The sequence below is a fragment of the Aequorivita sp. Q41 genome (assembly GCF_039831855.1).
Taxonomy (GTDB): Bacteria; Bacteroidota; Bacteroidia; order Flavobacteriales; family Flavobacteriaceae; genus Aequorivita.
On the sequence record NZ_JBDPMS010000003.1, the window covers coordinates 115344 to 173014 of the forward strand.

At 34.9% G+C, this 57671-nt stretch carries 56 protein-coding genes and 1 tRNA gene (1 of these 57 only partly in view); 41 read left to right on the top strand and 16 right to left on the bottom strand.

The genetic code is table 11. The features are described from left to right. Window positions 1–1261: the 3' portion of a TonB-dependent receptor gene (locus ABJ955_RS12195; protein ID WP_347374909.1), read on the top strand. The gene continues 1181 nt to the left of window position 1, outside the view; 1261 of the gene's 2442 nt are visible here — the last part of the coding sequence; the start codon falls outside the window, past its left edge; it ends in the stop codon at window positions 1259–1261. A gap of 4 nt (window positions 1262–1265) precedes the next feature. Here ABJ955_RS12195 and ABJ955_RS12200 read toward each other — a convergent pair whose 3' ends face one another. Beyond that, window positions 1266–1514, bottom strand: a complete 249-nt coding sequence (locus ABJ955_RS12200; RefSeq protein WP_347374910.1) for a hypothetical protein — start codon at window positions 1512–1514, stop codon at window positions 1266–1268. Window positions 1515–1726: 212 nt separating this feature from the next. Here ABJ955_RS12200 and guaB point away from each other — a divergent pair, with 212 nt between their 5' ends. After that, window positions 1727–3199, top strand: a complete 1473-nt coding sequence (gene guaB / locus ABJ955_RS12205; RefSeq protein WP_347374911.1) for an IMP dehydrogenase — start codon at window positions 1727–1729, stop codon at window positions 3197–3199. A gap of 57 nt (window positions 3200–3256) precedes the next feature. Here guaB and ABJ955_RS12210 read toward each other — a convergent pair whose 3' ends face one another. The 3 genes from ABJ955_RS12210 to ABJ955_RS12220 all read right to left on the bottom strand — a co-directional run bounded on the left by ABJ955_RS12210 (window position 3257) and on the right by ABJ955_RS12220 (window position 4730). Continuing rightward, window positions 3257–3679 carry a hypothetical protein gene (locus ABJ955_RS12210; protein ID WP_347374912.1) on the bottom strand — a complete coding sequence of 141 codons (423 nt, stop codon included), beginning with the start codon at window positions 3677–3679 and terminating at the stop codon, window positions 3257–3259. A gap of 109 nt (window positions 3680–3788) precedes the next feature. Then, window positions 3789–4304: an OmpH family outer membrane protein gene (locus ABJ955_RS12215; protein WP_347374913.1), complete on the bottom strand. Its 516-nt coding sequence runs from the start codon at window positions 4302–4304 to the stop codon at window positions 3789–3791. 183 nt (window positions 4305–4487) lie between these two features. Beyond that, on the bottom strand, window positions 4488–4730 hold the full coding sequence (locus ABJ955_RS12220; RefSeq protein ID WP_347374914.1) for a hypothetical protein: 243 nt from the start codon (window positions 4728–4730) through the stop codon (window positions 4488–4490). 210 nt (window positions 4731–4940) lie between these two features. On the opposite strand from ABJ955_RS12220, the gene ABJ955_RS12225 reads away from it, so the two are divergent. The 5 genes from ABJ955_RS12225 (at window position 4941) to ABJ955_RS12245 (ending at window position 12619) form a co-directional block, all read left to right on the top strand. Further along, window positions 4941–6893: a peptidylprolyl isomerase gene (locus tag ABJ955_RS12225; protein ID WP_347374915.1), complete on the top strand. Its 1953-nt coding sequence runs from the start codon at window positions 4941–4943 to the stop codon at window positions 6891–6893. After that, window positions 6890–7747: a peptidyl-prolyl cis-trans isomerase gene (locus tag ABJ955_RS12230; RefSeq protein ID WP_347374916.1), complete on the top strand. Its 858-nt coding sequence runs from the start codon at window positions 6890–6892 to the stop codon at window positions 7745–7747. Before ABJ955_RS12225 ends, ABJ955_RS12230 begins: the two co-directional genes overlap by 4 nt. After that, window positions 7740–9176, top strand: a complete 1437-nt coding sequence (locus ABJ955_RS12235) for a peptidylprolyl isomerase (RefSeq protein ID WP_347374917.1) — start codon at window positions 7740–7742, stop codon at window positions 9174–9176. The genes ABJ955_RS12230 and ABJ955_RS12235 overlap by 8 nt, the downstream gene beginning before the upstream one ends. Before the next feature lie 13 nt (window positions 9177–9189). Further along, window positions 9190–10143 carry a MoxR family ATPase gene (locus ABJ955_RS12240; protein WP_347374918.1) on the top strand — a complete coding sequence of 318 codons (954 nt, stop codon included), beginning with the start codon at window positions 9190–9192 and terminating at the stop codon, window positions 10141–10143. 211 nt (window positions 10144–10354) lie between these two features. Next, a complete protein-coding gene (locus ABJ955_RS12245; RefSeq protein WP_347374919.1) occupies window positions 10355–12619 on the top strand; it encodes an aconitate hydratase in 2265 nt (754 codons plus the stop codon). A gap of 123 nt (window positions 12620–12742) precedes the next feature. Here ABJ955_RS12245 and ABJ955_RS12250 read toward each other — a convergent pair whose 3' ends face one another. Together ABJ955_RS12250 and ABJ955_RS12255 are read right to left on the bottom strand one after the other, a co-directional pair. Next, window positions 12743–13426, bottom strand: a complete 684-nt coding sequence (locus ABJ955_RS12250) for a hypothetical protein (protein WP_347374920.1) — start codon at window positions 13424–13426, stop codon at window positions 12743–12745. Window positions 13427–13475: 49 nt separating this feature from the next. Continuing rightward, on the bottom strand, window positions 13476–14168 hold the full coding sequence (locus tag ABJ955_RS12255; RefSeq protein ID WP_347374921.1) for a hypothetical protein: 693 nt from the start codon (window positions 14166–14168) through the stop codon (window positions 13476–13478). Between the two features lie 74 nt (window positions 14169–14242). Between ABJ955_RS12255 and ABJ955_RS12260 the strand changes: the two genes are divergently transcribed. Beyond that, window positions 14243–14806 carry a TlpA disulfide reductase family protein gene (locus ABJ955_RS12260; RefSeq protein WP_347374922.1) on the top strand — a complete coding sequence of 188 codons (564 nt, stop codon included), beginning with the start codon at window positions 14243–14245 and terminating at the stop codon, window positions 14804–14806. A gap of 23 nt (window positions 14807–14829) precedes the next feature. Here the strand turns inward: ABJ955_RS12260 and ABJ955_RS12265 are convergent, their stop codons facing one another. From ABJ955_RS12265 to ABJ955_RS12295, 7 genes are all read right to left on the bottom strand, one after another. Beyond that, window positions 14830–15414: an SET domain-containing protein gene (locus ABJ955_RS12265; protein WP_347374923.1), complete on the bottom strand. Its 585-nt coding sequence runs from the start codon at window positions 15412–15414 to the stop codon at window positions 14830–14832. A 126-nt stretch (window positions 15415–15540) separates the two neighbouring features. Further along, window positions 15541–16239 carry a lycopene cyclase domain-containing protein gene (locus ABJ955_RS12270; protein WP_347374924.1) on the bottom strand — a complete coding sequence of 233 codons (699 nt, stop codon included), beginning with the start codon at window positions 16237–16239 and terminating at the stop codon, window positions 15541–15543. Between the two features lie 3 nt (window positions 16240–16242). Next, window positions 16243–16692, bottom strand: coding sequence for a sterol desaturase family protein (locus ABJ955_RS12275; protein WP_347374925.1), 450 nt, complete (start codon window positions 16690–16692; stop codon window positions 16243–16245). Window positions 16693–16718: 26 nt separating this feature from the next. Next, the gene (locus ABJ955_RS12280; protein ID WP_347374926.1) at window positions 16719–17561 is read right to left on the bottom strand and encodes a phytoene/squalene synthase family protein; all 843 of its coding nucleotides are present in this window, start codon (window positions 17559–17561) and stop codon (window positions 16719–16721) included. Further along, on the bottom strand, window positions 17558–19024 hold the full coding sequence (crtI, locus tag ABJ955_RS12285) for a phytoene desaturase family protein (protein WP_347374927.1): 1467 nt from the start codon (window positions 19022–19024) through the stop codon (window positions 17558–17560). Before crtI ends, ABJ955_RS12280 begins: the two co-directional genes overlap by 4 nt. A gap of 135 nt (window positions 19025–19159) precedes the next feature. Next, on the bottom strand, window positions 19160–20062 hold the full coding sequence (locus ABJ955_RS12290; protein WP_347374928.1) for a MerR family transcriptional regulator: 903 nt from the start codon (window positions 20060–20062) through the stop codon (window positions 19160–19162). Window positions 20063–20160: 98 nt separating this feature from the next. Next, window positions 20161–20243, bottom strand: a tRNA-Leu gene (locus ABJ955_RS12295). Window positions 20244–20489: 246 nt separating this feature from the next. Here ABJ955_RS12295 and ABJ955_RS12300 point away from each other — a divergent pair. The 9 genes from ABJ955_RS12300 to ABJ955_RS12340 all read left to right on the top strand — a co-directional run bounded on the left by ABJ955_RS12300 (window position 20490) and on the right by ABJ955_RS12340 (window position 32261). Beyond that, window positions 20490–22184, top strand: a complete 1695-nt coding sequence (locus tag ABJ955_RS12300) for a T9SS type A sorting domain-containing protein (RefSeq protein ID WP_347374929.1) — start codon at window positions 20490–20492, stop codon at window positions 22182–22184. Window positions 22185–22404: 220 nt separating this feature from the next. Next, window positions 22405–23439: a helix-turn-helix domain-containing protein gene (locus ABJ955_RS12305; RefSeq protein ID WP_347374930.1), complete on the top strand. Its 1035-nt coding sequence runs from the start codon at window positions 22405–22407 to the stop codon at window positions 23437–23439. Window positions 23440–23799: 360 nt separating this feature from the next. Beyond that, window positions 23800–24432: a Crp/Fnr family transcriptional regulator gene (locus tag ABJ955_RS12310; RefSeq protein WP_347374931.1), complete on the top strand. Its 633-nt coding sequence runs from the start codon at window positions 23800–23802 to the stop codon at window positions 24430–24432. 232 nt (window positions 24433–24664) lie between these two features. Then, window positions 24665–25969, top strand: coding sequence for a TolC family protein (locus ABJ955_RS12315; protein ID WP_347374932.1), 1305 nt, complete (start codon window positions 24665–24667; stop codon window positions 25967–25969). 114 nt (window positions 25970–26083) lie between these two features. After that, window positions 26084–27163 (top strand): efflux RND transporter periplasmic adaptor subunit, encoded by a 1080-nt coding sequence (locus ABJ955_RS12320; protein WP_347374933.1) that lies wholly within the window; start codon window positions 26084–26086, stop codon window positions 27161–27163. Window positions 27164–27165: 2 nt separating this feature from the next. Further along, window positions 27166–30363 carry an efflux RND transporter permease subunit gene (locus ABJ955_RS12325; protein ID WP_347374934.1) on the top strand — a complete coding sequence of 1066 codons (3198 nt, stop codon included), beginning with the start codon at window positions 27166–27168 and terminating at the stop codon, window positions 30361–30363. A 4-nt stretch (window positions 30364–30367) separates the two neighbouring features. Beyond that, on the top strand, window positions 30368–30673 hold the full coding sequence (locus tag ABJ955_RS12330; protein ID WP_347374935.1) for a hypothetical protein: 306 nt from the start codon (window positions 30368–30370) through the stop codon (window positions 30671–30673). 18 nt (window positions 30674–30691) lie between these two features. Next, window positions 30692–30898 carry a DUF2892 domain-containing protein gene (locus ABJ955_RS12335; RefSeq protein WP_347374936.1) on the top strand — a complete coding sequence of 69 codons (207 nt, stop codon included), beginning with the start codon at window positions 30692–30694 and terminating at the stop codon, window positions 30896–30898. A gap of 526 nt (window positions 30899–31424) precedes the next feature. After that, window positions 31425–32261, top strand: a complete 837-nt coding sequence (locus tag ABJ955_RS12340) for a universal stress protein (protein ID WP_347374937.1) — start codon at window positions 31425–31427, stop codon at window positions 32259–32261. A 122-nt stretch (window positions 32262–32383) separates the two neighbouring features. Here the strand turns inward: ABJ955_RS12340 and trxA are convergent, their stop codons facing one another. Next, window positions 32384–32686, bottom strand: a complete 303-nt coding sequence (trxA, locus tag ABJ955_RS12345; RefSeq protein WP_347374938.1) for a thioredoxin — start codon at window positions 32684–32686, stop codon at window positions 32384–32386. Window positions 32687–32697: 11 nt separating this feature from the next. Continuing rightward, the gene (locus ABJ955_RS12350) at window positions 32698–33564 is read right to left on the bottom strand and encodes an RsiV family protein (RefSeq protein ID WP_347374939.1); all 867 of its coding nucleotides are present in this window, start codon (window positions 33562–33564) and stop codon (window positions 32698–32700) included. A gap of 220 nt (window positions 33565–33784) precedes the next feature. Here ABJ955_RS12350 and ABJ955_RS12355 point away from each other — a divergent pair, with 220 nt between their 5' ends. From ABJ955_RS12355 to ABJ955_RS12470, 24 genes are all read left to right on the top strand, one after another. Then, complete coding sequence (locus tag ABJ955_RS12355) at window positions 33785–35020, top strand: ATP-binding protein (RefSeq protein ID WP_347374940.1); 1236 nt, start codon at window positions 33785–33787, stop codon at window positions 35018–35020. 1 nt (window position 35021) lies between these two features. After that, window positions 35022–36071, top strand: coding sequence for a response regulator (locus ABJ955_RS12360; protein WP_347374941.1), 1050 nt, complete (start codon window positions 35022–35024; stop codon window positions 36069–36071). A gap of 117 nt (window positions 36072–36188) precedes the next feature. Continuing rightward, window positions 36189–37028 carry a universal stress protein gene (locus ABJ955_RS12365; RefSeq protein WP_347374942.1) on the top strand — a complete coding sequence of 280 codons (840 nt, stop codon included), beginning with the start codon at window positions 36189–36191 and terminating at the stop codon, window positions 37026–37028. Between the two features lie 110 nt (window positions 37029–37138). Beyond that, complete coding sequence (locus ABJ955_RS12370) at window positions 37139–37987, top strand: universal stress protein (protein ID WP_347374943.1); 849 nt, start codon at window positions 37139–37141, stop codon at window positions 37985–37987. A gap of 164 nt (window positions 37988–38151) precedes the next feature. Beyond that, window positions 38152–38784: a lipoprotein gene (locus ABJ955_RS12375; RefSeq protein ID WP_347374944.1), complete on the top strand. Its 633-nt coding sequence runs from the start codon at window positions 38152–38154 to the stop codon at window positions 38782–38784. Window positions 38785–38996: 212 nt separating this feature from the next. Then, window positions 38997–39497, top strand: a complete 501-nt coding sequence (locus tag ABJ955_RS12380; protein ID WP_347374945.1) for a c-type cytochrome — start codon at window positions 38997–38999, stop codon at window positions 39495–39497. Window positions 39498–39677: 180 nt separating this feature from the next. Next, window positions 39678–41645, top strand: coding sequence for a Sec-dependent nitrous-oxide reductase (nosZ, locus tag ABJ955_RS12385; protein WP_347374946.1), 1968 nt, complete (start codon window positions 39678–39680; stop codon window positions 41643–41645). Between the two features lie 168 nt (window positions 41646–41813). Next, window positions 41814–42425: a hypothetical protein gene (locus ABJ955_RS12390; RefSeq protein ID WP_347374947.1), complete on the top strand. Its 612-nt coding sequence runs from the start codon at window positions 41814–41816 to the stop codon at window positions 42423–42425. A 30-nt stretch (window positions 42426–42455) separates the two neighbouring features. Continuing rightward, the gene (locus ABJ955_RS12395; RefSeq protein ID WP_347374948.1) at window positions 42456–42887 is read left to right on the top strand and encodes a nitrous oxide reductase accessory protein NosL; all 432 of its coding nucleotides are present in this window, start codon (window positions 42456–42458) and stop codon (window positions 42885–42887) included. A gap of 7 nt (window positions 42888–42894) precedes the next feature. Next, window positions 42895–43185, top strand: coding sequence for a cupin domain-containing protein (locus tag ABJ955_RS12400; RefSeq protein ID WP_347374949.1), 291 nt, complete (start codon window positions 42895–42897; stop codon window positions 43183–43185). 100 nt (window positions 43186–43285) lie between these two features. Next, window positions 43286–44482, top strand: coding sequence for a nitrous oxide reductase family maturation protein NosD (locus ABJ955_RS12405; protein WP_347374980.1), 1197 nt, complete (start codon window positions 43286–43288; stop codon window positions 44480–44482). Continuing rightward, entirely contained in the window at window positions 44469–45179 is a 711-nt protein-coding gene (locus tag ABJ955_RS12410) for an ABC transporter ATP-binding protein (RefSeq protein WP_347374950.1), read from the top strand. Before ABJ955_RS12405 ends, ABJ955_RS12410 begins: the two co-directional genes overlap by 14 nt. Next, window positions 45172–45954 carry an ABC transporter permease gene (locus ABJ955_RS12415; RefSeq protein ID WP_347374951.1) on the top strand — a complete coding sequence of 261 codons (783 nt, stop codon included), beginning with the start codon at window positions 45172–45174 and terminating at the stop codon, window positions 45952–45954. Before ABJ955_RS12410 ends, ABJ955_RS12415 begins: the two co-directional genes overlap by 8 nt. A 104-nt stretch (window positions 45955–46058) precedes the next feature. Beyond that, the gene (locus tag ABJ955_RS12420) at window positions 46059–46655 is read left to right on the top strand and encodes a thioredoxin family protein (protein ID WP_347374952.1); all 597 of its coding nucleotides are present in this window, start codon (window positions 46059–46061) and stop codon (window positions 46653–46655) included. A 54-nt stretch (window positions 46656–46709) separates the two neighbouring features. Further along, entirely contained in the window at window positions 46710–47138 is a 429-nt protein-coding gene (locus tag ABJ955_RS12425) for an Rrf2 family transcriptional regulator (protein WP_347374953.1), read from the top strand. A 170-nt stretch (window positions 47139–47308) separates the two neighbouring features. Next, window positions 47309–49720: a heavy metal translocating P-type ATPase metal-binding domain-containing protein gene (locus ABJ955_RS12430; RefSeq protein ID WP_347374954.1), complete on the top strand. Its 2412-nt coding sequence runs from the start codon at window positions 47309–47311 to the stop codon at window positions 49718–49720. 57 nt (window positions 49721–49777) lie between these two features. Next, window positions 49778–49984, top strand: coding sequence for a cbb3-type cytochrome oxidase assembly protein CcoS (ccoS, locus tag ABJ955_RS12435; protein ID WP_347374955.1), 207 nt, complete (start codon window positions 49778–49780; stop codon window positions 49982–49984). A 13-nt stretch (window positions 49985–49997) separates the two neighbouring features. Further along, window positions 49998–52199 carry a cytochrome-c oxidase, cbb3-type subunit I gene (ccoN, locus tag ABJ955_RS12440; protein ID WP_347374956.1) on the top strand — a complete coding sequence of 734 codons (2202 nt, stop codon included), beginning with the start codon at window positions 49998–50000 and terminating at the stop codon, window positions 52197–52199. Between the two features lie 2 nt (window positions 52200–52201). Further along, complete coding sequence (locus ABJ955_RS12445) at window positions 52202–52399, top strand: CcoQ/FixQ family Cbb3-type cytochrome c oxidase assembly chaperone (protein WP_347374957.1); 198 nt, start codon at window positions 52202–52204, stop codon at window positions 52397–52399. Continuing rightward, a complete protein-coding gene (locus ABJ955_RS12450) occupies window positions 52396–53289 on the top strand; it encodes a cbb3-type cytochrome c oxidase N-terminal domain-containing protein (RefSeq protein WP_347374958.1) in 894 nt (297 codons plus the stop codon). The genes ABJ955_RS12445 and ABJ955_RS12450 overlap by 4 nt, the downstream gene beginning before the upstream one ends. A 29-nt stretch (window positions 53290–53318) precedes the next feature. Continuing rightward, window positions 53319–54740, top strand: coding sequence for a cytochrome c oxidase accessory protein CcoG (gene ccoG / locus ABJ955_RS12455; RefSeq protein ID WP_347374959.1), 1422 nt, complete (start codon window positions 53319–53321; stop codon window positions 54738–54740). Window positions 54741–54755: 15 nt separating this feature from the next. Continuing rightward, window positions 54756–55202: a FixH family protein gene (locus ABJ955_RS12460; RefSeq protein WP_347374960.1), complete on the top strand. Its 447-nt coding sequence runs from the start codon at window positions 54756–54758 to the stop codon at window positions 55200–55202. Between the two features lie 14 nt (window positions 55203–55216). Next, on the top strand, window positions 55217–55948 hold the full coding sequence (locus ABJ955_RS12465; protein ID WP_347374961.1) for a sulfite exporter TauE/SafE family protein: 732 nt from the start codon (window positions 55217–55219) through the stop codon (window positions 55946–55948). A 12-nt stretch (window positions 55949–55960) separates the two neighbouring features. After that, window positions 55961–56101: a hypothetical protein gene (locus tag ABJ955_RS12470; protein WP_347374962.1), complete on the top strand. Its 141-nt coding sequence runs from the start codon at window positions 55961–55963 to the stop codon at window positions 56099–56101. Window positions 56102–56128: 27 nt separating this feature from the next. Here ABJ955_RS12470 and hemN read toward each other — a convergent pair whose 3' ends face one another. Continuing rightward, window positions 56129–57493: an oxygen-independent coproporphyrinogen III oxidase gene (gene hemN, locus ABJ955_RS12475; RefSeq protein WP_347374963.1), complete on the bottom strand. Its 1365-nt coding sequence runs from the start codon at window positions 57491–57493 to the stop codon at window positions 56129–56131. Between the last annotated feature and the right edge of the window lie 178 nt (window positions 57494–57671).

The window sequence follows — 57671 nt, forward strand, 5'->3', positions numbered from 1 at the left end:
TCGTGAAAACCGTGTTTCCCAAGAGGATAATGTGGAGGAACCAAGAGAATTAATTTCAGGAAAATTTAAAAATTGGGGGGCGGAAGCTAGATTGTTAACCCGCTATACTTTATTTAACAAAGAGAATACAATTCTTTTCGGGGGAAAATATTATCAATCCAATAATAGTGAGCGCCAAGGGCCGGGAACCGTAGGAAGTGGTGCCGATTTTAGTTTTGCTGCGGAAGAATTTCCTAATTACACACGCCAAAGCGATTTTACGTTTCCAAACCTAAATGTTGCTTTTTTTGGTGAAAATATTTTCAATATAAATTCAAAACTTTCAGTTACGCCAGGATTTCGTTTCGAATACATAAAAACAAAAAGCGAGGGAGAATACAAAAATATAATACTCGATTTGGCGGGGAATCCTATTTTAAATGAAACCCTTACAGATAATCGTGATTTTTCGCGTGCCTTTATGTTGTTTGGTGTTGGGTTGGCTTATAAAGCAACAAAAGCTGTAGAGGTTTATGGCAATGTGAGTTTAAATTACCGCTCCGTAACCTTTAACGATATACGTGTGGTTAGCCCAACATTTGTGGTGGACCCAAATATTACCGACGAAAACGGATTTACTTTTGATCTTGGGGCACGTGGAAGGTTTGGCAAGTATGTCTCGTATGATGTTGGGGGTTTTTTTCTGAGTTATAACAACCGGTTGGGGGTTATTGGCCGTGCGGGAAGTATAAATCCATATGAGCGTTTTCGCACCAATATTGGCGATGCCATAACTTATGGATTGGAAAGTTTTATAGATTGGAATTTATTAGAAACATTTAATGGAGGAACTAACTTTAGACTAAATGCATTTGTAAATCTTGCGTATACAGAAAGTGAATATATTTCTTCAAAAGAAGAAAATGTAGCAGGGAAACAAGTTGAATTTATTCCGAAGATAAATCTAAAAACAGGATTGCATTTTGGGTATAAAAATTTCTTAGGAAGTCTTCAGTATACCTATTTAAGTGAACAATTTACAGATGCCACCAATGCTGAACGAGACTTTAGCGATCAAAGTGGAATTAAAGGAGAAATACCTGCCTATGATATTTTAGACCTTTCCCTGTCATATAGTTTTAGCCGTTTTAAAATTGAAAGTGGAATTAATAATGTTTTAGACAATAGTTACTTTACTCGCAGAGCAACAGGATATCCTGGCCCCGGAATACTCCCAAGCCAACCACGAACTTGGTATGCTACGTTTCAAGTAAAAATTTAAAGCATTAGGCTGAAGCATTTTGCGGAGCCCAGTGCGAACACAACATTCCTGGAGCTGCTTTTTGTGGGTTTGCGCATGTTGGACCTTGGTATCGTGCACAGCTAACACAGTTGGGGTCATCTTTTAATGCGGCTTTCATACTAAAACTATCACAAGTATAGCTTGTGTCTACTTGCACACCATGTACTTTGCAAAGTTTATTTTCGAGTAAATTTTCACAGTTTATACAACTATTTCCCAATCTAATAGACATAATTTTTTTGTTAAGTTTTAACTAAAATAGCAATTGTTACTTTTGGAAACAATATAAATAGCCTTATTTACAGTAATCTATGCTTAGATTGAATTAAAATAATTGCTGTTTATTTAATTTTCATGTGCGCGACATTCTTATTAATTTGTAGTATATTTGCACGCAATTAATCCATAATCACTTTCGGAACTCCGTTAGCTAAATTAATTGCAATGACTGCACACAATAACAAAATTCTAGGGGAAGGCCTTACTTATGACGACGTACTTTTAGTGCCCGCCTATTCAGAAGTTTTACCGCGCGAAGTTTCTATCGCCACTAAGTTTTCACGAAATATAACACTTAATGTTCCTATTGTTTCTGCAGCAATGGATACAGTTACTGAAAGTGCGATGGCAATTGCTATTGCTCGTGAAGGAGGTATTGGTGTGCTTCATAAAAACATGTCTATTGAAGAGCAAGCGGCTGAAGTTCGAAAAGTAAAACGTGCTGAAAGTGGGATGATTATTGATCCGGTTACACTAAAAAAGGAGAATACTGTTGGTGATGCTCAAAAAACAATGCGGGAATATAGCATTGGTGGAATTCCGATAATTAATGAAGATGGAAAATTAATAGGAATTGTTACCAACCGTGATTTGCGTTTTGAAAAAAACCTACAGCGACCATTGATTGAAGTTATGACTTCAGAAAACCTGGTTACGGTAGCACAAGGAACTTCATTAAAAGAAGCTGAGATAATACTTCAACAGAATAAAATTGAAAAGTTACCTGTAGTAAATGACGCGGGGAAATTATTGGGATTAATTACTTTTCGTGATATTACAAAGCTTACTCAAAAACCAATTGCTAATAAAGATAAATACGGAAGGCTCCGTGTTGCTGCGGCACTTGGCGTAACCGCAGATGCTGTTGAAAGAGCTGAAGCACTCGTTAATGCACAAATAGATGCAGTAATAATTGATACTGCGCATGGGCATACAAAAAGTGTGGTAGAGGTATTAAAACAAGTTAAAAATAGATTCCCAGAGTTAGACGTTGTTGTTGGTAATATTGCAACTGCAGCTGCTGCCAAGTATCTTGTTGATGCAGGTGCAGATGCTGTGAAAGTGGGGATAGGACCTGGTTCTATTTGTACAACGCGGGTTGTTGCAGGGGTAGGTTTTCCTCAGTTTTCTGCGGTACTTGAAGTGGCTGCGGCTATAAAAGGGAGTGGTGTTCCTGTTATTGCTGATGGTGGGATTCGTTATACTGGCGATATTCCGAAGGCCATTGCAGCTGGAGCAGATTGTGTGATGCTTGGTTCATTATTGGCTGGTACAAAAGAATCTCCCGGAGAAACTATTATTTACGAAGGAAGAAAGTTTAAATCCTACCGCGGAATGGGTTCTGTGGAAGCGATGCGACAAGGTAGTAAAGATCGTTACTTTCAAGATGTGGAAGACGATATTAAAAAACTGGTTCCGGAAGGTATCGTAGGTCGTGTTCCATATAAAGGAGAATTACTGGAAAGTATGACTCAATTTATTGGTGGTCTGCGTGCCGGAATGGGGTATTGTGGCTCAAAAGATATTGAGACTTTAAAAGAAACTGGAAGGTTTATTAAAATAACTGCTTCTGGAATCAATGAAAGTCATCCGCATGATGTTACAATTACAAAGGAATCCCCAAATTATAGTAGGTAAAAATTAGAACTAAGGAGATCTTTTATTTTTAATTTCTTTATAATAGATTTTGGGCGCTTATTCAATTGTAACTATAAGGGCTTCAAAATATTTAATAATTTTTTCGAGCTGTTTTTTGTTTTTTACTTTGATAATGGCACTGTAGCTAATCTGATTATTTTCTATTCCTAATCGGGAAAAAGGAAAGTGAAGAAGGGCGGGGGTATATTTGTTTGAAAGTAATTTTTCTGTTAATGCTGTTCTTTTTCCACTGATACTATATTGTGGGTAACGGCTAACTGTACTTATTAATTTCGATTTTTTTATTTCAGACTTTCCTGTAATTAGTACTATTGGTAACCCTCGTTTTATTTTGATTTTAAGTTTTCTTTTCCAAATAAGCGCTATATTATAATTTTCACCATCAATTATAATAGTATCGTTAATGCTACCAAAGGGTTTGTTTGATATAAGCTCAAAATAACTTTCAAAAGCTTTCATTTGGCAATATTACTTAATTATCAAATATAGTTAATGGCATTCATAGAAATAAAAAACGTGAAGCCTCTTAAAAGCTTCACGTTTTTTGTGTTTTAGAAAAGGGCTGAAATTATTTCCCTTCTTCTTCTGGAGTAATTGTAATGCCTAACTCAGTAAGAATTGGAATAGTAAGATCGTAATTTGGGTCTAAATAAACCATGTCTGGCGTGGTTTGCAGTACTTGAGTATAGTTTCCTGCTTTGGCAAGTTTATCTAATGCTTCTCCAATTTTCTTGTAAAGTGGTTGTAAGTATTCTTGTTGTTTAATCTCCATTAGCTTGGCGCCATTCTGTTGGAATTTTTGAATATCTGTTTCAAGGTTTATTAAAGCATCTTGTTTTTCTTTTTTCTGCTTAACTGTAAAAGTTGCTTCACCAGTTTTATATTCTTCTGCCAGAGCTTTATATTCGGCAACTTTTTTTGAAAGGTCAACATCCAATTGTTTTCCATATGTTTCCAATTGGGTTTGGACGGTTGTCATTTCTGGCATTTTTGAAAGTATAAAATCTACATCTACAGCACCAACTTTACCTTGGGCAAAAGTAGAGATACCTATAAAGAATACAGCAATTTTTAAATAGTTCATTTTATTTGTTTTAAAATAATTAGCAGCGCAATATTACTATAATTATTAGAAATAAGTATACACTTGCTTTACCGTTTCTATAAAATTCACACTCTATTTATTAGTGTTGTTGCTTTGTACTTTAGAAGCACAATCAATTTAATAATCTAGGGTTGGTTTTTTAAATAATTTTTGAAGCATACTTTATGCCTCATCATATAATTGTCCGCGTGTGGGTTTTAATGTCTCTCTTAAAGTATCCATGTGCTTTTTTTCGACAATTAGGTACGCAATATGATGCATTTCAGTTACTTCTTCTTGGCCCGAAATTGTATTGTTTAATTTTTCGGCTTCAGCAAATTCCGTAAGGTGCTTTGCATGATGGGTAGCGATGGGTTTTGCATTAGGACCTCGAAAATCCCAAATAAGTTTAACTCTTTCAGTCATTTAAATTTTATTTTGAAATAAATTATTAGGTGTTTTAAAGAAAGTAAGGTTGCCAATAATTTACACCTTCGGCAAGGTACGTATTTTTAGAAATATTTTAAAAACAGTAAAACACTATATTTATAATAAAATCGTTTCACTTTCTGATGTAAGTTCCCGTAGCTTTTTGTTATTTTTGCGTCGCTTCATTAAAATAAATATTCAATAAATATGAAAAATTTTCTTTCCGTATGCATTTTGGCCTTCATATGTGCCACAGTTTATTCACAAGATAAAAAAGATGTATTAATGACCATAAACGAGAAACCCGTTTATGCAAAAGAATTTGAACGTGTTTACAAGAAAAACCTAGACCTTGTTCAAGATGAATCTCAAAAAGATATTGATGGGTATCTTGATCTTTTTATTGACTATAAATTAAAAATAGCAGAAGCTAAAGCGCAAGGTTTAGATAAAGAAAGTAACTACCTAAGCGAACTTTCAAAATATCGTGATCAGCTTTCTCGTAATTATATTTACGAAAACAAAATAACCGAGGAACTTGCGAAAGAAGCTTATGAGCGAGGGATGCTCGATATTGATGCAACACACATTTTAATTAAAGTTGATTATGAAGCTGTGCCACAAGATACTTTGGCAGCGTATAATAAAATAAAATCTATTCGTGAGAAAGCTTTAAAAGGTGAAGATTTTAAAAAGTTAGCTAGAACATATTCTGAAGAGCCAGGATCTAAAGAAAGAGGTGGGGAGTTAGGTTATTTTTCAGTATTTACTATGGTTTATCCTTTTGAAAATGCTGCTTATAACACGAAGGTGGGTGAAATTTCAGAAATTACACGTACCAGTTTCGGATACCATATTATAAAGGTAAATGACAAAAGAAAAAGACTGCCAAAAATTGAGGTGTCGCACATAATGATTTCTGATAAAAAAGGAGCGCGGACATTCAATCCTGAAGAACGTATCAACGAAATTTATGCCATGCTAAATCAAGGCGAGGCATTTGAAAGCCTCGCAAAACAATTTTCAGATGATAAAAACTCTGCAGTGAATGGTGGTAAATTAAAACCTTTTACAAAAGGTGAACTTCGTGCATCAGAGTTTGAAGATGCTGCCTATGCACTTAAAAACCCAGGGGATCTAAGTAAGCCAATAAAAACCGATTTTGGGTGGCATGTCATCCGTTTGGAAGAAAAACTACCAATGGAATCTTTTGAGAGTAAAAGAGAAGAACTTGAGAAAAAAGTAACTGATGGGGATCGTTCTAAAATTGTAACAAGTACAGTAAACAAAAGAATTAAAGAGAAATATGGTTTCAAAAAAGGGGTTAGCTATTTACCTTATTTTGATACATATCTTGGTGATGCAATTTTAAAAAGAAGTTGGACGATGACGCCAATTCCTGCTGAAGAGGATAAAGTACTTTTTACGATTGGTGATAAAAATGCAACCTTTACTGGTTTTGCAAAATATATTGAAGATCGTCAACGATCTACAAGACCATATAAGTTAAAAGAGAAATTACTTGTAGAGTTCTATGATGAGTTTGAAACAAAAGAGTTAAAGGATTATTTTAAAGAAAAGCTTGAAGAAGAAAATGAAGACTATGCTGCTATTCTTAACGAATATCGGGATGGGCTTTTAATCTTCGATGTAATGGATAAAAACATATGGCAAAAAGGTAAGAATGATTCTATAGGGCTTCAACAGTATTATGAAAAGACGAAAGAAAACTACCAATGGAAACAACGTGTAGATGCAGATATTTATTCAGCAACTACAGAAGCCTTTGCGCAGCAAATACAAAAAATGCTAAACGAAGGAAAAACTTCTGAAGAAATTAAAACAGCATTAAACACTGACGATACAGTAAATGTTTTGATTACGCCTGGTGTTTTTGAAATCGACCAACGTGAGCTTCCACAAAACCTTGAAATTAAGAAAGGTGTTTCTAAAATTTCACAAAATAACGACTCCTTTGTTATTGTAAATATTAAAGATATTATTGCTCCTGGTATAAAATCTTTTGAAGATATTAAAGGCAAAGTATTGAGCAATTACCAAAATGAAATTGAAGCTACATGGATGCAAAGTTTACATTCAAAATATAATGTTGAAGTAAACAAAAAAGGATTAAAACGCGTTAAGAAATCATTGAAGTGATAAAACATTTTCTTTATATATTAGGCGGATGTGTTTTTTTAATTTCCTGTGATTACTTTAAACAAGAAACGAAAAAGGATCCCATTGCCCGTGTAAATACTAGCTATTTGTATAAAGAAGATATTGCTAAGTTAGTTTCCGAAAATACTTCTGCTGAGGATAGTACACTCATTATTAACAATTATATAAACCGTTGGGCTACGCAGCAATTATTAATAGATCAAGCGCAAATTAACCTAACTGCAGATAAGTTACAGCAATTCGAGAGGCTTGTTCAAGAGTATAAAAATGATTTGCTAACCGAAGCTTATAAAAATGTAATTGTCGATAAACAGATAGATAGTGTTATAACGGAGGCGGAGTACAAGGAATATTATGAAGTAAACAAAGAAAACTTCAAACAGAAAGATTTTTTGGTTAAAATGCGCTATATACAATTACCTTCAAATTATGAAGGGGTGGCTTCCGTAAAAGAAAAGTTGAATCGATATAACGATAAAGACAAAACATCTTTGAATAATCTTAATTATCAGTTTATCGCTTCAAATTTTAATGATTCTGTTTGGATAAAAAGAGACGTGCTCTACAATGTGCTGCCGGTAATAAAAGAACGTAGTGCGGAAGTGTTAAAAAAATCTAATTTTTCACAATTGCAAGACTCATTAGGAGTATATTTGGTGAAAATTGAAAATGTGCTCAATCCCAATGATATAGCGCCTATTTCCTATGTTAAGCCGATTTTGAAACAAATAATTTTGAACAAAAGAAAGCTTGAGCTTATAAAAAAATTAGAAACAGATATTACAAAAGATGCTATTGAAACAAATAATTTTGAAATCTATAAAAATGACTAAATTTTTATTGATCCTACTATTTTCTACTACCATGCTACAAGCCCAAACAGTGTTAGAGCCAGATAGCACTGGAGTAGTAAAAAGCAATGACTCTCTGTTAGTGCAACAAGTTGTCCAGCGTGATTCATTAAAACCCTTTAAAAGATATAAAGCAGAAGGCGTAAGTGCTGTAGTTGGTGAATACGTTATTTTGGATAGCGATATCGATAAATCGTATGTTGAGATGAAATCGCAAGGAATGTCAATCGAAGACGTAAGTCGTTGCCAATTAATGGGGAAATTGATGGAAGATAAACTCTATGCACATCAGGCTAAACAAGATAGTATATTGGTGCCGGATGCAGAGATAAATGGAATGATAGACCAGCAATTACAATATATGATTAGTGAATTGGGAAGCGAGGAAAAAGTAGCTCAATATTATAGAAAAGATAATATAGCACAACTTAGGACTGAACTTTTTGAAGCTAATAAAAGTATAAAACTTGCTCAATTGATGCAGCAAAAAGTAATTGAAAAAGTAGAGATTACCCCTGAAGAAGTAAGAACGTTTTTCTTTTCAATCCCGGAAGATGAACGCCCTGTTTTTGGTGCAGAAATAGAAGTAGCACAAATCGTTGTAGATCCTGAAATTACGGAAACAGCAATTGCTGAGGTTGTTGCAAGACTTAACTCCATTAGAGCAGATATTATCGATAATGGCACTAGCTTTTCTACCAAAGCCGTTTTGTATTCAAAAGATCCTGGTTCTGCCTCAAAAGGGGGGCTTTACACTGGAGTAAAAAGAGATTCTCCTTGGGCAAAAGAATTTAAAGACCAAGCTTTTTCATTATTAGAAGGGGAAATAAGTGAACCTTTTGAAACTGAATTTGGGTATCATATTTTGTATGTTGAAAAAATTAGAGGTCAAGAAGTTGATGTTAGACACATATTAATGTTTCCTGAAGTTTCACAGAGCTCGATTGATGCAGCTCAAAAAAAAATAGAAGACATAAAAGCAAGGATTGAAGCTGGCGAAATAACTTTTGCAGAAGCAGCTATTGAAAGCTCTGATGATAAAGAAACACGAAATAATGGCGGGCAACTAATCAACCCGGTTAATTTTGACACTAAATTTGACCTTACTAAGATGGATCCAACTTTAAGTGCGCAGGTTTACAACCTTAAAGAAGGTGAGGTTTCAAAAATATTTACAGACCGCGATCGTACCGGGAAAAGTAGTTTAAAAATTTTAACTGTTACAAAAAAATACGAAGAGCATAAAGCCGATTATGCTAAAGATTATGAGCGTATTAAGCAGTTAGCACTCCGTGAAAAGCAAATTAAGTCTATTAACAAATGGCAGCACGAAAAAATAAAAGATACGTATATTAGCATCAACCAAGATTATCAAGACTGTGAATTTACAGGAAACTGGTTGAAAAAATAATAACGGAAAATATATGTCAGACGTAGCAGCGGTAAAACAACTGGTTTCAAAATATAATGCCCTTCGCCAGGAAATAAAAAAAGTTATTGTAGGTCAAGATGAAGTGGTTGAGCAGGTTTTACTCGCCGTTTTTTCTGGAGGTCATGCATTACTTATCGGTGTGCCGGGTTTAGCAAAAACCTTGTTGGTAAATACTGTTGCTGAGGCTTTAGGACTTAAGTTTAAACGAATTCAGTTTACGCCAGACTTGATGCCGAGCGATATTCTGGGTTCCGAAATTTTAGACCAAAACCGTGAGTTTAAATTTATTAAAGGTCCAATCTTTGCAAACATTATTCTTGCGGATGAGATTAACAGAACTCCCCCAAAAACGCAGGCGGCACTTTTAGAAGCGATGCAAGAACGTGCTGTTACTGTTGCTGGCCATCATTATAAATTAGATTTACCATATTTTGTTTTAGCTACTCAAAACCCAATAGAGCAGGAGGGGACCTATCCTTTGCCTGAAGCACAATTGGACCGTTTTATGTTTGCTATTAATCTTGAATATCCTTCATTTGTAGAAGAAGTAGAGGTTGTAAAACAAACCACAATTGGGGAAACAAAAACAGTAAATGCACTTTTTTCCGCTCAGGAAATTATAGATTTTCAACAATTAATAAGAAGAATCCCTGTGGCTGATAATGTAATTGAATATGCCGTTACTCTAGTTGGGAAAACACGCCCAAACAGTACAACAGCTTCTGATATTGTGAAAAATTATATTGATTGGGGTGCGGGGCCAAGAGCTTCTCAGAATTTAATACTCGCAGCAAAAACGAATGCCGCACTGCACGGCAAGTTTTCTCCAGATATTGAAGATGTGCAAAAATCTGCCATTGGAATATTGCGCCATAGAATGATAAAAAACTATAAAGCCGAGGCTGAAGGTTTAAGTATTGAAGAAATTATTAGAAGTTTGTATTAAAACAATCCTAATTTTTCTTTGTGAACTATTTCATTTTAAAACCAAAACATTTTCAAATTCTTAATTTTTCACATTAAAAATTATCAATTTAATAATTTTATGTAAAAAATACTGCTATTTATTGAATATAATTCATTAAATAGGCAATTTCATTAAATATTTTTTAAATATTTTAAAATTTTGTACTTTTGCAACACCAAAAAATATAACTATGGCTTTTGATATTGACATGATAAAAAAGGTTTATTCCCAAATGGCTGAACGTGTAGATAAAGCACGTGAAATCACAGGAAAACCACTAACCCTTTCAGAAAAAATATTATACTCCCACCTATGGGACGGAAATCCAAACAAAATTTTTCTAAGAGGAAAAGATTATGTGGATTTTGCACCAGATAGAATTGCTTGTCAGGATGCAACCGCACAAATGGCCCTTTTGCAGTTTATGCAAGCAGGTAAAAAAACAGTAGCAGTTCCAACCACAGTACATTGCGATCACTTAATTCAAGCAAAACAAGGTGCTGTACAAGATTTAAAACGTGCTAATGAAACAAGTAATGAGGTTTTTGACTTTTTAGAATCTGTTTCTAATAAATACGGAATTGGATTTTGGAAACCAGGCGCTGGAATTATTCACCAAGTTGTACTAGAAAATTATGCTTTTCCAGGCGGAATGATGATTGGTACCGATAGTCATACTGTTAATGCAGGAGGCTTAGGAATGGTTGCCATTGGTGTTGGTGGCGCAGATGCAGTAGATGTTATGGCTGGAATGCCATGGGAGTTAAAATTTCCAAAGCTAATTGGTGTAAAATTAACTGGCGAATTAAATGGCTGGACTGCTTCAAAAGACGTTATCTTGAAAGTAGCTGGAATTCTTACCGTAAAAGGTGGAACGGGAGCTATTGTTGAATATTTTGGCCCGGGCGCAAAAAACCTTTCTTGTACTGGAAAAGGAACTATTTGTAATATGGGTGCCGAAATTGGAGCAACAACCTCAACTTTTGGCTATGACGATGCCATGGAGCGTTTCCTTCGAGCAACAGATCGTTCTGATATTGCAGATGAAGCAAATAAAGTAAGAGAATATTTAACGGGTGATGATGAAGTTTATGCAAATCCTGAGCAATATTTTGATCAAGTTATAGAAATAGATTTAACTACCTTGCGCCCACATTTAAACGGTCCTTTTACGCCAGATTTAGCCACTCCTGTTGGGGAATTAGGTGAAAAAGCAGCTAAAAATGATTGGCCTTTAAAAGTAGATTGGGGGTTAATTGGATCTTGCACCAATTCTTCTTACGAAGATTTAACGAGAGCGGCGTCTATTGCACAACAAGCAATCGATAAAAAGTTAAAGCCTAAAAGTGATTTTGGAATAAACCCTGGTTCAGAACAAATTCGTTTTACAGCTGAACGTGATGGCCTTTTGGAAGTTTTCGAAAATTTGGGTGCTACAGTATTTACAAATGCTTGTGGGCCTTGTATTGGGCAGTGGGATAGAAGCGATAGAAAAGGTGAGGAAAAAAACACAATCGTGCACTCTTTCAACAGAAATTTTTCTAAACGCGCAGATGGAAACCCGAATACACATGCCTTTGTTGGTTCACCAGAAATGGTAGCGGCAATTGCAATTTCAGGGCGTTTGGATTTTGACCCTATGAACGATACACTGCTAAATGAAGATGGTCAAGAAGTAAAGCTTGATGAGCCAGTTGGTTTGGAATTACCACCAAAAGGTTTTGAAGTCGATGACAATGGTTATTTAGCGCCAAAGGAAGATGGAAGTTCTGTAGATGTAAAAGTTGCAAACAACAGTGAACGTCTTCAATTGTTGGAGCCTTTTGTACCAATTCAAGATTCTGAATTACAAGGGGTAAAATTATTGATTAAAGCTTTCGGAAAATGTACTACAGACCATATTTCTATGGCAGGTCCATGGTTACGTTACCGTGGGCACTTAGACAATATTGCTAATAATACATTGATTGGTGCTGTAAATGCATTTAACAAAAAGACAAACTTTGTAAAAGATCAGTTTACAGGTGAATATGGCGGAGTGCCAGATGTACAGCGTGAATACAAAGCGAAAGGAGTAAAAACGATAGTTGTGGGAGATCATAATTATGGCGAAGGTTCTTCTCGTGAGCATGCTGCCATGCAACCAAGATTTCTTGGTGTTGCTGCCGTTTTAGTAAAGTCTTTTGCACGAATCCACGAAACAAACTTGAAAAAACAGGGAATGTTAGGGCTTACGTTTGCTAATGAAGCAGATTATGATTTAATTCAAGAAGATGATACTTTCAACTTTGTAGACATTGCTGATTTTGCTCCTAATAAACAACTTACGCTAGAGATTGTTCACGCAGATGGAAGTAAGGATACTATTAAAGTAAACCATACCTATAATGATGCTCAAATAAAATGGTATCGTGAAGGTTCAGCGCTAAACTTAATTAAAAAGCAAAACGCTTAATACGTTAAAACACTAAAAAATAAAAACCTCAAAGATGTCTTTGAGGTTTTTTTATGGATTTAGATGTTATAGTTTTTATTTTTAAAAAGAACTTAAATGAACTATAACATATATTTTATATGCTTATCTAATTTGATGTATCGTGAAAAAACTGTCTGATTTATCCCCAAGAAGACTAACACTTACTAAATCTGTATACAGCTGAAAGCTTATACTTTCTCCTTCATTTAATTGTACAGAAGTTTGAGTATTTCGTACAGGAGGCGTAACCTTAATACCTAAGGCGCTTATATTTGCAAAATTCTGCTCAGCTACAATCTGACTTACTCCACTAACAGTTTTAATAATACGTAAACCATAGTTTGTTGATACACCTAGCAATCCTCCTGAATTTATTTGTACATATACTTGATAATAGCCATCTTGTTTTGCTGTAAACGTATTGGTAGTAGTATCAAACTCATCATTAGTGTCAAAATCCTCTGTGTTAAATGGAATTTTTGCAACATTAGACCCTAAGGTAATACTTATATTTCCTGATCCAGGAAAGGTGCCTCTCACAGCTGTTTTAATATGGCTTTCATATACACTTTTCGAGCTAACTCTGTTTACCGTACCATCACGAGAAATAACCAAGACAGAGTCTTTAACTACTTCAAGGTCGCTTTCTTCAACTGTAGTTCTAATTCTTAAATCTCCATTAATATCTAAAGTGGCTGTAGGTTCAGTAGTTCCTATTCCCACTTTCCCAGTTTGCGCAAGTGTAGGAACCGTAACGAGTAATAAGGTGTAAATAATAAATCTCATAATTTTATGGTATAATTGGAATTTTGGTTTTTAAAAATTCCTGACTTAGTTATCGTATTTGATTAATAGTAAAAAAACTATCCTTTTCTGCTCCAGATAATGTTACATTAAGAGTAAATAAACCTATTGATGTTTTATAGGTGTATAATCCAAAATCTATGGTGTCTCCCGCTTCTAATTGCATTAAAGTTTGAACGCTTCGGATGGGAGGAGTAACATTAATTGTTAATACTATAGAGAGGTCAACACCCACATTAGCGAAATTTTGTTGCGAATAGAGCACCCCATTTTTAAAAATTCTAACCCCATAATTTGGAGATATATGTAATGTGCCGGTAGGTGCTATCTGAATATAAACGTGATATATACCATCTTCTTTTGCGGTAAATACCCCGTTGGTGAATTCGTTGTTTACATCATAAATTTCTGAATCAAAAACAATGGACTTATTTTTATTACCTGAACTTCCAGTAAATGTAAATGTAGTATTTTCAGAAAATTTTCCTTTTACTGCCGATTTAATATTAGTTTCGTAAATATCTTTAGAAGTAATTGTATTCACAGTATTAGAAAGAGCCAAAATCGAATCTTTAACTACATCCAGATCCAACTCTTCATCGATTGTTCCAATACGAACTTTTCCATTAACATCCAAAGTAGCGGTAGGATCGGTTGTTCCAATACCAACTTGTGAATATACTTGCATTGAGAATAATAAAAGGATGCAAAATAAAAGTTTCATATTTTGGGACTTTAATAAAGTGCAAAAGTAAGGAAAAACTCTCAAAATGAGACATTTTAAATGTATTTAGTTTTATGAAAATTGATTTTTTAAAAAAGAACTGGAGTAATATTCTTTTCTTTGGGGTTATAATTCTCTTAATTATTCCACAAACAAGGATGCCTATTCAGGTATTTGTGCAAAGACTTATTTCATTTTCACCCTTTGAAAAACCTGAAAACCAACAAGAGTTACTTGTAGATTTTAATTGGGAATTACAATCATTAAATGATGGTGTCGTAAATTTATCAAAGTCAAAAGGCAGCGTAGTTATTATAAATTTTTGGGCAACATGGTGCCCACCTTGTGTGGCTGAAATGCCTTCATTTCAAAAATTATATGATGCGTATGAAAGCGAGATTGATTTCTATTTCGTTACAACTGAAACTCCAGAGGTGGTCAATAAATTTATGAAGAAGCATAATTATACGCTGCCTATATATTTTCAAACATATAAAGCGCCCAATAAACTTGAATCTGAGGTATTGCCAACCACGTATTTAATTTCAAAATCTGGAGCAATAGTTATTGATGAAGAAGGAACTGCAGACTGGAATAGTAAAAAATTGAGGGCTATTATTAATAAGCTTTTAGAATAATTAATGCTTAGAATTCAGGTTTGTTATTGCTTGTAATAATTTTCTAAAATAGATAAGGCTTTTTTCTTCCCTTGAGAAATCATAGTCAAATCCTCCCAAAGCTTTGGTGATAAAAGATCTTTTAGGGGTTGGTTTACCGCAAATATTTTTGAAAAATTATCATGTAATTGCTGATCCCAAAGAGGGTGAAAATGTAACAAATCGTCCGGATAAACAGTTTTGCGTTCGGTGCCTTCATCAATGCCAACAAATGGTTCTGAAACATTTAAATACCCATAATCATCCGTCAATTCTTCTCCAGCTTGAATATCGCGAATGGCGATTTCAAAATCATACGCTGTGGAAATACAATTGCTCTTAAAACTGTGGTTTACAAATCGACCATAATCCCAACAAAGCACATAATTACCTTTGTGGTTTCTATAGCAATACGTTTCAAGAATATTTTGGTAAAGCGGATTCATTTTACTTAATTTGGCAGGTGTGAATTCGCGATCTAAATCATCCAAAGCCCAAGTAATAGTACCCGCTGGGATAAATTCTGTAGCAACAACGCCATAGCCAATCTCTTTGTTGATAAACTTTAATTCTGTTTTAGGATGTATCATAAATCACCTTAATTATAGAAATAAATGTACTGCAAAATCCGTTTCAATTTACAAGCTTTACGGTATTGGATATTATTTTTTAACGCCGTTTATTTGCCTATTTTTCTGTAGAATTTTTTGCGGGATTTATTTCGTTGTAGCAGGGTATTTTTCTTTAAACTTTTCCATTAAAACAAAGACAGTAAGCAACATTCCTAGGGCATAAATACTATCTTCTATTGGGATGGTGCCTACTCGAATTCCAAGATTTTCCAAATCATTGTACCAAACGACTTCTTCATGAATCCAACTTCCGGTTAAAAAACCATTTATAATGAAAAAAGGGATTAAAAGAATTAAGAAAACAGGAAAAAAAGTATTTAACACATCAGGTTTAAAGTTGTAGACCAAAGCCATTAGAACAATTGCATACCCAAAATTTATTGCTGTGTACCAACGATCAAAAAAGTATAGAAGCATTGCTATCAATATCGTTTGAAGCGAAACATATAGTAGAGTAGTAGTTGCATTTGTAAATTTAAATCTCGGCAACAAATTTTTAAAGGAATAAATAGTAAATAGGCAAGCATAGGGGATGCAGATGAAGAAGAGCCACTCTTCAATGGGCAAATTGGCTATTTTATAACCTGAAAGATAGGTTTCATTAAATCCCCAAAATCCATTTTTAGTAAAAATTATGTCCCATGGAATAAAAAAAGCCATCATAATACCTGTGGCTGGAAAAAAATATTTCCAAAGTTTATAAAACTTTAATTTTGGGTGAAAACTAAAAAGGAAGGGAATACTAAATGAAGCAATGTTCAACACTAAATAAAGATGCCACATAGTTTATTTTTTGAAGTATTTAAGCGGAGGGAAAAGCATTCCGAAGCATTCTCCTTTTTCTTTACCCAAATGTTTATGGTGCATTTTGTGAGCTCTCCGGATGCCTCGAGCATACCAATTATTGGTGTTTCGTAAGATCTTGAAGCGTTGGTGTATAAAAATATCATGAACGATAAAATAGGCCAGCCCATAGGCAAAAATTCCTAAACCAATAGGCAATCCAGCCCAAAAACCATAATAGCTCCACCCTATAAAACAACCTATACTTACCATAGCATAAAATAGAAAAAAGTAGTCATTGCGCTCCCACCAGCTATCATGATCTTTGTGATGATGATCTTTATGGAGTTTCCATAAAAAACCATGCATAATGTATTTATGGGTAAACCACGCCATAAATTCCATAAAGCAGAAAGTGCATATAAAGAGTAACAGCCAAAGTAGTATTGTCATTATTGTGCGTTAATTTTCGTTTTGGATTATTTAATCAAATTTAGCTGATATTTTACGTAGCTTCTTGTTAAAAGTCCTATTTTTTCAGCATTGGGCACACGTATTCTGGTATTTCTTATTTCGGTTGCAGGAGTTTGTTGGAGTTTTTTTAGCAATCTTTTGTAATATCTATATGCAATAAAAACGCCAAGTTTAGCATCGTGAGGTAAAAGAAGAACTCCTTTATACCCTTCATTAAAATTTTCTTCAATTTCCTGAATTATCTTTTCTTTTGAAGCTTCATTAAGCAGGTCTAAATTGACATTTGGGAAATAGCTTCGGCTTAAATTTTCATAATCTTCTTTTAGGTCACGCAAAAAATTCACTTTTTGAAAAGCGGAGCCTAAACTCATCGCAGCGTCTTTTAATTCGTTGTATTTTTCATTATCTCCTTTTACAAACACTTTTAAACACATTAAGCCAACCACATCTGCAGAACCATATATATAATTATTAAACTCTTCTTTTGAGGCATACGTATTTTTAATGAGGTCTGTACGCATACTTTCCATAAAAGCATCAACCAGCTTTTTATCGATTGTATATTTATGAAATGTTGCTTGAAAAGAATTTAAAATGGGGTTTAGGCTAATTTTATCAACCAATGCTTCTTCCAATGCATTCTCAAAACGGTTAAATAATTGCTCCTTTTTATAGTCGTGAAAAGAATCTACAATTTCATCAGCAAACCTAACAAAACCATAGATATTATATATATCTTGGCGAATGGAAGGTCCCAACATACGTGTGGCCAACGAAAAAGAAGTGCTGTAAGTTTGTGTAACTTTCTTACTGCATTCTTCAGAAACGATATCAAAAAGTGCTTTCAATTCTTGGTTTGTTTTTCAATTAATCCGGCTACTAATTTTCCTGATATGAGTGCGGGAGGTACTCCTGGTCCGGGAACAGTAAGTTGACCTGTAAAAAATAAATTTTCTACTTTTCCGCTTTTTAGTTTTGGTCTTAAAAAAGCTGTTTGCATTAAGGTATTTGCAAGTCCGTATGCATTTCCTTTATAACTATTGTATTGGGTTACAAAATCGTTTATACAGAAGGATTCTTTAAATATAACGTAATTTTTAACCTCTTGGTTGGTAATTTTTTCAAATCGCTTTATAATTTTATCAAAATATAGTTCGCGCACTTCGGGGGCATCATCCAAACCAGGTGCAAGTGGAATTAAAAATATTCCAGCTTCTTTCCCTTCTGGCGCAACAGTTTTATCAGTTTTTGAAGGGAAACTGGCATAAAAAAGTGGGTTTTTGGGCCATGCTGGAGTGTCATATATTTCTTGAGAATGTTTTTCAAAATCTACATCAAAAAATAAAGTATGGTGATCTACATTTTCAATTTGTTTATTAAAACCCACATAAAATAGTAGGGCGGATGGTGCAAATGTTTTCTTTTGCCAATAGCTTTCTGAATATTGACGAAATTGTTTATCCAATAGTGTTTCTGTATGGTGGTAATCTGCACCACTCAAAACAATATCGGCTTTAATTTTTTTACCATTGCTAATTACCCCAGAAGCTTTACCCTCTGCAACAATAATTTTCTCAATGTTTTGATTTGTTTTTATTGTTACCCCCAAAGCTTCAGCGAGCTGTGTAATTCCATCAATCACAGAATACATTCCTTTTTTAGGGTGAAAAGTTCCGAGGCCAAAATCAGCATAATTCATAAAACTATAAAAGGCAGGTGTTTTAGAGGGTTTGGCTCCTAGAAACAAAACAGGAAACTCTAAAATTGAAATCAATCGTGGATTAGAAAATTCACTTCGCACCTCTTTACTAATCGTGCTAAAAAATTGACCAACCTTCTTCATGGTAGCGCCAGTAACCAACTCTAAAGGAGATACACCAGGACGATAGACCAGATCTTTAATAGCAATATTATAATTATCCATGGCTTGATCTATAAATTTTTTAAGTTTTATAGAACTTCCCGTTTCTTCTTTTTCAAACGCAGCATATATTTTTTCAAGCGTATCTTCAATGGTTATGTAATCGTTTTTACCAAAATACACTCTATATGCTGGGTTTAGCTTCTCTAAGGCATAAAAATTTGAAGGTATTTTTCCGAAATCAGCAAAAAATCGTTCAAAAACATCTGGCATCCAATACCAGGTTGGGCCCATATCAAAAGTAAATCCTTCTTTGAAAAATTGGCGTGCTCTACCCCCAATGGTTTTGTTTTTTTCGTATATAGTTACCTCATTTCCAGCCTGTGCCAAGTAACATGAAGCGGCGAGTGAAGAGAACCCAGAACCTATAATTGCAATGTTTGATTTCATAGTGTTTAACAAATTTACAATTTATTTAAACAAAAATAAAATTTATAAAATTTGATTTTATGTTTTTGAAAATGCTATTTATGGTAACTTGTATAAAAACAACCAGTTATGGCTTAAAATTGAATAAGAAATGAGCTAAGCCTCATTCAATTTTTTAAGGCAATCGATAAATAAATTGACTTCTTTAAAGAATTTAAAACTTTTGGTGTTTTTTATTTCTGTTTTAGCTTTTCTACCTAAAATCCATAATTCGCAAGCAGTTTTTTTGCAAATTGTATTCTGAAAATCAATGAGGTATTGGTCTAGGTCATTGTTTTCTGGTTGTACCGTAAAAAAAGTTACAAAGGTGGTATCTTTAGTTGTAGAAATAATATGGCGTAGGCTTTCCATTGGGATGTTGGCGCCCAAATACAGCGTATTATAGCCCATCGACACTAATTCATAATTCGCATAAAGCAAGCCTATTTCATGAATTTCTTGGAGAGGTAGATAAAGTACAAAAGTTGGGGAAGTGCTTTTTTGGAGTGCCTTATTTTTATAATTACTTTGGTGAATGATGGCATGCTTAATTTTTTCAGAAATAAAATGCTCATGCGCTGGGTCTATGGTTCCTGTATGCCATAAAACTCCAACATCATTGAGTAAGGGTATAAATATTTCTGTAAAAACTTCACGAAACGTTTTTTGCTCCAGCATTTTAGCAAGCGTAGTGTCAAAAAGCTCGGAATTAAATCCAAACATGGAAGACTTAAATACATTAAGCATATATTCAGAATCAAGACCTTGAATATTACTTTTAATTAGTTCTTGAATTTGTACTGCACTTAAGCTAGCAAGTTTAGATATTTTATGCCCAGCATTGTATAAATACGCGATATTTAATAATTTCTTTAGGTTTTCAAGATCATACTTTCGGATGTTTGTATCGGTACGGTCTGGTTCAAGTAGGTTGTAACGCTTTTCCCATATACGGATAGTATGCGCTTTTACGTTTGAAAGATTTTCGAGGTCTTTAATGCCAAATTGAGTCTTGACCACTGAAGATGTAATTTTAGTATTAAAATGTTAATGTACTAAAAAGAAGGCAAAAGCTGATAGTGAAACATAAAATTCTCCTAATATCTTAAGGAATTTTGTACCCGGAATGGGACTTGAACCCACACGCCCTAAGGACACATGGCCCTCAACCATGCCTGTCTACCAATTCCAGCACCCGGGTAGATGCTTTGCATTTTTTGTGGTGCAAATATAAATAAATTAAGAACCTAGGCGGAATATATAAGTAAAAAATGAAAAACTTAGAAGGGTTTAGCGCAAATAACTGTTGCAAAGTTTTATAGCAGTTCTTTAAACAGGGTTCACTGCTTCCAATGGAGCATTTTATCGTGTAGTTAATGTTTTATTTGCCTCAAGATATAGCAGCTCATTACAGAGCTATTTTCATTAATAATAAATTATAAATCTTATGAAACTTAAAAATTATTTCTTACTTTTTTCATTTTTTTTCACCTCTCTTTCACTTTTTTCACAATCCTATGAATGGGGAGGCAGATTTGGAGGTGCAGGGGAAGATGTGATTAAGAAAATGCATGTAGATGCAGACGGAAACAGTTACCTAACCGGTTATTTTACAGACACGGCAGATTTTGATATAAATGGCAGTGAATATAACTTAAACTCTAACGGGTTTTATGATGTGTTTGTTCAGAAAACAAATACAGAAGGAAATTTAGAATGGGCGGTAAGTATTGGAGGGTTAATGTTTGATTATGGAACTGGTATTACTACCGATGATATGGGTAATGTATACATAACAGGGTATTTTGAGGAGACAGTAGATTTTAATCCAGGTGCGTTAGAATTTCTATTAACCTCGCAAGGAAGTGGCGATATTTTTATCCTTAAATTAAGTAGTGATGGTGAATTTATATGGGCAAAAAGTGTAGGCGGAACTGGGTATGAAGAATCAACTTCTATTGATGTAGACGAATTAGGTAATGTTTATATCTTAGGATATCTATATGAAACGGTAGATTTTGACCCTGGTTTAGGAGAGATGTTACTAACAAGTAATGGAGGAAGTGACACTTTCTTATTACAATTAAATAACTCTGGCGACTTCGTAAAAGTATATGGTTACGGTGGTGATGACCTAGATTTAGCACTAGATATGGCTGTGAAAAACAGTAATGAAATTTTTATTTCTGGTTTTTTCGGGGGTACAACAGATTTAGATCCGCGCCCTAATGAAGTTTATGAAATGACTTCTTTAGATGGATTTTCAGGATATTCAATGAAAATTGATGGCTTGGGTAATATTAGCAATATTGCAACTACAGAAGGTGGAGATGTTACCGTATATGCTATTGCTTACGATACAGATAATAATATGTATCTAACAGGTAGGTTTAGTAATACGGTTAATTTTGACCCAACCTCTGGAAATTCAGATTATACTTTTACTAGTGATGTTGCGTATAATGGTTTTATTTTAAAAATAAATGAAGATGGTACAGTTGCATGGGCAAGACATTTAGGTTCTAACGATTCATTTTTTGCGTATGATATTGCTTTGGGTAATGACGGAACAGTATATACAACAGGTTTCTTTGATGGAACTGCAGATTTTAACCCAGACCCAATCGAAACGTTTTTATTGACCAAAGAGTCCGAAAATGCAACAGGTGCTTATGTGTTGACATTAGATGCTGAAGGGATTTTTAAAAGCGCATATCAATTTGGAGGGGTTAATTTTATAGACACACATCAATTAGGAATTGATAGTGATAATAATATTTATTTAGCTGCTCAATTTGAAACTACGGTTGATTTAAATCCACTTCCAGATGAAATAGACGAAGTAATGGTTGTAGATTTTAGGGATAATTACCTACTTAAAATGAAAGACGGAGTTTTAAGCACACAATTTATTAAAACTAATAATATAAGTTTTTATCCCAATCCAGTAGATAGTGAGCTGCATATTAAAAGTAATACTGATTTAATTGGTGAAAGCTATGCAATATATAATGTTGTAGGACAACAAATAAGTACTGGAGTGTTGTCGCAAAGTCAAAAAATTATGGTAGATACACTAGAAAGTGGACTTTATATACTTTCATTTTCAAATAATTTAAACTTTAAATTTGTAAGGATATAATGGCTGTTCACATACGCAAAATTGTGTATTAGTAAATTATGTGCTATTTTTCGGTGTGGAAAAATGGACAATGGTTGTAGATTTTATATTAATAGCAGGGATGTCCCTGCTATTTTTATTGGTTGTGTTTCTATTAAAGTCTAATTCCAGGTTTTCTAAAAAATTACTTTCAATATTTTTTATAAATTCAATCTTCTTTTTGCTTTATTACTATGCATATTTGCATAAATCTAGACCACTAGGAGGTATTGCAATACTTTTGGGAAGTGGTCCAGGGTTTTTGCTGGGCCCCTTTTTGTTATTTTATATTAGATCGCTGATAAGACCCTCCAAAGATATATTAAAACCACTTTCCCTTCATTTAATCCCTTTTTATATTTATTGGTTAACGGTTTCAGTTCCTGTTGCATTAAGTATGACGTTTGGGTTGCTTAGTTCATACCACGATTTTTATGTTCAAATAGCAGATTATATAAATTTATTCGAAAATGCATTTTTTCTTCTTTATATCTGGGTGTCTTTTCAGTTGATTAAAACCATTCAAAAGACACGAAAACAATTATATTCATTTATAGAAAGCAGCAATTTGTCATGGCTATCATACCTAGTTATTGGGTTGTTACTTATAGTGGTTTTAGATAGTTTATTCTCTATCTATGAATTACTTTTCCCAAGAATTCCATGGAATATTGGTACAGTTATAGCCTTTGCTATGATTTTACTTTATTGTATTTTAGGATATAAAGGTTTGTTTCAATCACAGATTTTATTACCAAATTTTTTATTAGAAGAAAAAATAACCAATCAACCTATAGCAACTCAAGAAAGAGAACAAGTAAATAATAAACCAACACGACAACTAGATGTTTTTACTTCGGAAGAGATAGAAGAACTTAAAGTGAAGTTAGACGAAGTATTAATCACTAAAAAACCCTATTTAAACGAAGCATTAAGCCTCTCAGATTTAGCTGAAGAATTGGAAATAACTGATAAAAAGCTCTCTGAATTACTCAATCAACATCTAAACAATAACTTCTACAATTTCATCAATACCTATCGTGTAAACGAAGTAAAAGAAAAATTAACAGACAAAACAAATAGAAAATATACATTATTAAGTATTGCTTACGATTGTGGTTTTCAATCCAAAACTAGTTTTAATAGGGTTTTTAAACAAAAAACAGGGATGTCACCTTCTAAATATCGGCAATTACAAGATAAAAAGATTGAAACGGAACAAGGAGTAGAAATGTAAATCAATATGATAATCATTCTATAACCTAACTAGGAATTAAACGTCACCCCCTCAGCCCAATCACAGTAATTTATCTGGTAATATTTCCCATTACCATTGGCTTCTTTTGATATCAAAATGTAAAATATTGTTTTCTCGTTTTACAAAAAAATGTGGTTAATACGAATTTTTTTAAGCTGGAATATTTATTTCTGTTGAAAAATTCAAGTAATGGGTGCAATGTAACTATGGGAAATGGTTTTATAGTTTGAAAGTTGTCCATATTTCTTCTAGGAAAATTTATTTGGAAGTTAGTTTCTCTTTCAAGATTATTTTTTTATTAAGTAACTTGCTTCTTAAAAAACATTTAATTAAAAATACATGCTCAATATTTTAAAAGAAAATTTTGCTCATACTTTTGAAGATGCACTCATTGAAGAAATAAACCAAGTTGGAACTTTAAAAGTGGTTAATGAGGGCGATAAATTAATTGAGATTGGTGATTATTTGCGGTCAATGCCATTGCTTATTTCTGGGGCTATAAAAATTTTGAGGGAAGACGATGACGGGGACGAACTATTACTATATTTTTTGGAACGAGGGGATACTTGCGCAATGACGCTTACGTGTTGTTTGGGACAGACCAAAAGTGAAATACGCGCCGTAGCTGAATTGGACACAACTCTTATCATGATTCCAATTCAAAAAACGGAAGAATGGACTGGAAAATACAAAACTTGGCGCAATTTTGTGTTTCAAAGCTACCATAGTCGTCTTACCGAAATGCTTGAAACTATTGACAATATAGCGTTTATGAATATGGACGAGCGACTTGTTAAACATCTTCAAAGCAAGCAAAAGATTACAAATCATTCTTTGATAAATTCTACTCATCAAGAAATAGCCTATGAACTCCATACTTCACGAGTGGTTATTTCCAGATTACTTAAAAAATTGGAATCCATGGGGAAAATTGAACTTTATAGAAACAGTATTAAGATAATTTCACTGTAGAGCCTAGGGTGCTTTTTTTTGCTACCGTATGTATCTTATCATTTAAAAGTTAAAGAAAATAAATAATAAAAAATCATTCAAAAAAATATAGGAACGTTTCGATTTGTTTCTCATAAATACAGGCTTATTTGTTTAATATAAAGCACCCAGAATGGGTGCTTTTTCTTTGGTAACATTAGTTACTGACCAAGCTTGATTTCTGATTTATGTTTGCATCAAATTAAATATTACCATGAAGATTAAATATATAATTGTAATAATTGGTTTGCTACCTTCAGTAATCTTTGCACAGCAAATCGCCCCTATTTCTAAAACTGAAGTTCTAAAAAAGGTTATTGAACAAAACAATAAACTAAAAATAGGCGAGCAACAAATGCTCGCAGCAAAAGGGGATTACAACCAGACAAATGCGGTTTTCTTACCAAACATAAGGGCTTCGCATACCGGAATGGCAACTACCAACCCATTGATGGCTTTTGGTTTTAAACTGAATCAGGAGATAATTACGCAAGCAAATTTTGATCCGAATAAATTAAATAACCCTTCACAGATTAACATATTCGTTACAAAATTTGAAGTGCAACAACCCCTTATAAATGTAGACGGCATATACCAACGGAAAGCAGCAAAAGCAAAATGGAACGCCACCCAAATGCATTTAACACGTATAGGTGATTATCTTTCTTTGGAAACAGAAAAGGCATATATGCAACTGCAATTAGCGTATAAAAGTGTTGATGTTTTAGATAAAGCTTTCAATGCAGCCAACGAAAACTTGCGTTTGGCAAACAATAGTTTCAAGCAAGGGTATTTACAACAAAGTGATGTTTTGGCAGTGCAAGTACGCGTTGCCGAAGTTGAAAACCAGTTGCAGTATGCAAAAAGCAATGTTATAAACGCTTCGGAATATCTTGCAGTGCTTATGAATGAAGAAGTTGCTGGAGTTTTGAAACCAACAGATTCATTAATGATTTCTTCGGAATTAAATGCTACTGAAAAGCTTTCCAATTCTAGAGCAGATATTCAAGCAATGGAGTTTGCTGCAGAAGCCTATAAGCAAAATTACAAAGCAGATAAAATGACGTTTGTGCCTAGGCTAAATGCTTTTGGAAGCTATGAGTTATATGACGATCAGATTTTTCAAACTGATGCAAATGGTTATTTATTCGGGGCAGCTTTAACTTGGAATCTCTTTGAAGGCTCCAAGCGCTTTGGAAAAACACAGAAAAGCAAAGCCGAATTTAACCAAGCAAATCTTGAATTGGAGCAATATAAAGCCGAAAGCCAGCTAGAATTGAACAAAGCAAAACGTATGTTTCAAGATGCAAAAAACAATTTAAAGTTGACTGAGTTCGCACTTGAACAATCAAAAGAAGCGCTTCGTATTCGCACAAACAGATTCAAAGAAGGTCTTGAAAAAACCACAGATCTTTTAATGGCCGAGACACAGTTCTCGCAGAAACAGTTGGAGTATTTCAACACTGTTTTTCAGCATAATTACGCTTTGGCATACCTTCAATTCTTAACGAAGAAGTGAAATTGAAGTCAAAAACGAAATAAAAATCAAAAATGTCAGGGTGAGCGCAGTCGAATCCTTTTTGAATCTGAAATTGAAATAAAAATTATAACCTAACAAGATTAAAAAAACAATATGAAACTAATATATACAAGTTTGCTTTTTTTAGGGGTTTTGAACCTTTCAAGCTGCGGCAATTCTTCCGAAGAAAAGAAAATTGATACTACTCCTGCTGTTGCAGTTACAGTAAGTTCAGTAGCTGCAGAAAACAACACGCCCTTTTTAACCGCAAGTGGAAAAATTGAAGCCGCAAATAGTGCCACGCTAAGCACGCGAATGATGGGCTTTGTAGATAAAGTTCACGTAAATGTGGGTGATAAAGTTACAAAAGGACAATTGTTGGTTAGTATTAATAATTCTGATCTTTCTGCAAAACAAGCACAGACGATTGCCGGGATTACTGAAGCTCAGGCTGCTTTCAACAATGCAGAAAAAGATTACCAACGTTTTCAAAATCTATTTGCAGAAAATAGCGCAAGTCAGAAAGAACTTGACGATCAGCGTGCCCGTTACGAAATGGCGAAAGCAAGATTGGAAGGTGCAAAGCAGATGAAAAACGAAGTGCAGTCTCAGTTTGCGTATGTAAATCTACGTGCGCCTTTCAGCGGAGTTGTTACCAGTAAAAATATTGAAGCTGGCGATATGGCAAATCCTGGCGCCCCGTTAATTTCAGTAGAAGGCCCGGGTAATTTTGAAGTAATTGCTTCAGTTCCTGAGCGTGAAATTTCAAAAATTAAATCGGGAACGGAAGTACAAGTGATTGTGAAATCTTCAGATAAAATTCTTGCAGCAACTGTTACAGAAGTAAGTACTTCCGCTAAAAACACGGGTGGACAATATTTGGTAAAAGTAGTTTTAGATAAAACAGATGCAAGCATTCTTTCGGGAATGTATGCCACGGTGCAGTTTCCAATAGAAAAGAAAACTACAACTACAACTGTTTTGGTACCCAAAGAAGCTTTGGTAGAACGCGGGCAATTAACAGGAATTTATACAGTAAGTGAAAGCAATACAGCTATACTACGCTGGTTGCGAGTAGGTCGTACTTTCGGCGATAATGTGGAAGTACTTTCAGGACTTAATGCGGACGAAAACTATATTATTTCTTCCGAAGGAAAACTTTTCAACGGCGCCAAACTAACTATTAAACAATAATCATGAAGGATGGATTAGCAGGCAAAATTGCCAAGTTATTTATAGGCTCGAAGCTTACAGTGCTGTTAATGATCGTGTTTATGGTCGTAGGTGTGTGGAGCTCGTTTTTAATACCGCGCGAAGAAGAACCACAAATTGATGTGGCAATGGCCGACATTTTTGTGGGCTACCCAGGCGCGTCGCCAACCGAAGTAGAATCGAGGGTTGTAAAACCTTTAGAAAAACTAGTTTCAAACATCCCTGGAGTAGAATATGTGTATTCTACCTCTTCAAAAGAAGGAGCGATGGTAATTGTTCAGTTTTATGTGGGTGAAGATATTGAGCGTTCCTTCGTAAAGCTTTACAATGAGATGAACAAGCATATGGACCAGATGCCTCCAGGCGTTACCATGCCGCTTGTAAAACCACGTGCTATTGACGATGTGCCCATGTTGGGAATTACGCTTTGGAGTGAAACTTATAACGATTTTCAACTGAAGCAAATTTCAGACGAACTAACGCAGGAAATTGAAAAAGTAGGACAAGTTTCAACCACACACAAAATCGGTGGGCGAAACAGACAGCTGCGCGTAGTTTTAGATAAAGATAAATTGGCTACAAGTGGGTTAGACTTTTTGGGTGTTTCTGAAATGATAAAGGCAAATAACCAGCAAATGAGCTCAGGTAGTTTTGATAAAAACGATACAGAGTTTTTAGTTACTACAGGTAATTTTTTAAAATCTGCTACCGATGTTGAGAACTTAGTTGTTGGCGTGCAGCAGAATCAACCTATTTATTTAAAACAAATTGCCAATATTTTTGACGGGCCCGAAATTCCACGTAATTATGTTTCCTTCGGTTTTGGTGGAGCTACCGAAGATGCTTCAAAGCATCCCTCAGAATATCCTGCGGTAACCATTTCTGTAGCAAAAAGAAAAGGTGCGGATGCCATGAAAATTGCCGACGTAATTATCGATAAAGTGGCTCATTTACGAAGCAACTTAGTTCCCGATGACGTTCACGTAGAAATTACACGTAATTATGGCGAAACTGCATCCCACAAGGTTTCAGAATTATTAATGCACCTTCTAGGAGCTATCTTTGCTGTTACTTTGATTGTTATGCTCGCAATGGGCTGGCGTGGTGGTTTGGTGGTTTTTCTTTCGGTGCCAATTACGTTTGCGCTCACGCTTTTGAGTTATTATTTACTCGATTATACACTGAATAGAATTACGCTATTCGCTTTAGTTTTCGTTACAGGAATTGTCGTCGATGACTCTATTATTATTGCGGAAAACATGCATAGACACTTCAGGATGAAACGCCTGCCATTTAAGCAAGCCGCTATTTACGCGATAAACGAAGTAGGAAATCCAACCATTTTGGCAACTTTCACGGTTATTGCTTCGGTATTACCAATGGCATTCGTTTCAGGATTAATGGGGCCGTATATGTCGCCAATGCCTATTGGTGCTTCCATTGCAATGATTTTATCATTATTCATAGCACTAACAATAACACCGTATTTAGGTTATATTTTTCTTCGTGAAAAGGAGGAGAAGGGGAAAGCACCGAAGCCAGAAAAACCTTTGGAAGAAACCTTTATTTATAGAATTTATTCAAAATTTGAAACCCCTCTGATTGAAAATAAGAAGACACGAATTATATTTTTAGGAATTACCGTAGTTATGCTTTTGGGTTCTGTGATGATGTTCTTTACAAAATCTGTTGCTGTGAAAATGTTGCCTTTCGACAATAAAAATGAAATGCAAGTAGTGATAGATATGCCCGAAGGAACAACGCTAGAGCGCACCGCAGTGGTTGCTCGTGAAATTGGGCAATACCTTTCCACACAGCCGCTGGTAGTGAATTATCAAAACTATGTAGGTACTTCGGCGCCTATAACTTTTAACGGTTTGGTGCGTCATTACGATTTACGTGGCGGTAGCAATATGGCCGATATTCAAGTGAATTTGGTTAGTAAGGACGATAGAAAACTTCAAAGTCACGATGTTGCAAAACTAATTAGACCACGTATTCAAGAAATAGGAAAGAAGTTTGGCGCAAATGTGAAAATAGTGGAAGTTCCACCAGGGCCACCAGTACTTTCAACCATTGTAGCTGAAATATATGGGCCAGATTATGACCAACAAATTGCAGTTGCAAAACAAGTTGAAAACATATTGAATGAAACTCAAGATGTAGTAGATATAGATTGGATGGTTGAAGACGACCAAAAGGAATATGAATTTGTGATAGACAAAGAAAAAGCAATGCGCTACGGAATAGCGCCGCAACAAATTGTTTATACAATGAATATGGCGCTTTCAAACAGACCCGTAACCAATCTTTACGATGAGACTACTACTGTTCAAGTTGGAATTTTACTTGCGATGGATGAAAAAGAAAAAGCTACAATTCAGGATATTTCGCAGTTGCAAATTACTTCAAAACAAGGTAATATGGTTACTGTGGGCGATTTAGTAACTATTGAAGAAAGCACCCGTGCGAAAAGTATTTACCGCAAAAACCAAAAGCGTGTGGTTTATGTATTGGCAGATATGGCCGGAGAACTTGAAAGCCCTGTGTATGCTATTTTGGGAATGACCGATAAGCTTAATGAAATAAAGTTGCCAGTTGGTTACAAAATGAATGAGCTTTATTTACAACAACCAGAACATGAAGACGATTTTACAGTGAAATGGGATGGCGAATGGCAAATTACGTTGGAAGTATTCCGCGATTTGGGAATTGCCTTTTTGGGCGTAATCATCATCATTTACATTTTAATTGTAGGTTGGTTCCAAAACTTTAAAGCCCCAATAGTGATGATGGTTGCAATACCACTGTCGTTAATAGGAATTGTACTTGGTCACTGGGTAATGGGTGCATTCTTTACAGCTACATCGTTCATTGGAATGATTGCTTTGGCTGGAATTATGGTGCGAAACTCGGTATTGCTAATTGATTTCGTAAACCTAAGAACTGCGGAAGGAATACCATTAAAACAAGCTGTAATTGAAGCTGGCGCAGTGCGAACAACCCCAATTTTATTGACGGCAGGAACAGTTGTGATTGGAGCTTTTGTGATAGTGTTTGACCCTATTTTTCAAGGGCTAGCTATTTCACTTATGGGTGGAACCATTGTTTCCACAGTGCTTACACTGCTTGTAGTGCCATTAGTATATTATATGATTGAACAAAAAAACTTTAAAGAATAAGGCTGTGAAACTATTAATTGTAACTGTTGTAGACGAATTTCAAAAAGACGTGCTGCAACTTTTTAAAAAAGCAACTATTGAGAGTTACAGTAGCTCTGATATTGAAGGCTATAAAAATGCGTCTTCTTTTAGGATGAATTCTAGTTGGTTTCCATCTGAAAAAGGAGGAGCAGACAGCAGTATGTTTTTCTCTTTTACAGAAGATGAAAAGATTGATTCGTTTTTCAGTTTAGTGACGCAGTTCAATGAAAATTTGGAAACCCACAACCCCATACATGCGGTTGTGGTACCAATAGAACGGAGTATTTAACTTTTAAATTTCATTAGTATGATTAACAGATATATTAGGGCAATTGCCGGAATTTTTATAATAATTAGCCTTCTCTTGGCTGTTTATGTGAATATTAACTGGTTGTGGTTCACAGGTTTTGTGGGCATCAACTTATTGCAGTCATCTTTTACGAAATGGTGTTTGATGGAGAAAATCTTAAAGAAACTTGGCGTGAAATATGTAGATAAAAACTGCCGTATGTAGTCCATACTCTAAAAAAACCTTTAAAAATAGGTTCTAAGGAAATTTAAATTAGAAAAAAAATGGCTGTCACCAAATACCTCACAAAAACCAAAGCTAGCTGGATGCCGGAGATGCATTTAAAATAATAAAACATACCGCCTCGTACCATGCATTGAGCAATATTGAAGAAAGCTCTGTGTGCAAGAATGCTTATAATGGAAATCATAATTTGCCAAACTATGAGGATTTAATGTATAATGCTGTTACCAAGGTGGTAACAATGACTGGCTGCTGGAAAATCAATTTAAAACTATTGAACTAAAATGATGCGTTTTTAAAACAGGAATGCCCTAAGGGGGTAACCCAGAAAGTAACCTTTATTTAGAAGTTAAACCTTTAATTTATTATTTCTTAAAACGTCTGCGAAACTAGGTTTTTTGTTTTTTAAACATCAACTCCAATATGATATTGGTCATTTTACATCATGGAGTGAAGAGGTACTTTTGGAATTAATAAAGTAAAACATACAAAACTAAAATTCAAGTTTATGAAAAAAATATTAGTTCCCGTAGATTTTTCCAAGCATTCAGAATATGCATTGGAAGTTGCAGCAAGCATCGCCAAAAAGCAAAGTGCTGAAATTGTTGCAATACATATGATGGGTCTTAGTGAGGCCGTTTTAACGCGCGATGAAAGCAAAGAAATTTTTGAAGCTATGTACTATATGAAATTAGCGGAAAAGCGTTTTATTGATTTTTTAGACAAAGACTATTTGGAAGGAATTAAAGTGACAGACGCTGTTCATAATTATAAAATTTTCAGTGAATTAAATGATTTAGCTCGTGATTTTGGAGCAGATTTAATTGTTATGGGATCCCACGGGAGTTCTGGTTTAAAAGAGGTTTTCGTGGGAAGTAATACTGAAAAAGTTGTTCGAACATCTGAAATACCAGTACTTGTTATAAAACATCGTGCTGAAAATTTTAATCCGCAATTAGGAATATTTGCTTGCGATTTTTTAGAAAGTTCAATCGGCCCATATAAACGTGCGCAAAAGTTATTCGATACCTTAGGATTAAATATGCAAATGCTTTACGTAAACCTTGCGGGCGATTTCCGAAGTACGCGTGAAATAGAAAAACGGATTCTTAATTTTTTAAAAAGTGCTGGTGAAACACACCCTATAGAAACCTTGAACGCGGTAATTCAATACAATGAATATTCTGTGGAAGCTGGAATTTTTGGATACAGCCAAGTGAGCAATTCAGACCTAATAGCATTACCAACACAAGGTCGCCAAGGCTTGGCGCATTTTTTCTCCGGCAGTATTGGTGAGGACGTGGTAAACCATTCCGATCTCCCGGTAATGACTTTTAAAGTGTAGTTAATAGCTAACTACAATCAATTAAAGATGAAGGGCAGGAATTTTATTTTGAATTCCTGCTTTTTTATGGAGAATAGAAAGGTTTTTTCATACAGTCATTTTAAACAATTATGCAACTGTCTTTAAACGCTGTGTTGTTTTATGATATTAATCAAATCATTTTTTTGAAGAACGCCGCCTTGTCGCCAAAGTTGCTTTCCATTTTTAAAGAGCATTATTGTTGGCACACCGCGCACTTGATATTGAGCCGCTAACACTTGGTTTTTATCAACGTCTATTTTTATAATTTTCACTTTATCTCCCAGTTCATCTTTTACTTCTTTTAGTATGGGGGCAAGCATTTTACATGGACCACACCAGTCTGCAAAGAAATCAATCAATACAGGAGTTTCAGAATTCAGTATGTCTTTAAAATTGCTTTTCATAGCCTCAATTTTTACCCTAACAATGGATTTTTTTTATGTTTTCTTAAAACAGGCATCAGCATTTTTAATGGAATTTGGATGGAATACGTCCCCGTGTAGGATGGGCAAATAACGCAATCGTCAAAATAGAACTCCACCACAGCATCGTTAATTACAAAATTATTTTTAGCGCTGAAGAAATCATCTGCTGAAATTGCCCAACAATCATAATACATTTCACCAAAATTTATTTTTTCCTTTAAAAGTTCGTTTAATATAGTACGAAGTTCTTCTTCGGAACCCATGTTAAAAAAATCTTCGTAATTCATAAAAACGGCTTGTTCCAAATTAAAATTTAAACAATCAAAAGTATAAGCGGCGTGTGCTGCGGCAGTGTAGTGATTTTCTTTGTAAAAAAGCACACTAATAAGCCGATCGTTGAGGTTGTAAATTTTATAATCTACCGTTCGCTTTTCATTTTGCTTAGCAATTCCTAAAGAATCACAAAGTCTTTTTTCGTCCAAAATCTCTTTTTCTACCCCTTTGACGTCCAAATAATATTTGCTAATATATGCATTGAAATTTTCGAATTGAGGCTTGATTTCTTCGTTAAGGTAAGGATATTTGAATTCAAGAGTATACCAATCGCCTTCTTTTAGAAACGATTTAGAGATAAGGAGTTTTTCCAGTTCTGCTTTAGCATCTTTTTTCTCGATTAATTCCTTTCGTTTTATGGTAAAGGTTTGGTGTTGAGTCTCGAAATCTTTGTCAGAAACACCCAAAGAATCTACAATTTCGTTGGAAGTGGTTTCGGAATTAATATCAAATTCCACTTTTTTTGAATCGTTTTTACACCCAAGAAAGATGCTTAAAAAAAGAGTAGATAGAAGAATTCTCATAGTGTTGCGGATTTTGATTTATAATATTAAGCAAACAATTATAAGCAGCGCAGCGATAGAATAAAAAAGCGCCCCATTTTTAGATAATATAACAATTATGGCTTAGTTATAGCGTCCATATTATTTTATTTTTAATGGTGTAAATCTACTATGTTTTTATGTGGGATTTTATGACATTAATCAGGTAGCAAAGACTCTTTAAAATCCTTACTTTTGGAAGATGAAGGTTTTTGAAGAAAAAAAAGTAAATATTTTCAAGATTCTTTCTGAAGCCATTTCGGAAGGTATAGTCATCGTTAATGAGAAACAGGAAATTGTCACTTCCAACGATGCTGCTGACAAAATGTTTGGATATGAGACGCATGAGCTTTTGGGAGAAAAGTTAGATATTCTCATTCCAAAAGAATACCACCGTAGCCACCCCAAACAGGTAGGTGAATTTTTAAAAAAAAGTGATTCTCGTCAAATGGGGCATGGTCGGGACCTATATGGAAAGCGTAAAGATGGAAGTACTTTTCCTGTAGAGGCTGGTCTTAATCCCTTCGAAATAAACGGTAGTAAGTATGTGATGGCTTTGGTTACAGATATTTCCGTGCGTAAAAATCAGGAGTTGGAAATAATTGAGTTCAACTTATCTTTAGAACAAAAAATTGAGGAACGTACTAAGGAACTTAAAAAAACAATCAAAGAGCTTAAAGAAGAAGTTTCCAAACGCAAGGAAGCTGAGCACAAAATAAAAGAATCGTTACGAAAAGAACGGGAACTTAACGAATTAAAAACCAAGTTTCTATCCTTGGTGTCGCATGAGTTTAAAACGCCTTTGAGTGGTATTCTTACTTCAGCCACACTTGCTGGAAAATATACCGAGACAGCTCAACAGTATAAAAGGGAAAAACATTTAAAGACTATTCAGAGCAAAGTAAAATACCTAAACAATATTCTAAATGACTTTCTGTCTATTGAGCGATTGGAATCTGGTAAAACCAACTATAAGTTTGATACTGTTGCCTTAAGTAAAGTAGTTAATGAAGTAATATACAACTCGAATATGTTACTAAAAGACGGACAGAAAATTAACTATCCCAGAAATATCGACAATATTACCATAAATTTTGACGAAAAAATTCTAGAACTATCCCTTACAAATCTTATAAATAACGCAATTAAATATTCATCAGAATCTACAATCATAGATGTTGTAGTAACCCCGAAGGTAGATGCCGTTGAAATAGAAATTATAGACCAGGGAATGGGCATTCCACAGCAGGAACAAAAGTTTATATTTAATAGGTATTTCCGTGCCGAAAATGCACTTTTAGATCAAGGAACAGGTATTGGTCTCAATATCGTGAAAAGCCACTTAGAGAATCTTGGGGGCACAATCACCTTTGAAAGTGAAGAAGGCAAGGGCAGCACGTTTACAATTTCTTTCCCAACAAAAATTAATATAGATTAAAATGAAAACAATACTTCTCATTGAAGATGATAGCGCATTAAGAGAGAATACGGCTGAACTTTTGGAGCTGTCAGGCTATAAGGTTTTTACAGCCCCTAATGGTAAAATCGGGATTGAAAAAGCAAAAAATGTAAATCCAAACGTTATTGTTTGTGATATAATGATGCCAGAAATAGACGGTTATGGAGTTTTGGAGGCCGTATCTTTAGAAGAAAAAACCAAACATATTCCTTTTATTTTTCTATCAGCCAAAACGGAGCATAAGGAAATCCGAAGAGGAATGGATATGGGCGCTGATGATTATCTTACAAAACCGTTTGATGAGGAAGAATTAATGAGTGCCATAGAAAGCCGTTTGGCAAAAGCGACCATCTTAGCAATGCGTGATAAAAATCATGCAGAAAATATGATTGATGATGAGAATCCTCAAAACCTAAATCAATTAAAGAATTTTTTTTGTGATGAAGGCGAAGTGTCAACTTATAAAAGAGGAGAAGCAATTTATAGAACAGGAGATCATTCAAACAGTTTGTTTCTTATTTTAAAAGGTGTGGTTAAAACACACACTATGGATGCTAACGCAAAGGAATTGATTACAGGATTATACAAAGCGGATGACTTTTTGGGCTTCACTTCCTTTGAGGGCACTATTCCTTATAATGAGTCCGCTACAACTGTTGAAGATACTGAAGTTGTGGCCGTGTCAAAAAAACATGTGAAAGATATTCTTAAAAAAAGCCAAGATGTTTCGTTGGAATTGATGAACCTAATTACAGATAATCTTTCTGAAATAAAACAACAATTAATTAGAATGGCTTATAGCTCAGTAAGAAAAAAAACAGCAGCTACCATTCTTCTTTTTGTTGATGTAATGAACAAAAAACCGGGTACTCCTCTCCGGATTTCTCGGAACGATTTGGCCACTACTGCGGGAATAGCCACTGAAAGTTTGATTCGAACTCTTTCCGATTTTAAAAAAGACGGGCTTATTGAAATAGAAGGCCGCAACATTCACATTGTCAATTTGGAAAGTTTACGCGAAATTGAATAGCACTTTGTTTAAAAGTACTTTTATATAGTCACTATAATAACAATTTCCTTAAAACTGATTTTTGTCATTTTCTGCCTCACCCAATACAAATAGTTTTGTCGGTAAGATTATGATGTAATGATGAATATACTAATCCCGACGGATTTCTCTGAAAATTCACGCGCTGCCATTCGGTATGCATTAGAGTATTTTGCTGATATAGCTGTAAATTTTTATATTCTTCATATTTCACTTAAAAATCCATCTACCGTAGAAGAGAAACCCGAGGTAATAAACGATTCCTTTGGAGGAAATCAAGTTCTTAATAGCCCATCTATAATGCTAAAAGAACAAATTGAAAGCTGTAAGTTAATTACAAAAAACACCGATCATACTTTTATCCCTATATACGATAATGTGCATTTAGTAGAAGCCATCCGTAAGCAAGTAAAAGAAAAGGAGATTCACTTTATTTTGATGGGAACTAAGGGAGCTTCTAATGCAAATAAAAATGAATTGGGAAGCAATACCAGCAACGTAATAACTAAAGTAAAATGCCCTGTTTTTATAATTCCTGAAAACGCAAGCTTTAAAAAAATAAACAACATTGCTTTTCTCACAGATTATAACTGTATTTACCGCAATAAAGTTATTAGTGCACTTTCCTATACACTTAAATTACAGACTGCCGCTTTAAGAGTGCTTCATATCCGTTCTCAAAATACTGCGCCTACAGAGTTTCAAACAGATAATAAAGGGTTTTTACATTCTTTCTTTAAAGAAACTAAACACAGCTTTCACTTTCTAGAACATAAAAAGATAGAAACAGGAATTCAAGATTTTGTAGAAACTTGGGAAATCAATATGGTTGCAATAGTAGGGAAGAACCTAAACTTAATTCAGCGATTGCTTTTCAAACCAATGAGTGATACTTCCTCTTACCAGTCTGAAATTCCATTTTTAATTCTTCATGAATAATAATTACAGTAAACGTATATCTTAAAGATTGTAGTGTAGCAGACTGATATTCGTCATATTTAGTTGTTCTCACATTGATTAATTTTAGTTCAAAATTTAAAGCCATAAAAATGAAAAAAATTCTAGTACCTACAGACTTCTCAAAAAATGCATATGCCGCTTTAATATATGTGTCAAAACTTTTTAGCGATGAAGCCTTACAAATAACAATACTACATTCTTTTAGTGATGAAGTAGGAAAATTAACTAGTAGAGTAGACATTGGTCGTTCAGAAAGTATAATAGACAAACTCTACAAACAATCTGATGAAGATGGTAAAAAGTTAATAGATCAAATAAAACTAGATTCTTCAAAAGTAACACATGATTATGAGCTTTTATCAACACCAGCATCCTTGTCTAAATCTATAAATTCGTTAGTAGCTTCAGAAGGTATAGACCTTGTTGTAATGGGAAGTAAAGGACGCACTGGCGCTGAAGACGTGCTGGTGGGTAGTACAACCATTAAAATAACCAAATCTTTAGAAGGCTGCCCATTGCTTGTAGTGCCTAATAAAGTAAACTTTGTTATTCCATCAAATATTGGGTTTGCTACAGACTACAATGATTTTTATCAATTGTCAAAATTGAAACCTATACTTAGATTAGTACGTCAATACAGTTCTACTATTCATCTAGTACATGTAGGAAGCCAAACTAAGCTTACTCCAAAACAAGAACAGAATTTAGAACAATATAAAAATAATCTAACAGAGTACGATACAGACTTTCACTTTATCTCGAAAACTGAAAGTGTTTCAAAAACACTTCATAATTTTATTGATAGTAACTCTATAGATTTACTAGCTCTTGTTTACCATAAACACGCCTTTTTAAAAAAACTTTTTAGAGAACCAGTTGTAAATAGAGTGGGGAAACACACACATACACCAACTTTGGTGATACCTATAACAAATTAATTAATGTTTTTCAGAACAAATAATTATAATTGCTTGATTTAAAAATGGTTATAAGTCATTTTGTGTTGAGTTTAATAGCGAAAAAACGTACCTTTACACTAAACCATTAAATTTAGGTGAAACAGGTATTAACCTATTTAGTGTTTTAAATTCTAAACACACTTATGAAAAAAATAATTGCTATAACAGTTGTTGTATTGTTGCTAACTGGCTGTTCTAGTATACGTATTGTAGATGAATACGTTAATACAGAAATGCCAAATTTTCAAGCTAATAAAGTACTTGTTGTTGGTTTAACCCCAGACGGGGGGCTACAACGTGAGTTTGAGTATAGCCTAGTAAAAGCTTTAAAAGAAAATAATATAATTGCTGTTAAGAGTGTTGATTATTTTGAAAGTACTATATCTGAAAATAATAAAACGGAAGAAAACCTAAGTAATTTTGAAAATGAATTGCTTGCTGCTGGGTTTGATGCTGTATTATTTTCGAAAGTTACAGGACAAGAAAACAAAGTTAGTATAACACAATCCTATAGAAATATTTCTAAGTCTTTTGAAACCTTTAGCGATTATTATTACGAAAACAAACCTATTCAAAATACAGAGCAAACAGAAGATTACCCTGTTTACAACACCGAAACATCCTTGTATTGCTTGTGTCCTGGCGTAGATCGCGATTTAATTTGGCGCGGTAAAATAGACATTATAGACCCTCCAAAACCAATAACTTCTATACGCGAATACGTAAGCACCCTGTTACGTGCCCTCAAAAAGAATAAACTTTTAATAGTAGAATAATCTTTAAAGTATTACTAGCTAAACACTTCAGTAGTAATACAATTTTTAATTTTTTTTCAGAAAAGCGAAATGCAAATAACTAGCAGCCAATTGTTTGATGACTTTTTTGTTTTTAAACATAAAAAAGATAAAAACATCTTAAATCATGACTAAAGTCATATAATTTACATCAATTGAAACCTAAATTTGTCTAGTAAATTAATACGTTCGATATGAAAAAAATAATGAGATTATTAGCTGCTGTAGCAATTATAACAATGTTTGGTTGTGGCGGAAAAGAAGAGAAGAAAACCGATAAAATTCAGATTGGTCAAAAGCCAGAAGTTACTGAAACTAAAAAAGAAGAAGAAGCTACCCAAAAGCCTTCCCAAATGGTAGAGCTAACAAACAAGGGGATAGGGCCAGTTTCAAGTTTAACGCTACCTACAACAGTAGATCAGGCAATGGCTGCAAAAGGGATGGAGGTATACAAGACAAAATGTATGGCTTGTCATAAACCAGATAAAAAGTTTATAGGGCCAGCGCCTAAGGGTATTTTAGAAAGACGTACACCAGAGTGGATAATGAATATGATTCTTAACCCCGAGGAGATGACTCAAAAAGATCCTTTAGCAAAAGCGCTCTTAATAGAATTCAACGGTTCCCCAATGGCAAATCAAAACCTTACAGAAGAAGAGGCTCGCCAAGTTCTAGAATATTTCAGAACGCTTTAATTATTGTGTTGGCCTTAGTTTATTAAGCTTGTTTAACAACTGAAAAAAACTGAACTATTTCAATTTTTTAATAGTGGCGGTCAGTGGTGTAAATACTTACTAAAGGCAATTGCTGTAAAAATTTTATAGATAAATAATATTCATAGAAAACTAATTAACCTTAACCTAAATCCTAAAACGATGAAAAAAACAATCAATATCTTAGTTTCCTTAGTTATGCTTGCTGCTATGGTGAGTTGTAATCCTGGTGGAGACAAAAAAGCAAACAAAGGGCAAGGTGGATTAGCGACCAACGCTGCCGAAAAAGTGTACGTTGCTCCAGGAGAGCACGATGAGTTTTACGCCTTTATTTCGGGTGGTTTTAGTGGACAACTTTCAGTTTATGGGCTACCATCTGGGCGATTGTTTAAAGTAATTCCTGTTTTTTCACAAGATGCAGAAAAGGCTTATGGTTATAATGAAGAGACTAAGCCTATGCTGGAAACTTCTTATGGTTTTGTTCCTTGGGGAGATGCGCATCACCCAGACATATCACAAACAAATGGCGAATTAGATGGGCGTTGGGTTTTTATAAATGAAAACAACACGCCGCGTATTGCACGGGTAGATTTAACAACCTTTGAAACTGCCGAAATTATTGAAGTGCCAAACAGCGCAGGTAATCACAGTTCCTCGTTTATAACAGAAAACACAGAGTATGTAGTTGCTGGAACGCGTTTCTCTGTGCCTATTCCACAACGGGATATGCCTATTAAAGACTATAAAGGAAACTTTAAGGGGTCACTTACATTTATTAGTGTAGCGCCAGATACGGGCCGTATGGCTATTAAATTTCAGTTGATGATGCCTGGTTTTGATTATGACCTTTCTCACCCTGGTCGCGATAAATCTCACGGGTGGTTCTTTTTTACAACATACAATACCGAAGAAGCAAATACTTTACTTGAAGTAAATGCTTCGCAAAATGATAAAGATTTTATCGCGGCTGTCAATTGGAAAAAAATTGAAGAATACGTCAATAATGGAGGAGGCACAAAAGTTCCTACCAATTATTCCCATAATGTTTACAGTGATGAAACACATATGGCAACATCTACTACTATAGACGAAGTGCTTACTGTTGACCCATTAGATGTTCCAGGCGCTGTGTTTTTCTTACCAACCCCAAAATCTCCACATGGATGCGATGTAGACCCAACGGGAGAATACATCGTTGGAAATGGAAAGCTTTCTGCAGATTTAACAGTGCATTCTTTCACTAAAATGCTTGCAGCTATTGAAAATAAAAAGTTTGATGGTGAAGCTTACGGAATTCCAATTTTAAAATTTGAAGACGTACTTGCGGGAACTGTAAAACAACCAGGCTTAGGACCATTACACACAGAGTTTGATGGGCAAGGAAATGCCTATACCACATTTTTTATCTCTTCTGAAGTAGTAAAATGGAAACTCGACACTTGGGAGGTTGTAGACCGACAACCAGCTTTCTATTCTGTTGGACACGGGATGATACCTGGTGGAAACTCCAGAAAACCTTTTGGCAAGTACTTTGTTTCTTTAAACAAGATTACAAAAGACCGTTACTTGCCAACAGGTCCTGAAGTAACTCAATCTGCACAATTGTACGACATAAGTGGTGATAAAATGGAACTGTTGTTAGATTTTCCAACCATAGGAGAACCACACTATGCCGCTGGTATTCCCGCAAATATTGTAGCCAAAAACTCAAAGCAATTGTTTAAGTTATCAGAAAACAAACACCCTTATGCAACGCTTACAGATGCCGATGCTAGGATAGAACGCAACGGAAACGAAGTTCATATTTATATGACTATGATTCGCAGTCACTTTAATCCAGATAATATAGAGGGTATAAAAGTGGGTGATAAAGTATACTTCCACGTTACTAACCACGAGCAGGATTACGATGTGCCACACGGTATAAGTATGATAGGCGCAAACACTTCAGAGTTGTTAATTATGCCAGGACAGACCGAAACTTTTGTTTGGGAGCCTAAATTACCTGGAGTATGGCCATTTTATTGCACAGACTTTTGTTCTGCATTACACCAAGAGATGCAAGGCTATGTTCGTGTAAGCCCTGCTAGTTCAGATATAAAACTTAAATGGTCTTTAGGAGAAGATTAAACCAAGTTTTTAACGGCTAAATACTTAAAGAAGTTTAGAGTATTTAGCCGTGAAAAAACGGAAGTTGTAGAATTCTCGGCTTATGTAAAAATAGTTGGCTTTTTAAATTATAAAATTAAAGCTCAAGCTAACTACCTACAGCCGTTTAAGACTTAAAATTTAAGAAAAATGAAGAAAGCAGGAATAGTAATGGTAATTGGTTCTATGTTGTTGTTAGGACTCTTTAAATTTCCTCTTTGGAATATTATGCTCGGCGCTCCTCAATACCCAGATCCTTTAGGAATGGATATTTATATTGAAGGAATTAAAGGGGTACAGGAGTTTGACATTCAAAACATAGATGGGTTGAACCATTATATTGGTATGAAAACAATACCTGAAGCGAAAGATATGTGGGAGTTTCAAGTGTTCCCTATGGTAATTGGCGCAATGGTTGCAATAGGTGTTCTTATAGGCTTGCTCGGTTTCTTTAACAAAATTAGCTACAATTGGTTTATTGGCTGGTTTATCCTTATGTCTGTACTTGGAATTTTGGGTATGTACGATTTCAATTCCTGGCTTGCCGAATACGGCAGCGATTTAGACCCTAAAGCCATTATGAAGCTTCTTAATCCAGACGGTACACCTATGACGTATAAACCCCCGCTTTTAGGCTATCAAAAAATGCTGAATTTTGATGTAGACTCTTGGCCAGCAACTGGAGCATATATGATGTTTGCTGGTATGATGTTAACCATTATTGCATTCTTTATAGGAAAGAAAGAATATAAAACTAATTAGAAATATCATTTTTAAAACCTGTACACTATAATGAAATCTTTAGTCTTTTTAACGATGATTACAGGCTTGTTTGTTTCTTGCAATCTAAGCCCAAAACAAATAACATACGGAACCGACGCTTGTCATTACTGCAATATGAATATAGTGGATAGCCATCACGCTTCACAAATTGTTACTTCAAAAGGGAAGGCATATAAGTATGACGCCATAGAGTGTATGCTTAATTCTATAGGAGATGAATTTAAAAACACTGAAGTCTCTTTGTATTTAACAGCAGATTTTAACCAGCCGGGACAGCTTACAGATGCTACACAGGCTTGGTATTTAATTAGCGATCAAATTTCAAGCCCTATGGGGGCTAATCTTTCCGCTTTTAAAGATGAAAAGTTTGCTCAACAAGCGATGGAAAAATTTACAGGTAAGATTTTTTCTTGGGAAGAAATTCAAAATCATTTAAAATAAATAGAATATGTATCAAATTAACAATACCATAGGTAATCAAGGTTTCAACAAACTTCAAGTTTCAAAGTTGAATACTGGTCCTGCCGAAACCCTTCTCATTAGTTTAGAAAATGGCGCTACTTTTCCCGAACACATTTCGGCTAGAGACGCACAATTAATTGTATTAGAAGGCGAGATAAACTTTCACATTAATTCTGAAGTATTTACTATAAAAAAACATCAAGATTTCAAGTTTCCTAAAGAAATACCCCATTGGGTTAAGGCTGTGGAAAACTCTAAGTTTTTAATTATTCGTTAAGCTTCAGTTTGCTAACTTTTTCAGAAATAAATTCATTTTAAACTTGAAAAAAAACCTTCATATATTCTTTTTTCTTTTGCTAATTTTTGGCACTATAAAAGTGTGGGCAAAAACTATAAACGTTTGTAATTCCTGTACTGTAAAAACAATTCAGGAAGGAATTAATCAAGCTGTAGCAGGCGATACGGTTTTAGTAAAGAAAGGAATCTATAAAGAAATAAACATTATTATAGATAAAAGCATTGTACTGTTGGGTGAAAATCTGCCTACTATCGATGGTGAAGAGAAGGGAGAGGTTATTAAAATTGTTTCAGACAATGTTACTGTAGACGGTTTTAAAATAATAAATGTTGGCACTAGTTATACCGAAGATTATTCTGCCGTTCGTGTAATTAAGAAAAATGGCTTTTTAATTCAGAATTTAGAGCTGGAAAATCTTTTCTTCGGAATTTATCTCGAAAAATCTAACTTCGGTAAAGTTTTAAACAACAAAATAAAAGGAGATGCTGTAGACGAATACAATTCTGGTAACGGCATTCAACTTTGGTACTGCAAAAACGTTGAGGTGCGCGCAAATACGGTAGAAAATGTTCGTGACGGAATCTATCTAGAATTTTCAGACAATATTGTAATCAGTCATAACCTAAGCAAGAATAATCTGCGCTATGGCTTACACTTTATGTTTAGCAATAACGATATTTATGAGTACAATACGTTTGAAAACAATGGGGCAGGAGTGGCTGTTATGTTTTCAAAATTTGTAGCTATGAACCACAATGTTTTTAAGAAAAACTGGGGCACGGCAGCTTTTGGACTTTTGTTAAAAGAAATAAACGACTCCAAGATTACTCATAATGTTTTTGAAGAAAACACTATTGGTATTAATGTAGAAGGCAGCAATCGTATTGAGTATACTAACAATGATTTTATTAGGAATGGTTGGGCTGTAAAAGTACGCGGAGCCTGCTACACCAATGTTTTTGAAACGAATAACTTTTTGTACAACTCCTTTGATATTTCGTACAATAGCAGACTAAACGACAATAAATTCAACAATAATTTTTGGAGTAATTACACGGGTTACGATTTAGATAAAAACGGAATTGGCGATGTGCCATACAGACCCGTAAAGCTGTTTTCGTACATCGTAAACCGCACCCCAGAAGCCATTGTTTTGTTGCGAAGTCTTTTTATAGACCTTATTGATTTTTCAGAAAAAGTTTCCCCCGTTTTCACCCCAGATAATTTGGTAGACAATCACCCAAAAATGAAAATAATAAATCATGATAGAAGTTAAAGATTTATATAAAAAATTTGGTAAAAACGAAGTGCTCAAAGGCATTGATCTTACTATTGATCGCGGCGGAATATTTTCAATTTTAGGACCAAATGGTTCAGGAAAAACTACGCTTATTAAATGTGTGCTGGGGATGGTTTTACAGGATTCAGGGCAAATTTTTATCAATGGTGAATCCTTAAAAAATCATTTTAAATACAGAAACGAAATAGATTACTTACCGCAAATAGCCAACTTTCCAGGAAACTTGAAAGTTAAAGAGCTTGTAGCGATGCTTAAAGATTTACGAAATACAAAAACGACTAAAGATGAAGAGCTAATAGCGCTATTTAATCTAGAGCCATTTCTCAATAAAAAGCTGGTAAACCTCTCTGGTGGTACAAAACAAAAAGTAAACTTAGTGTTGACCTTTATGTTTGACAGTCCGTTAATCATCCTAGACGAACCTACAAATGGACTAGATCCTATTTCGCATTTGCGTTTAAAAAACCTGATAAAAGCTGAAAAAGAAAAAGGGAAAACCATCTTGATTACTTCGCATATCTTGAGTTTTGTAGAAGAAGTATCTGATGAAATTGTATTTCTTCTAGAAGGGAAAATTTATTTTAAAGGAAGTATAAACGAGCTTAAAACCAAAACAGCACAGCCTGATTTTGAACACGCCATAGCCTCAATTTTATCTAGTAGTTATGTTTAAAATATTAAAATATAGTTTTTACGATTTAATGCGAAGCCGTTGGAGCTACGTATATTTTTTATTTTACCTGCTCCTTGGGTTAATGCTACTTTTTTTAAACAATGCGCTATCTAACGCTGTAATAACAATGATGAATGTAATTATTGTTTTAGTACCGCTTATAGGAACCATTTTTGGCGTAATGTACTATTATAGCTCGCGCGAGTTTACCGAACTTCTTTTAGCACAGCCTATAAAGCGAAGCTCCATATTTTTAGGCCAATACTTTGGTGTAGCAAGTTCGCTTGCTATGAGTTTGGTTATAGGGCTAGGAATTCCCTTTGTATTTTACGGTATATTTAATAGCAGTGCGATATGGGATTTTTCACTTCTGTTAGTTACAGGTGTTTTCTTAACCTTTATATTTACTGCTTTGGCATTTGTTATAGCGCTTTTTAATGAAAATAAAATTAAAGGATTTGGATATGCTATTTTGCTTTGGCTTTTTATGGCTGTAATTTACGACGCTATATTTTTAATTTCACTACTGTATTTTCAAGAATACCCGCTGGATAAATTTTCGTTGGTTGCTACTTTGTTTAATCCTATAGATCTCTCTAGGGTATTGATACTTTTAAAATTAGATATCTCAGCGCTTTTGGGCTATACAGGAGCTGTTTTTCAAAAATTCTTCGGAACGAATTTTGGACTTGTTATCGCTTCTATAGCTTTACTGTTTTGGGTGATTATACCTACATTTTTTATATGGCGAATTGCAAAAAAGAAAGATTTTTAATTATTTATGTAAACAGCTTACTTTCAAAGCGACAACACCTTTTGTGTAGTAAGTTGCCATTTTACTAACTATACCTCCCTAAATAAATAACTTGAAAGAATACTATGAATAAATTGATAGAGAACTCGCTTAGTAAAGCAATGGATTATAACCAATACAACTTACTTTTTAAACAATTGGTTGAAAGCGAAAGAAGTACCGGTGAACAAAGTCCTGAAAAAGTAAATTACACAAAATTGAATTTTAGTCGCACAAAAAGACTTGATAAAACAGCAAAGATTGCAGAAGAGCAGATAGTTAATTTTAAAAATAACCCTGTTAAACAAACTTGGCTTGTTATTACAGAGCCTTGGTGTGGTGATGCAGCACATACACTTCCTTATCTAAATAAAATTGCACAACTTTCAGAGAATATAGATTTAAAAATTGTTCTTCGCGATGATAATCCACTTTTGATGGATGAATTTCTCACCAATGGTTCACGATCTATACCTATTGTTATTATTCTAGATGAAACTAATAATGTGTTACAAAGCTGGGGTCCACGATCTAAAGCTGCTACTAAGCTGTTAACAGATTATAAGGCAGAACACGGACAGATTGATGCTGTTTTTAAAGAAAGGTTACAGCTTTGGTATAATAAGGATAAAGGTGTTTCTTTTGTAAATGATATTTCTGAAGCTATACTTACAAAAAAGTAATTTTTAAAGTTTAGGTCTTATTAGTTACATTTGAAGAAATAAACTCCCCGAAATATGTTTTCAAAAGCCTGTGAATATGGGATAAGAGCAGTGTTCTTTATCGCCAAACAATCTCATAAGGGTTTACGCTCTAATATTTCAGAAATAGCAAAAGCTGTTGATTCCCCCGAACCCTTTACAGCCAAGATTTGCCAAGAACTCGCAAGAGGTAAAATAATCTTGTCTAAAAAAGGCCCAAATGGTGGGTTTTATTTAAAAAAAGATGCTGAAATAAAACTATCCCAAATTGTTAAAGCTATAGATGGCGATCAGATATTTACTTCCTGTGCTCTAGGTTTAAATAGTTGCTCATCTACAAATCCATGTCCGTTACACAATCAATTTGTTGACGTTCGCAACGGATTAAAAAAGATGTGTGAAAATACCTTGGTGATGGAGCTAGCTCCAGAAATTGAAGCCAATGAATTTTATCTAAAAATTTAATAACTTCTATATCTTACAAAACACAAAGAAGCACACCTACATCTCTGTAGGAGTGTGTTCTTTTGTGTTAATTTATTTTTAGATTAATGTGAAAAGCTGATAATTGTCATATTGTAAAACCATTTGGTAGCTGAACTTTGCAGGACTAATAAAAAGCAATTTTTAGCGTAATGGTTAACTGTTTTCACTGTGGCGACCCCTGCTTGGATGTTGAAATTAAACATGAGGAAAAATCCTTTTGTTGTCACGGCTGCAAAACTGTTTACGATATACTTCATGATAACAATTTAAGCTATTATTACGACCTTGAAAACACACCAGGTATATCGCCTAAAGAAATAGCTGGTATATACGATTTTTTAGACAATGAATCTATTGTAGAAAAGCTTCTTGAATTTAATGATGGCAACACTCAGATTGTTTCGTTTTTAATTCCATCAATTCATTGCAGCAGTTGTATTTGGATACTCGAAAACCTTAATAAATTAGTTACTGCTGTCAAAGCATCGCAAGTAAATTTTCCCGAAAAGACAGTTCGCATTACATATACTGCTGAAGAGAGTTCACTTAAAGAACTAGTTACGCTATTAGGTAGAATAGGTTATGACCCCTACATCTCCCTGGACGATTCCGATAAAAAAGAGAAATATATCAATCGAAGCCTAACTTATAAATTGGGTATAGCTGGGTTTGCTTTCGGAAATATTATGTTCCTTTCATTCCCAGAATATTTTGAGCATTCCGAATTTTGGTTGGATCAGTTTAAACCATTTTTTCGTTGGTTGATGTTTGCGTTTGCGCTTCCTGTTGTTTTTTATTCGGGGAGTGGTTACTTTACTTCTGCATACAAAGGACTCCGTTCAAGAATTTTAAATATAGATGTGCCCATTGCTTTGGGAATCGCTGTGCTCTTTATAAGAAGTACGCTGGATATCGTTATGGATTGGGGGACGGGATTTTTTGACAGCCTTGCTGGCCTAGTTTTCTTTTTGCTTCTCGGGAAATTTTTTCAGCAGAAAACCTATAGCTACCTTTCTTTTGAGCGCGACTACAAATCATATTTCCCCATTGCTGTTACACGACTTTTCAAAAATAATAACGGAAAAACGGTGGAAGAGCAGACTGAGGTTTATACCGTAAAAAAAGGTGACCGTTTGCTAATTCGCAATAACGAAATTCTTCCAGTTGATGCACTTTTAATAAAAGGAAATGCGCTGATAGATTACAGTTTTGTTACGGGCGAAGCTGAACCAGTCTCAAAACAAAGTGGTGATAAATTGTTTGCTGGAGGAAAACAACAAGCTGGGGTTTTGGAGGTAGAAGTGCTAAAACCTGTGGCGCAAAGCTACTTGACTCAACTTTGGAGTAATGCTGTTTTTAGCAAGGATAAAACAGGAGTTTTTGAGAATATAACAGACAATATTAGTAAGCGCTTTACCGTCGTTCTTCTTTTAATTGCTTTTATATCCACTATTTTTTGGTTGGTAGTTGCCCCTTCAAAGGCGTTTAATGTTTTCACATCGGTTTTGATTGTTGCCTGTCCGTGTGCTATTGCGCTTGCAGCACCGTTCACTTTAGGCAACGTATTGCGAATCTTCGGAAGAGAGAAGCTGTATTTAAAGGAAGCTTCCATAATTGAACAAATGGCGAAGTTAGACACTGTCGTTTTTGATAAAACAGGAACACTCACTACGAATAAAAAAAATCTAATTACATATGAAGGCGTCGCGCTTTCAACCGAAGAAAAACGATTGCTCACAAGTACGCTTAGAGCATCCAGTCATCCGCTTAGCCGTTCCCTTTATAATATTTTGGATACCAACGAAATTCGAACTTTAGACGATTTTAAGGAAGAAGTAGGGAAGGGGATTACCGCAAATTTTAATGACAATTCCATTAAAGTTGGTTCGTATGAATTTGTTGGGTTTTATGATAAAAATACATCCGAGATAAAAAATAAAACCACCGTTCATATTAGTGCTAATAAAGTTTATAAAGGCTGTTACATATTCAATAGTGAGTATAGAGAAGGTGTTGCTGAAATTTTTGACCAATTAGGAAGTGATAAAAATGTAATCGTCCTTTCTGGAGACAACGAAGGTGAACGCGAAAGGCTAGAAAAATTGCTTCCTAAGGGCACAAAACTCTATTTCAACCAGAAACCAGCTGACAAACTCAATTTTATAAAGACCCTTCAAAAAAATGGGAAACAGGTGTTGATGATAGGCGATGGGCTCAATGATGCAGGAGCCCTAAAACAAAGCAATGTAGGCCTTGTTGTTTCAGAGAATACCAACGTCTTTTCACCTGCTTGCGATGGAATTCTGGATGCTTCACAGTTTAAAAAAATTGGTGATTATTTGAATTTTTCAAAAACCAGCGTTCAAATTATAAAATGGGCATTTCTCCTTTCATTGTTTTACAATTTGGTAGGGCTTTCGTTTGCAGTTTCGGGACATTTGAAACCTGTTGTTGCTGCTATTTTGATGCCTTTAAGTTCCATTAGTATCGTGATTTTTACAACAATCGCCACTCAATATATTGGGAAGAAATTAAAGATGGATATAAATAAGCAAAGTTGACAAATGTCATATTTTAAAGGAACTCACAATAATAATTTTGAATAATATATTTCAAGTATGAATATTATTTATATGCTATTGGCAATCAGTGTTTTCGTAGCGCTCATCTTTTTTGTGCTGTTTATATTTTCAGTTAAAAAAGGACAATACGATGATACTTATACTCCTTCTGTAAGAATGCTTTTTGAAGATGAACTTGTAAAAGAAGATGCTTCAGCTAAAACTAAAACTTCAAAAGAAAAAATAACCAATCCAATACAATAATTCTATTAAAACTATGCAAACAGAACAGTTTTACTACGACAACCAAATTGTCAAAAAATTTATAAATGCGACCATATTTTGGGGACTCATTGGCATGAGTGTTGGCTTGCTGCTGGCTTTTTTGTTTTTGTTTCCTAATTTAACAGAAGGTGTTTCTTGGCTTAGCTTCGGACGTTTGCGACCGTTACACACAAATGCTGTGATTTTTGCCTTTGTTGGAAATGCAATTTTTGCTGGAGTTTATTATTCTTCCCAACGTTTGCTAAAAGCACGTATGTGGAGTACTTTTTTAAGTAATCTAAACTTTTGGGGCTGGCAGGCAATTATTGTAGGGGCTGCAATTACACTTCCGTTGGGTTACACAACCTCAAAGGAATACGCCGAGCTTGAATGGCCTTTTGATATTGCTATCGCCGTAATTTGGGTGGCTTTTGGAATCAACTTGATTATGACAATGGTTAAAAGACGCCAACGCCATTTATATGTTGCGCTGTGGTTTTATTTGGGAACTTGGGTAACCGTTGCGGTTCTACATATTGTAAATAGTATGGCAATTCCCGTCACGGCTTTAAAGAGTTATTCAATGTATGCAGGGGTGCAGGATGCACTGGTACAGTGGTGGTATGGGCATAATGCGGTGGCATTTTTTCTTACCACCCCTTTCCTTGGGTTGATGTATTATTTTGTGCCAAAAGCTGCCAACAGGCCAGTATATTCCTACCGACTTTCTATTGTTCACTTTTGGTCATTAATCTTCATCTATATCTGGGCGGGTCCGCACCACTTGTTGTATACCGCGCTTCCTGAATGGGCGCAGAATTTGGGTGTTGCTTTCTCTGTAATGCTTTTAGCGCCGTCTTGGGGAGGAATGATTAATGGGCTTTTAACGCTCCGTGGTGCTTGGGACAAAGTGCGTATTGATCCAGTTTTAAAATTTATGGTTGTGGCAATAACAGGTTATGGGATGGCAACTTTTGAAGGCCCCATGCTTTCCCTTAAAAATGTAAATGCAATCGCACACTTTAGCGACTGGATTATTGCGCACGTTCATGTTGGCGCACTTGCCTGGAATGGATTCCTGACTTTTGGTATGATTTATTGGATGGTACCGCGTCTTTTTAAAACAAAACTGTATTCCATTAAGCTAGCCAATACACATTTCTGGATTGGTACTTTGGGTATCATAATGTATGCATTACCAATGTATGTTGCAGGATTTATGCAATCTTCTATGTGGAACCAATTTAACCCTGATGGAAATCTTAAATATCCAAACTTTCTTGAAACGGTAATTCAAATTATGCCAATGTACTGGATGCGTGCCATTGGAGGAACACTATATATAGTAGGAGCATTTATTTTGCTCTACAACATAGTAATGACAGCCAGAAGCGGTAGTAAAGTAAGCGATGAACTTGCAGAAGCCGCAGCTTTAGTGCCTGTAACAAAAAAACAGACTACTGGCGAAGGCTGGCATACTTGGTTAGAGCGTCGTCCTGTTAAATTAACAATCTATGCGACTATTGCAATTTTGATAGGGGGGGCGGTACAAATTATTCCTTCGTTGATGGTAGATGATTATGTGCCAGTAATATCCAGTGTAAAACCTTACACTCCGTTAGAATTGGAAGGAAGAGACATATACATTCGTGAGGGTTGTGTAAACTGCCATACACAAATGATCCGACCTTTTAGAAGTGAAGTGGAACGCTATGGCGAATATTCGAAATCGGGCGAGTATGTTTACGACCATCCCTTCTTGTGGGGAAGTAAACGTACGGGGCCAGATTTACATCGTATTGGTGGGAAGTATTCAGACAGTTGGCACTTAAACCATATGTATGATCCACAGGGTACTTCAACAGGATCTATTATGCCTCGATATACGTGGTTGATAACTTCAGAGTTGGATAAATCAACCACCGAAGCAAAAATGAGAGCCTTGGTTACTCTTGGAGTGCCATATTCGGAAGAAGAAATAGCAAGCGCCCAAGAATTGATGGACGAACAAGGAACAAAAATAGAAAAGAACCTCTACAACGATCCCGACTTTGAAAAGACTTATGAAGCGGACAAAAAATACGCACAAGAAAACGGGGAAGATTTTATCGAAATGAAAAACCGTGAAATTGTAGCAGTTATAGCGTATTTGCAACGCTTGGGAACAGATATTAAAGTAAAAACCGCTGAAAATGCTTCGGCCGAAAACGAATAATTATGTTAAGATTTATAAAAGGAAACCTCGAAAACATTGATGGCGTTCAAATCTATCCCTTGATATCGCTATTGATATTCTTTATCTTTTTTGTAGTGCTTTTTTACTGGGTATTTACAGCGAAGAAAGACCACATAACTGAAGTGAGCAATATTCCATTAGATACAGATACTAACAATCAAAACAAAGAATTGTTATGAAAACTACTATGTCATATATAAGGGTTATCGGTTTTATGATTCTTGCTTTTTTTCTCTTGGAACTCATTGTTGATACTGGAGAAGGTTGGGCGATAATACAATATCCAATTATCTGGGCGATTCTAGCAATGGTGTTTCTCTTTGCTATTGCTGTAGAAATAATTGCCGCAGCATTACAGCGTGTTTTGTTTGCAGGGTTAAATGATGAAGCAAAAGAACGTTATAAAACGATGGAAGCTGTACGCAACGAGAACCGTTTTGCTTGGTTTAAAAGAAAATATACAGAAATGCTCGGTGCAAAACCCATTGAAAGTGAACAGGAAATTGTGCTGGATCATAATTACGATGGAATTCGGGAGTTAGACAATAACCTCCCGCCTTGGTGGACCTATCTATTTTATATTACCATTGTTTTTGGAGTAGCTTATTTTGTTTATTATGAAGTTTTTGATGGCCCAAACCAAATAGATGAATATAAAGTTGAAGTTGCGATAGCGAAAGAAGAAATAGCCGAGTATAAAAAAAATAATCAAGACTTGATTGATGCAGAAACGGTTGAACTATTAACTGAGCCTTCAGATATTGCAGCAGGAAAAACCATATTTTCAGAAAATTGCGTGGCTTGCCATAAAGAAAGTGGTGGTGGTGGAATTGGCCCAAATCTTACTGATGATAATTGGATTTTGGGTGGCGGAATAAAGAATGTGTTTCACACGATTAGTGAAGGAGGACGTGCTGGAAAAGGAATGATTCCTTGGAAGTCTGATTTAAAACCAGGTGAAATTGCTCAAGTAGCCAGTTATGTATTGAGTCTATACGGAACAAACCCTCCAGATGGAAAAGATCCCGAAGGTGATATTTGGAAAAATGAAAGCGCCTTAACTGAATAATTACTATAATCATTAACAGTAAAAAAAAATTGGATACTCCAGAAAACGAAAGGTTCCGCGACAGTTTGGGAACAATGACAGAAGAAGGCAAAAGAGCTTGGGTTTACCCTAAAAAGCCTTCAGGTAAATTATACCAATATCGAAAATATGTAAGTTATATTCTGCTTGCTTTCTTATTTGCTGCACCATTTGTGAAAATTAATGGCAACCAGTTTTTGCTATTCAATTTGCTAGAGCGTCGTTTTAATATTTTAGGATTTCCATTTTGGCCGCAAGACTTTTATCTCTTTGTAATAATGATGATTATTGGAGTAGTATTCATTATTCTTTTTACTGCTGCTTTTGGAAGAATTTTTTGTGGATGGATTTGTCCGCAGACCATTTTTATGGAAATGGTTTTTCGAAGAATAGAATACTGGATAGATGGGGATCGCGGTGCTCAAATTCGTTTGGATAAACAATCTTGGAATACCGAAAAGATTAGAAAACGTGTCCTAAAATGGATTATCTTCTTTATCATTTCCTTTCTTATTGCTAATGTTTTTTTGGCCTACTTTATAGGAAGTGATAGATTGCTTCAATACGTTTTTGAAGGCCCTTTAAATCATATCAGCACGCTGATTTCACTGTTTATTTTTACTGGAGTTTTCTATTTTATATTTGCTTGGTTTCGAGAGCAGGTTTGTATTATAGCCTGTCCTTATGGTAGGTTGCAGAGCGTTTTGCTTGACACTAAATCTATTGTTGTGGCTTATGACCATAAACGTGGTGAAAAGGAAGCGGGTCGCGCAAAGTTCAAGAAAAATGAAGATCGTATAGCTTCAAGAAAAGGAGACTGCATTGATTGTTTTCAATGTGTGAATGTATGCCCAACAGGGATTGATATTCGTAATGGAACACAGTTGGAATGTGTAAACTGTACGGCTTGTATTGACGAATGCGATAGCATTATGGAAGCCGTGAAGCTACCAAAGGGATTGATCCGCTATGCCAGTGAAGAAAATATTGAAAAGAAAGCTCCATTTAAATTCACGCCACGTCTAAAAGGGTATACCGCAGTTTTGGTAATTTTGATTGGCGTACTAAGCGGAATGTTATTTTTAAGAAGCGATGTAGAAGCGAATATTCTTCGCCTCCCTGGTCAACTTTATGAGCATAAAGCTGCTAATATTATTAGCAATGTTTTTACTTATAAGTTGTTGAATAAAACCACGAAAGATATTGAAGAGATTCATTTTAAACTGAAATCTCCAAAAGGAACCATTCACACTGTGAAACAGGGTGAAATTACTGTTCCTGCACAGGATTTGGCACAAGGAACACTCTTTATTGAAATAAAGAACACCGCCTTAAGTGGTGATAAAAACCGAGCTGTTATTGAAGTTTATAGCGGGGAAGATTTAATAGAAACCACGAGCGTAACTTTTTTAGGACCACGAAGCTATAAGTAATATTAATATGAAGTTATGAAAATAAACTGGGGAACAGGATTAGTGATTGTATTAGCGCTATTTATAGCATTTATAATGTTTTTCGTTATAAAAATAAGCACGGACAAAAAGTACGATTACGATTTGGTAACCGACGAATACTATAAAAAAGAAATGGTCTATCAAAAAGAAATTGATGCAGAGGAAAACTCTAACTCATTGGAGAGTACTATTTCAGGTAAAAAAATTACGGAAGGTTGGATGCTCAAGTTTCCAAAAAATATTGATTACTCAAAAATAGAAGGTACTGTGTTCCTTTATAGGCCGTCTAACAAACAAATGGATTTTCATCTTCCGCTGAAGCTTATAAATCCAAATTTGCTCATACCTGACGAACGTTTGGTGGCCGGCCGTTGGAACATTATTGTTCAATGGAATTATAAAGGAGAGGACTATTTATATAAAAATGAAATTGTTTATTAACTAAAACCTAAAAAATGTTAGCGACCGCACTCGTATTCGGATTATTGGGAAGCTTCCACTGCGTGGGGATGTGTGGACCTATTGCTTTTTTATTACCGGTTGACAGCAACAATCATTTTAAAAAAATGGGTCAGATATTTTTATATCATTTTGGGCGTATTTTGGCATATAGTATTTTAGGATTGGTGTTTGGATTGGTAGGTAAAAGTTTGAACCTTTTTGGTTTTCAGCAACAGCTTTCAATAATTATAGGGGTGTTGATGGTATTTGTGGTTTTACTTCCGCAGAAAACGTTTAATAAATACAACTTTTCAAAACCACTATATAAAATCATTTCAAAAGTAAAATCGGCATTAGGAAAAGAACTAAAAAAGAAAACTCCCGACACGTTTTTAACCATTGGTTTTTTAAATGGGTTTCTTCCGTGTGGCTTGGTTTATATGGCTTTGTTTGGTGCTATTGCTTCTGGAAAAACTTTGCAGGGAAGTTTATATATGGCGGTTTTCGGATTGGGCACCCTTCCGCTGATGACGTCGGCTATTTACCTCGGGAATTTTTTAAATGGGCAAGTGCGCCAACGCATTCGTCGTGCAATACCAGTATTTGTGGTAATTATAGGCTGTCTTTTTATTGTTCGTGGCTTAGGCTTAGGGATTCCATATATTTCACCCAAACCAATTACAGAAACCGTCGATGCCAGTTATAATTGTCAACCAGTGGTTTCAAAAAAAACAATTAACCTTTAAACTTTTCAAATTATGGCAGAATCTATACTTCCTATAGCAAATTGGGGCGCGGGCACCGCAATAATTATTGTCTTTGCAGTGGTGTGTATTGTACTTACTGCTTTGGTAATCAATTTTGTAATGAAGGGGAAAAAGAAGAATAAGGAGGATTAACATTTCTTTTTATAGAAAGAAAAAGTATTATACCGTCATTGAAAATAATTGGGTTTCGGGTTTACTGCGCTGCAGCAGTATATCGAAAGCCATACATATGTTACGCACAAATGGCCGGCCTTTTTCATTTACAATTAAGCAATCTTTTTCAATATTGACCAAACCATCAGCTTCCATTTCCTTTAAGCTTACAAGTGCTTCAGAAAGTTCTTCAAATTGAAGTTCCTTATTTTTCCATGAAGTTTCTAGGGTGCACATTAAATTTAAAATGTGTTTGCGGATGACGAGATCTTCCTTATTTAATATATGTCCGCGATAAATGGGAAGAATTTGCTGTTCTACCAAATCTTGATATTCCTCTACATTTTTTGAGTTTTGACCAAAACTGTACCAACTATCACCAATTGCTGAAACACCCAACCCAATCATTAATTGAGTTTTGCTTTCAGTGTATCCCATAAAATTACGGTGTAGTTTTTTTTCTTCCGCAGCTTTGTGTAAACTGTCAGCGGTAAGGGCAAAGTGATCCATACCTATTTCTACGTATCCAGCTTTCTCAAGTATTCTTTTTCCTATTTTGTACATTTCACTCTTTTCCGTTGCACTAGGTAAATCAATTTCTTTAAAACCTCGTTGCCCGTTGCCTTTTATCCACGGCACGTGAGCATAACTGTAAAATGCAATACGGTCTGGCATTAATTCCTTTGTTTTTTCAATAGTGTAGATTATGTGTTCCTTTTTCTGAAAAGGAAGTCCAAATATAATATCGTGACCTATGGAGGTATAGCCAATCTCCCGAGCTTTTTCAGTAGCATTTTTCACATTTACAAAAGGTTGAATCCTACGAATGGCAACCTGCACCGTTGGGTTGTAATCCTGAACACCGTAGCTCACGCGTGTAAATCCACAATCGTAAAGAGTTTGTAGGTGCGCAGCCGAAGTATTATTAGGATGTCCTTCAAAACTAAAGGAAGGATTTTTAGCCATGCTCGCATCGCGAAAAATTCCTTTTAAAAGTAGTCGTAGGTTATCAGCATCAAAAAATGTGGGAGTTCCGCCACCGAGGTGCAATTCTTTAATAATAGGCCGCTCGGGAAAAATTTTAAGGTAGAGTCTCCATTCTTTCAACAGAGATTCGAGATAAGGAGTTTCCACTTTGTGGTTTTTGGTAATGCGTTTGTTGCAGCCACAGAAGGTACATAAGCTTTCACAGAAAGGAAGGTGAATGTATAAGCTTATTCCTTCACTTGAATTACTTTCAGAAAAGCTTTGAACAACGTTTTTTATCCATTCGCTCAACGAAAATTTTTCATTGTTCCAATAAGGAACTGTAGGGTAGCTGGTATAGCGCGGGCCGGGAACGTTATATTTTGTAATTAAATTACTATCCATATGTTGTATCTGTTATTGCTGTCAAAAATACTTTTGTCAAGGTTTTTAGAAAATGACAATTGTCAGTAAACGCTTAGATTTTTTCCCTTTATATAAATTTCAAGCAAAGGGTTTTACTGCAAAAGTATTGAGCATCAGTTCCAATATCTGCTTTTCAGGCTCTAGACTTTGAGGCTAG

What these genes read in the sequence shown, in the direction of transcription:
- ABJ955_RS12200 (WP_347374910.1), bottom strand. Translation starts at nt 1,514, where the DNA reads ATGTCTATTAGATTGGGAAATAGTTGTATAAACTGTGAAAATTTACTC.
- guaB (WP_347374911.1), top strand. Translation starts at nt 1,727, where the DNA reads ATGACTGCACACAATAACAAAATTCTAGGGGAAGGCCTTACTTATGAC.
- ABJ955_RS12210 (WP_347374912.1), bottom strand. Translation starts at nt 3,679, where the DNA reads ATGAAAGCTTTTGAAAGTTATTTTGAGCTTATATCAAACAAACCCTTT.
- ABJ955_RS12215 (WP_347374913.1), bottom strand. Translation starts at nt 4,304, where the DNA reads ATGAACTATTTAAAAATTGCTGTATTCTTTATAGGTATCTCTACTTTT.
- ABJ955_RS12220 (WP_347374914.1), bottom strand. Translation starts at nt 4,730, where the DNA reads ATGACTGAAAGAGTTAAACTTATTTGGGATTTTCGAGGTCCTAATGCA.
- ABJ955_RS12225 (WP_347374915.1), top strand. Translation starts at nt 4,941, where the DNA reads ATGAAAAATTTTCTTTCCGTATGCATTTTGGCCTTCATATGTGCCACA.
- ABJ955_RS12235 (WP_347374917.1), top strand. Translation starts at nt 7,740, where the DNA reads ATGACTAAATTTTTATTGATCCTACTATTTTCTACTACCATGCTACAA.
- ABJ955_RS12240 (WP_347374918.1), top strand. Translation starts at nt 9,190, where the DNA reads ATGTCAGACGTAGCAGCGGTAAAACAACTGGTTTCAAAATATAATGCC.
- ABJ955_RS12245 (WP_347374919.1), top strand. Translation starts at nt 10,355, where the DNA reads ATGGCTTTTGATATTGACATGATAAAAAAGGTTTATTCCCAAATGGCT.
- ABJ955_RS12250 (WP_347374920.1), bottom strand. Translation starts at nt 13,426, where the DNA reads ATGAGATTTATTATTTACACCTTATTACTCGTTACGGTTCCTACACTT.
- ABJ955_RS12255 (WP_347374921.1), bottom strand. Translation starts at nt 14,168, where the DNA reads ATGAAACTTTTATTTTGCATCCTTTTATTATTCTCAATGCAAGTATAT.
- ABJ955_RS12260 (WP_347374922.1), top strand. Translation starts at nt 14,243, where the DNA reads ATGAAAATTGATTTTTTAAAAAAGAACTGGAGTAATATTCTTTTCTTT.
- ABJ955_RS12265 (WP_347374923.1), bottom strand. Translation starts at nt 15,414, where the DNA reads ATGATACATCCTAAAACAGAATTAAAGTTTATCAACAAAGAGATTGGC.
- ABJ955_RS12270 (WP_347374924.1), bottom strand. Translation starts at nt 16,239, where the DNA reads ATGTGGCATCTTTATTTAGTGTTGAACATTGCTTCATTTAGTATTCCC.
- ABJ955_RS12275 (WP_347374925.1), bottom strand. Translation starts at nt 16,692, where the DNA reads ATGACAATACTACTTTGGCTGTTACTCTTTATATGCACTTTCTGCTTT.
- crtI (WP_347374927.1), bottom strand. Translation starts at nt 19,024, where the DNA reads ATGAAATCAAACATTGCAATTATAGGTTCTGGGTTCTCTTCACTCGCC.
- ABJ955_RS12300 (WP_347374929.1), top strand. Translation starts at nt 20,490, where the DNA reads ATGAAACTTAAAAATTATTTCTTACTTTTTTCATTTTTTTTCACCTCT.
- ABJ955_RS12310 (WP_347374931.1), top strand. Translation starts at nt 23,800, where the DNA reads ATGCTCAATATTTTAAAAGAAAATTTTGCTCATACTTTTGAAGATGCA.
- ABJ955_RS12315 (WP_347374932.1), top strand. Translation starts at nt 24,665, where the DNA reads ATGAAGATTAAATATATAATTGTAATAATTGGTTTGCTACCTTCAGTA.
- ABJ955_RS12320 (WP_347374933.1), top strand. Translation starts at nt 26,084, where the DNA reads ATGAAACTAATATATACAAGTTTGCTTTTTTTAGGGGTTTTGAACCTT.
- ABJ955_RS12325 (WP_347374934.1), top strand. Translation starts at nt 27,166, where the DNA reads ATGAAGGATGGATTAGCAGGCAAAATTGCCAAGTTATTTATAGGCTCG.
- ABJ955_RS12335 (WP_347374936.1), top strand. Translation starts at nt 30,692, where the DNA reads ATGATTAACAGATATATTAGGGCAATTGCCGGAATTTTTATAATAATT.
- ABJ955_RS12340 (WP_347374937.1), top strand. Translation starts at nt 31,425, where the DNA reads ATGAAAAAAATATTAGTTCCCGTAGATTTTTCCAAGCATTCAGAATAT.
- trxA (WP_347374938.1), bottom strand. Translation starts at nt 32,686, where the DNA reads ATGAAAAGCAATTTTAAAGACATACTGAATTCTGAAACTCCTGTATTG.
- ABJ955_RS12350 (WP_347374939.1), bottom strand. Translation starts at nt 33,564, where the DNA reads ATGAGAATTCTTCTATCTACTCTTTTTTTAAGCATCTTTCTTGGGTGT.
- ABJ955_RS12355 (WP_347374940.1), top strand. Translation starts at nt 33,785, where the DNA reads ATGAAGGTTTTTGAAGAAAAAAAAGTAAATATTTTCAAGATTCTTTCT.
- ABJ955_RS12360 (WP_347374941.1), top strand. Translation starts at nt 35,022, where the DNA reads ATGAAAACAATACTTCTCATTGAAGATGATAGCGCATTAAGAGAGAAT.
- ABJ955_RS12365 (WP_347374942.1), top strand. Translation starts at nt 36,189, where the DNA reads ATGATGAATATACTAATCCCGACGGATTTCTCTGAAAATTCACGCGCT.
- ABJ955_RS12370 (WP_347374943.1), top strand. Translation starts at nt 37,139, where the DNA reads ATGAAAAAAATTCTAGTACCTACAGACTTCTCAAAAAATGCATATGCC.
- ABJ955_RS12375 (WP_347374944.1), top strand. Translation starts at nt 38,152, where the DNA reads ATGAAAAAAATAATTGCTATAACAGTTGTTGTATTGTTGCTAACTGGC.
- ABJ955_RS12380 (WP_347374945.1), top strand. Translation starts at nt 38,997, where the DNA reads ATGAAAAAAATAATGAGATTATTAGCTGCTGTAGCAATTATAACAATG.
- nosZ (WP_347374946.1), top strand. Translation starts at nt 39,678, where the DNA reads ATGAAAAAAACAATCAATATCTTAGTTTCCTTAGTTATGCTTGCTGCT.
- ABJ955_RS12390 (WP_347374947.1), top strand. Translation starts at nt 41,814, where the DNA reads ATGAAGAAAGCAGGAATAGTAATGGTAATTGGTTCTATGTTGTTGTTA.
- ABJ955_RS12395 (WP_347374948.1), top strand. Translation starts at nt 42,456, where the DNA reads ATGAAATCTTTAGTCTTTTTAACGATGATTACAGGCTTGTTTGTTTCT.
- ABJ955_RS12400 (WP_347374949.1), top strand. Translation starts at nt 42,895, where the DNA reads ATGTATCAAATTAACAATACCATAGGTAATCAAGGTTTCAACAAACTT.
- ABJ955_RS12410 (WP_347374950.1), top strand. Translation starts at nt 44,469, where the DNA reads ATGATAGAAGTTAAAGATTTATATAAAAAATTTGGTAAAAACGAAGTG.
- ABJ955_RS12415 (WP_347374951.1), top strand. Translation starts at nt 45,172, where the DNA reads ATGTTTAAAATATTAAAATATAGTTTTTACGATTTAATGCGAAGCCGT.
- ABJ955_RS12420 (WP_347374952.1), top strand. Translation starts at nt 46,059, where the DNA reads ATGAATAAATTGATAGAGAACTCGCTTAGTAAAGCAATGGATTATAAC.
- ABJ955_RS12425 (WP_347374953.1), top strand. Translation starts at nt 46,710, where the DNA reads ATGTTTTCAAAAGCCTGTGAATATGGGATAAGAGCAGTGTTCTTTATC.
- ABJ955_RS12430 (WP_347374954.1), top strand. Translation starts at nt 47,309, where the DNA reads ATGGTTAACTGTTTTCACTGTGGCGACCCCTGCTTGGATGTTGAAATT.
- ccoS (WP_347374955.1), top strand. Translation starts at nt 49,778, where the DNA reads ATGAATATTATTTATATGCTATTGGCAATCAGTGTTTTCGTAGCGCTC.
- ccoN (WP_347374956.1), top strand. Translation starts at nt 49,998, where the DNA reads ATGCAAACAGAACAGTTTTACTACGACAACCAAATTGTCAAAAAATTT.
- ABJ955_RS12445 (WP_347374957.1), top strand. Translation starts at nt 52,202, where the DNA reads ATGTTAAGATTTATAAAAGGAAACCTCGAAAACATTGATGGCGTTCAA.
- ABJ955_RS12450 (WP_347374958.1), top strand. Translation starts at nt 52,396, where the DNA reads ATGAAAACTACTATGTCATATATAAGGGTTATCGGTTTTATGATTCTT.
- ABJ955_RS12460 (WP_347374960.1), top strand. Translation starts at nt 54,756, where the DNA reads ATGAAAATAAACTGGGGAACAGGATTAGTGATTGTATTAGCGCTATTT.
- ABJ955_RS12465 (WP_347374961.1), top strand. Translation starts at nt 55,217, where the DNA reads ATGTTAGCGACCGCACTCGTATTCGGATTATTGGGAAGCTTCCACTGC.
- ABJ955_RS12470 (WP_347374962.1), top strand. Translation starts at nt 55,961, where the DNA reads ATGGCAGAATCTATACTTCCTATAGCAAATTGGGGCGCGGGCACCGCA.
- hemN (WP_347374963.1), bottom strand. Translation starts at nt 57,493, where the DNA reads ATGGATAGTAATTTAATTACAAAATATAACGTTCCCGGCCCGCGCTAT.